Source organism: Vibrio sp. HM8-C, from assembly GCF_058630515.1.
The window spans coordinates 57672-115342 of sequence record NZ_JBMMKS010000010.1 but is presented as its reverse complement, the minus strand read 5'-3'; the positions used below and the strand labels follow the sequence as shown (position 1 = coordinate 115342).

At 44.1% G+C, this 57671-nt stretch carries 46 protein-coding genes (1 of these 46 only partly in view); 14 read left to right on the top strand and 32 right to left on the bottom strand.

Going from position 1 to position 57671, the window contains the following annotated elements:
* Positions 1 to 202 precede the first annotated feature (202 nt).
* The 5 genes from ACOSVQ_RS12915 to ACOSVQ_RS12895 all read left to right on the top strand — a co-directional run bounded on the left by ACOSVQ_RS12915 (position 203) and on the right by ACOSVQ_RS12895 (position 6203).
* Entirely contained in the window at positions 203 to 1789 is a 1587-nt protein-coding gene (locus ACOSVQ_RS12915) for an EAL domain-containing protein (RefSeq protein WP_491982955.1), read from the top strand.
* A 308-nt stretch (positions 1790 to 2097) separates the two neighbouring features.
* Positions 2098 to 3243, top strand: a complete 1146-nt coding sequence (locus tag ACOSVQ_RS12910) for an ABC transporter substrate-binding protein (protein ID WP_491982954.1) — start codon at positions 2098 to 2100, stop codon at positions 3241 to 3243.
* 9 nt (positions 3244 to 3252) lie between these two features.
* Entirely contained in the window at positions 3253 to 4962 is a 1710-nt protein-coding gene (locus ACOSVQ_RS12905; protein WP_491982953.1) for an ABC transporter permease, read from the top strand.
* On the top strand, positions 4928 to 5578 hold the full coding sequence (locus tag ACOSVQ_RS12900; RefSeq protein ID WP_491982952.1) for an ATP-binding cassette domain-containing protein: 651 nt from the start codon (positions 4928 to 4930) through the stop codon (positions 5576 to 5578). Before ACOSVQ_RS12905 ends, ACOSVQ_RS12900 begins: the two co-directional genes overlap by 35 nt.
* Positions 5568 to 6203 (top strand): CDP-alcohol phosphatidyltransferase family protein, encoded by a 636-nt coding sequence (locus ACOSVQ_RS12895; protein WP_491982951.1) that lies wholly within the window; start codon positions 5568 to 5570, stop codon positions 6201 to 6203. The genes ACOSVQ_RS12900 and ACOSVQ_RS12895 overlap by 11 nt, the downstream gene beginning before the upstream one ends.
* Before the next feature lie 110 nt (positions 6204 to 6313).
* Here ACOSVQ_RS12895 and ACOSVQ_RS12890 read toward each other — a convergent pair whose 3' ends face one another.
* From ACOSVQ_RS12890 to exaC, 9 genes are all read right to left on the bottom strand, one after another.
* Positions 6314 to 7321 (bottom strand): family 8 glycosyl hydrolase, encoded by a 1008-nt coding sequence (locus ACOSVQ_RS12890; RefSeq protein ID WP_491982950.1) that lies wholly within the window; start codon positions 7319 to 7321, stop codon positions 6314 to 6316.
* Between the two features lie 72 nt (positions 7322 to 7393).
* Positions 7394 to 11209 carry a cellulose biosynthesis protein BcsC gene (locus tag ACOSVQ_RS12885; protein WP_491982949.1) on the bottom strand — a complete coding sequence of 1272 codons (3816 nt, stop codon included), beginning with the start codon at positions 11207 to 11209 and terminating at the stop codon, positions 7394 to 7396.
* Between the two features lie 19 nt (positions 11210 to 11228).
* Positions 11229 to 13451 carry a cellulose biosynthesis cyclic di-GMP-binding regulatory protein BcsB gene (gene bcsB, locus ACOSVQ_RS12880; RefSeq protein WP_491982948.1) on the bottom strand — a complete coding sequence of 741 codons (2223 nt, stop codon included), beginning with the start codon at positions 13449 to 13451 and terminating at the stop codon, positions 11229 to 11231.
* Positions 13451 to 15556 carry a UDP-forming cellulose synthase catalytic subunit gene (gene bcsA, locus ACOSVQ_RS12875; RefSeq protein WP_491982947.1) on the bottom strand — a complete coding sequence of 702 codons (2106 nt, stop codon included), beginning with the start codon at positions 15554 to 15556 and terminating at the stop codon, positions 13451 to 13453. The genes bcsB and bcsA overlap by 1 nt, the downstream gene beginning before the upstream one ends.
* A gap of 23 nt (positions 15557 to 15579) precedes the next feature.
* Complete coding sequence (bcsQ, locus tag ACOSVQ_RS12870; RefSeq protein ID WP_491982946.1) at positions 15580 to 16383, bottom strand: cellulose biosynthesis protein BcsQ; 804 nt, start codon at positions 16381 to 16383, stop codon at positions 15580 to 15582.
* Complete coding sequence (locus ACOSVQ_RS12865) at positions 16383 to 16757, bottom strand: hypothetical protein (RefSeq protein ID WP_491982945.1); 375 nt, start codon at positions 16755 to 16757, stop codon at positions 16383 to 16385. Before ACOSVQ_RS12865 ends, bcsQ begins: the two co-directional genes overlap by 1 nt.
* Positions 16758 to 17142: 385 nt before the next feature.
* Complete coding sequence (gene tdh / locus ACOSVQ_RS12860) at positions 17143 to 18174, bottom strand: L-threonine 3-dehydrogenase (protein ID WP_491982944.1); 1032 nt, start codon at positions 18172 to 18174, stop codon at positions 17143 to 17145.
* Between the two features lie 46 nt (positions 18175 to 18220).
* Positions 18221 to 19414 (bottom strand): glycine C-acetyltransferase, encoded by a 1194-nt coding sequence (locus ACOSVQ_RS12855; protein ID WP_102939750.1) that lies wholly within the window; start codon positions 19412 to 19414, stop codon positions 18221 to 18223.
* Between the two features lie 274 nt (positions 19415 to 19688).
* A complete protein-coding gene (exaC, locus tag ACOSVQ_RS12850; RefSeq protein ID WP_491982943.1) occupies positions 19689 to 21209 on the bottom strand; it encodes an acetaldehyde dehydrogenase ExaC in 1521 nt (506 codons plus the stop codon).
* A 249-nt stretch (positions 21210 to 21458) separates the two neighbouring features.
* On the opposite strand from exaC, the gene ACOSVQ_RS12845 reads away from it, so the two are divergent.
* Positions 21459 to 23207, top strand: coding sequence for a sigma-54-dependent Fis family transcriptional regulator (locus tag ACOSVQ_RS12845; RefSeq protein WP_491982942.1), 1749 nt, complete (start codon positions 21459 to 21461; stop codon positions 23205 to 23207).
* 32 nt (positions 23208 to 23239) lie between these two features.
* Here ACOSVQ_RS12845 and ACOSVQ_RS12840 read toward each other — a convergent pair whose 3' ends face one another.
* Positions 23240 to 26119, bottom strand: coding sequence for an HD domain-containing phosphohydrolase (locus tag ACOSVQ_RS12840; RefSeq protein ID WP_491982941.1), 2880 nt, complete (start codon positions 26117 to 26119; stop codon positions 23240 to 23242).
* A 144-nt stretch (positions 26120 to 26263) separates the two neighbouring features.
* On the opposite strand from ACOSVQ_RS12840, the gene ACOSVQ_RS12835 reads away from it, so the two are divergent.
* A complete protein-coding gene (locus ACOSVQ_RS12835; protein WP_491982940.1) occupies positions 26264 to 27187 on the top strand; it encodes a LysR family transcriptional regulator in 924 nt (307 codons plus the stop codon).
* A 17-nt stretch (positions 27188 to 27204) separates the two neighbouring features.
* On the top strand, positions 27205 to 27591 hold the full coding sequence (gene gloA2 / locus ACOSVQ_RS12830; RefSeq protein ID WP_491982939.1) for an SMU1112c/YaeR family gloxylase I-like metalloprotein: 387 nt from the start codon (positions 27205 to 27207) through the stop codon (positions 27589 to 27591).
* A 73-nt stretch (positions 27592 to 27664) separates the two neighbouring features.
* Here gloA2 and ACOSVQ_RS12825 read toward each other — a convergent pair whose 3' ends face one another.
* From ACOSVQ_RS12825 to ectA, 4 genes are all read right to left on the bottom strand, one after another.
* The gene (locus ACOSVQ_RS12825) at positions 27665 to 29089 is read right to left on the bottom strand and encodes an aspartate kinase (RefSeq protein ID WP_491982938.1); all 1425 of its coding nucleotides are present in this window, start codon (positions 29087 to 29089) and stop codon (positions 27665 to 27667) included.
* Positions 29090 to 29181: 92 nt separating this feature from the next.
* On the bottom strand, positions 29182 to 29568 hold the full coding sequence (locus ACOSVQ_RS12820) for an ectoine synthase (protein WP_491982937.1): 387 nt from the start codon (positions 29566 to 29568) through the stop codon (positions 29182 to 29184).
* 9 nt (positions 29569 to 29577) lie between these two features.
* The gene (gene ectB, locus ACOSVQ_RS12815; protein ID WP_491982936.1) at positions 29578 to 30843 is read right to left on the bottom strand and encodes a diaminobutyrate--2-oxoglutarate transaminase; all 1266 of its coding nucleotides are present in this window, start codon (positions 30841 to 30843) and stop codon (positions 29578 to 29580) included.
* 58 nt (positions 30844 to 30901) lie between these two features.
* A complete protein-coding gene (gene ectA / locus ACOSVQ_RS12810; protein WP_491983007.1) occupies positions 30902 to 31450 on the bottom strand; it encodes a diaminobutyrate acetyltransferase in 549 nt (182 codons plus the stop codon).
* A gap of 699 nt (positions 31451 to 32149) precedes the next feature.
* On the opposite strand from ectA, the gene ACOSVQ_RS12805 reads away from it, so the two are divergent.
* Positions 32150 to 33817, top strand: a complete 1668-nt coding sequence (locus tag ACOSVQ_RS12805; RefSeq protein ID WP_491982935.1) for an AMP-binding protein — start codon at positions 32150 to 32152, stop codon at positions 33815 to 33817.
* Positions 33818 to 33921: 104 nt separating this feature from the next.
* On the opposite strand, the gene ACOSVQ_RS12800 is transcribed toward ACOSVQ_RS12805, so the two are convergent.
* The 8 genes from ACOSVQ_RS12800 to ACOSVQ_RS12765 form a co-directional block, all read right to left on the bottom strand.
* The gene (locus tag ACOSVQ_RS12800; protein WP_491982934.1) at positions 33922 to 35337 is read right to left on the bottom strand and encodes an ATP-binding protein; all 1416 of its coding nucleotides are present in this window, start codon (positions 35335 to 35337) and stop codon (positions 33922 to 33924) included.
* Positions 35327 to 35983: a response regulator gene (locus tag ACOSVQ_RS12795; protein ID WP_491982933.1), complete on the bottom strand. Its 657-nt coding sequence runs from the start codon at positions 35981 to 35983 to the stop codon at positions 35327 to 35329. The genes ACOSVQ_RS12800 and ACOSVQ_RS12795 overlap by 11 nt, the downstream gene beginning before the upstream one ends.
* Before the next feature lie 2 nt (positions 35984 to 35985).
* Positions 35986 to 36621 (bottom strand): tetratricopeptide repeat protein, encoded by a 636-nt coding sequence (locus tag ACOSVQ_RS12790; RefSeq protein WP_491982932.1) that lies wholly within the window; start codon positions 36619 to 36621, stop codon positions 35986 to 35988.
* A 14-nt stretch (positions 36622 to 36635) separates the two neighbouring features.
* On the bottom strand, positions 36636 to 37445 hold the full coding sequence (locus tag ACOSVQ_RS12785) for an SDR family oxidoreductase (RefSeq protein WP_491982931.1): 810 nt from the start codon (positions 37443 to 37445) through the stop codon (positions 36636 to 36638).
* A gap of 9 nt (positions 37446 to 37454) precedes the next feature.
* Entirely contained in the window at positions 37455 to 38138 is a 684-nt protein-coding gene (locus ACOSVQ_RS12780) for an iron-containing redox enzyme family protein (RefSeq protein ID WP_491982930.1), read from the bottom strand.
* 51 nt (positions 38139 to 38189) lie between these two features.
* On the bottom strand, positions 38190 to 39668 hold the full coding sequence (locus tag ACOSVQ_RS12775; RefSeq protein WP_491982929.1) for an AMP-binding protein: 1479 nt from the start codon (positions 39666 to 39668) through the stop codon (positions 38190 to 38192).
* Positions 39665 to 40285: a thermostable hemolysin gene (locus ACOSVQ_RS12770; RefSeq protein WP_491982928.1), complete on the bottom strand. Its 621-nt coding sequence runs from the start codon at positions 40283 to 40285 to the stop codon at positions 39665 to 39667. Before ACOSVQ_RS12770 ends, ACOSVQ_RS12775 begins: the two co-directional genes overlap by 4 nt.
* Positions 40286 to 40463: 178 nt before the next feature.
* Positions 40464 to 41804 carry a DEAD/DEAH box helicase gene (locus tag ACOSVQ_RS12765; protein WP_491983006.1) on the bottom strand — a complete coding sequence of 447 codons (1341 nt, stop codon included), beginning with the start codon at positions 41802 to 41804 and terminating at the stop codon, positions 40464 to 40466.
* A 329-nt stretch (positions 41805 to 42133) separates the two neighbouring features.
* Here ACOSVQ_RS12765 and ACOSVQ_RS12760 point away from each other — a divergent pair, with 329 nt between their 5' ends.
* A complete protein-coding gene (locus tag ACOSVQ_RS12760) occupies positions 42134 to 42403 on the top strand; it encodes an Lpp/OprI family alanine-zipper lipoprotein (protein WP_491982927.1) in 270 nt (89 codons plus the stop codon).
* A 151-nt stretch (positions 42404 to 42554) separates the two neighbouring features.
* On the opposite strand, the gene ACOSVQ_RS12755 is transcribed toward ACOSVQ_RS12760, so the two are convergent.
* The 6 genes from ACOSVQ_RS12755 to ACOSVQ_RS12730 all read right to left on the bottom strand — a co-directional run bounded on the left by ACOSVQ_RS12755 (position 42555) and on the right by ACOSVQ_RS12730 (position 49635).
* On the bottom strand, positions 42555 to 43637 hold the full coding sequence (locus ACOSVQ_RS12755; protein ID WP_491982926.1) for an AarF/UbiB family protein: 1083 nt from the start codon (positions 43635 to 43637) through the stop codon (positions 42555 to 42557).
* Between the two features lie 221 nt (positions 43638 to 43858).
* The gene (fecE, locus tag ACOSVQ_RS12750; RefSeq protein ID WP_491982925.1) at positions 43859 to 44626 is read right to left on the bottom strand and encodes a Fe(3+) dicitrate ABC transporter ATP-binding protein FecE; all 768 of its coding nucleotides are present in this window, start codon (positions 44624 to 44626) and stop codon (positions 43859 to 43861) included.
* Between the two features lie 3 nt (positions 44627 to 44629).
* Positions 44630 to 45592 carry a Fe(3+) dicitrate ABC transporter permease subunit FecD gene (gene fecD / locus ACOSVQ_RS12745; protein ID WP_491982924.1) on the bottom strand — a complete coding sequence of 321 codons (963 nt, stop codon included), beginning with the start codon at positions 45590 to 45592 and terminating at the stop codon, positions 44630 to 44632.
* Positions 45589 to 46560: an iron chelate uptake ABC transporter family permease subunit gene (locus ACOSVQ_RS12740; RefSeq protein WP_491982923.1), complete on the bottom strand. Its 972-nt coding sequence runs from the start codon at positions 46558 to 46560 to the stop codon at positions 45589 to 45591. Before ACOSVQ_RS12740 ends, fecD begins: the two co-directional genes overlap by 4 nt.
* Before the next feature lie 20 nt (positions 46561 to 46580).
* Positions 46581 to 47480 (bottom strand): Fe(3+) dicitrate ABC transporter substrate-binding protein, encoded by a 900-nt coding sequence (locus tag ACOSVQ_RS12735; protein ID WP_491982922.1) that lies wholly within the window; start codon positions 47478 to 47480, stop codon positions 46581 to 46583.
* 55 nt (positions 47481 to 47535) lie between these two features.
* Entirely contained in the window at positions 47536 to 49635 is a 2100-nt protein-coding gene (locus ACOSVQ_RS12730) for a TonB-dependent siderophore receptor (RefSeq protein WP_491982921.1), read from the bottom strand.
* Between the two features lie 229 nt (positions 49636 to 49864).
* Here ACOSVQ_RS12730 and ACOSVQ_RS12725 point away from each other — a divergent pair, with 229 nt between their 5' ends.
* Positions 49865 to 50506 (top strand): lipase family alpha/beta hydrolase, encoded by a 642-nt coding sequence (locus ACOSVQ_RS12725; RefSeq protein ID WP_102939772.1) that lies wholly within the window; start codon positions 49865 to 49867, stop codon positions 50504 to 50506.
* 54 nt (positions 50507 to 50560) lie between these two features.
* Here the strand turns inward: ACOSVQ_RS12725 and ACOSVQ_RS12720 are convergent, their stop codons facing one another.
* Together ACOSVQ_RS12720 and ACOSVQ_RS12715 are read right to left on the bottom strand one after the other, a co-directional pair.
* Complete coding sequence (locus ACOSVQ_RS12720) at positions 50561 to 52186, bottom strand: methyl-accepting chemotaxis protein (protein ID WP_491982920.1); 1626 nt, start codon at positions 52184 to 52186, stop codon at positions 50561 to 50563.
* Between the two features lie 148 nt (positions 52187 to 52334).
* A complete protein-coding gene (locus ACOSVQ_RS12715; protein WP_491982919.1) occupies positions 52335 to 53138 on the bottom strand; it encodes a DODA-type extradiol aromatic ring-opening family dioxygenase in 804 nt (267 codons plus the stop codon).
* 237 nt (positions 53139 to 53375) lie between these two features.
* On the opposite strand from ACOSVQ_RS12715, the gene ACOSVQ_RS12710 reads away from it, so the two are divergent.
* Positions 53376 to 54275 (top strand): LysR family transcriptional regulator, encoded by a 900-nt coding sequence (locus ACOSVQ_RS12710; RefSeq protein WP_491982918.1) that lies wholly within the window; start codon positions 53376 to 53378, stop codon positions 54273 to 54275.
* Between the two features lie 36 nt (positions 54276 to 54311).
* Here ACOSVQ_RS12710 and ACOSVQ_RS12705 read toward each other — a convergent pair whose 3' ends face one another.
* Together ACOSVQ_RS12705 and ACOSVQ_RS12700 are read right to left on the bottom strand one after the other, a co-directional pair.
* Positions 54312 to 54593: a DUF134 domain-containing protein gene (locus ACOSVQ_RS12705; RefSeq protein ID WP_165313211.1), complete on the bottom strand. Its 282-nt coding sequence runs from the start codon at positions 54591 to 54593 to the stop codon at positions 54312 to 54314.
* Between the two features lie 123 nt (positions 54594 to 54716).
* Complete coding sequence (locus ACOSVQ_RS12700) at positions 54717 to 55658, bottom strand: LysR substrate-binding domain-containing protein (protein WP_491982917.1); 942 nt, start codon at positions 55656 to 55658, stop codon at positions 54717 to 54719.
* A 153-nt stretch (positions 55659 to 55811) separates the two neighbouring features.
* On the opposite strand from ACOSVQ_RS12700, the gene hisC reads away from it, so the two are divergent.
* Both hisC and ACOSVQ_RS12690 read left to right on the top strand, forming a co-directional pair.
* A complete protein-coding gene (gene hisC / locus ACOSVQ_RS12695) occupies positions 55812 to 56885 on the top strand; it encodes a histidinol-phosphate transaminase (protein ID WP_491982916.1) in 1074 nt (357 codons plus the stop codon).
* Positions 56886 to 56910: 25 nt separating this feature from the next.
* Positions 56911 to 57671: the 5' portion of an ABC transporter substrate-binding protein gene (locus tag ACOSVQ_RS12690; RefSeq protein ID WP_165313217.1), read on the top strand. Its footprint extends 13 nt past the window's final position; only the first 761 of its 774 coding nucleotides appear in the window; its start codon is at positions 56911 to 56913; its stop codon lies off the right edge, out of view.

Sequence of the window (57671 nt, the reverse complement as noted above, 5' to 3'; positions counted from 1 at the left end):
GGCATGGGTTAATACCCATGCCTTTTTTATTTCGCACTTTCCTACAACAAAATATTTAGCTTTTTTCCGTTCAAATAACTGCTTTGCATTTGTCTCAGTTTTAATACACATTTATGTCTAATCAGGCGTTAACTCACAGGCTTGGATCACATATAGTGATAACTCAATCAGTACCCAATTCCAGTAGTAACCAATTTTCGCCATGGACAATACCGCTCTTAGTGAAGCTTCGATAAACCCTTCTCGGCAACATCTATTTGACCGGATTAGTGTCCTCACACCTGTACTTATCATCTTCGCGATTGTTTTTGCGCTTGCAGCTGTCAAAAACATCTACGACACCAGCGTACATGCAAAAATTTTCGGCCAAACCGCCATTACAACCCTCGAAAACTACATCGACACAACGACCAGCGAACTTGCAAAACTCAATAATGAAGTGGGCAAAACTTGCAGTGCCAGCGACGTTCAACGTTTGCGCCAATATGTGTTTCAGTCACCGATGGCTAAAGAGGTAGGCTTGTTTGATGCGAATGGACGAATGTACTGTTCCAGCAATGAAGGCAGGACTAATTTTAGTGTTGGAAAAAGCATTATCAGACAGCTAAATCAAGCACCAACACTCACTACCATCGCTTTTGCGCCGACTCGGAATCACGACCAAGCCATATTCATCTATTCGGCTAAAGAAGATCTCAGCGGTATTGATGCACTGCTGCCTCCAAGCCTCTTTCTTGATTTGATTACATCGAAATTTGAGCAACAATTTTACGATTACCAAGTTAATGTATTGCAACATTCTCTGGAGCACAAAACCGCCCCAGAGAACACCAGCAACAGTGCCTATCGCACCTATGATTTTAAATCTGAGCGTTACCCAATTTCCCTGCGTATTCATTTAACTCCGCACTCGTATATCACGCATTTTGGGCAGCACATATGGCGTGTCATTTTGCTGGCAAGCATTATCTCTGTTCTCTATCAAGCGATCAGAAATTACAAACTCACTCGTAATAGCCTTGCGTTTTCGCTTAAAGAAGCCATTAACAACCACGAATTAGAACTTCACTTTCAACCTATCGTCGATATCGACGAACCTAAAATCGTGGGCAGCGAAGCATTAATTCGTTGGAATAATCCAGACCATGGTGCTATATCGCCTACTATTTTTATTCCGCTCGCGGAACGTATTCAGGTCATAGAGCAAATTACTCATCAAGTATTCAAACTGGTGACTGAGTTTGTTAACTTGAACCCACATCTGATCCAAAACCAGTACATCAGTATCAACGTCAGCAGAACACTGATTATCAAACCGAGGTTTGTTGATTATTTAGAGAGATATGCACAGAAAAACCCGCATGTACTTCCCTTGTTACTGCTTGAAATTACAGAAGATAACGACTTCTCTCCTGAAGAATTGGAAATAGTAAGAACCAACCTTGGTCATCTTAAACATCTCGGATACAAGATTGCGATGGACGATTTCGGCACGGGTTACTCCGGCTTAAACTTTATCCATCAGCATGCCTTCGACACCATTAAGATTGATCAAGTGTTCATAAAAGGTCTCTCGCAAAACTCTGCCATTGATTCAGTGATTACATCAATGATCAAACTGGCAAAACAACTTCAAATGCGCGTGATCGCCGAAGGCGTTGAAACCCATGAACAGGTGGAACAACTTCGCGGTTTGGGAGTCCGCTATATCCAAGGTTTCTATTACTCAGAACCCCTGCCTGCTGAAGACTATCTGTTAAAACTTACCGCTCAAATGGATAGTTACTAGCCCCCTTCTAGACACTAGCCTCTAGCCTCTAGCCTACCTACCCATTCAACACTTTTATTAATTCTACTTGGAAGAAAAAGGTCACTTGTTCGGTCTATATCAACTCAGCTAATTTTAAGGAGCGACAAATTTCTGTTGCCACCTATAATTGGTTTAGACGTGAGACATTTAATGCTATGAATTCGTTAAAAATTTCAAGTCAAACGAATAGGCATCATTACAATCCGTTCCTTATTAAGTAGTACAACAAAAGGATAAAAGTCGTCGTGAAATAATAGCCGGCTTATCTTTATAAACATGGAAAATTTATGAAAAAGTTAGTCAGTACTTTAGGAATCATCGCCTCATTGTTTACTGCCTCTGCAACTGCAGAAGACTGGAAATCAGTGGAACAAAAAGCCAACGGCGAGACGGTCTATTTTCATGCTTGGGGTGGTAGCCAAGAGATAAACCGTTACATTCAATGGGCAGCGAACGAGTTAAAAACTCGATATAACGTGACGCTAAAACACGTCAAAGTTTCCGATATTTCCGAAACGACTACTCGCTTGCTAGCAGAAAAGGCGGCGAACAAAAACAGTGGTGGCAGTGTCGATATGGTTTGGATTAACGGTGAAAACTTCAAATCCATGAAAGACAACGGCTTACTGTACGGACCTTTCGTTCAACAATTGCCGAGCTGGCAATATGTTGATAAAACTCTTCCTGTTGATAAAGATTTTTCTGTACCTACCGAAGGACTCGAAGCGCCTTGGGGTGTTGGGCAGCTCGTGTTCATTTACGACAGAGCCAAACTCAACAATCCGCCAAAATCCTTCCAAGAGATGCTGAGCTACGCGAAAGCATTTCCAAATCGCTTAACATACCCAAAGCCGCCTGAGTTTCATGGCACAAGCTTTTTAAAATCACTGCTTATTGAATTGACGAACAACGATCCGTCACTAATGAAACCCGTCGACGAATCCAGTTTTGCATTGGTCACTCAACCATTATGGAATTACTTAGACGAGTTTCATCCGGTTTCATGGCGTGGTGGAAAACAGTTCCCTTCAGGTACGAGTGAAACGATCCAGTTGCTTGATGATGGTCAGATTGATTTGGCGATAACCTTCAACCCAAACGCTGTATATTCTGCACAGGCCAGCGGAAATTTAGCCGATACCACCAACGCGTATGCGTTTGATTCTGGTGCTCTATCTAACATTCATTTCCTTGCGATTCCTTGGAATGCGAATGCCAGTGCCGGCGCTCAAGTTGCGATTAACTTCCTATTAAGCCCAGAAGCGCAATCTCGCAAAGGAGAGCTAACGGTATGGGGTGACCCTTCTGTGCTGAGTAATCAATATTTAACTGGCAGTGCTAAAAACACAAAGCAGTTCAAATCGGTTGCAGAACCTCACCCTAGTTGGCAAGTTGCGCTCGAAAAAGAGTGGCTTAAACGTTACGGAAACTAAAACTAACCCATGTTACGCGTTTTATATTTAGTCATTATCGCTGTCTGCGTTTTACCTACCATTCCGGGGTTACTTGGAGTGGTTGTATCGGCGTTTGGCTATGTACCCGCGATTGGGTTATCCGCATTTTCTCTATCAGGATTCGCAGAAGTTTTTAACTGGCATGGTGTAGGAATATCTCTCTGCCTGACGTTGTGTTCTGCTGTCATAAGCAGCTATCTTGCGTGCCTAATTACCTTTGCGATTCTTCAATCCTGCTGGAATACTCGCGTATGGCGAAAAATTGAAGTATCACTTTCGCCTTTACTCGCTATGCCTCACGTCGCATTCGCTATTGGTTTCGCCTTTCTATTCTCCCCAACCGGCATGGGAGCTCGCGTTTTGTTCGAATGGTTCGGATACGATGTGAATAGTAACGGGGTCGATGACTTAGCGTTACTGGTCAAAGATCCCTACGCTCTGGGCTTAACCCTAATGCTGACGCTAAAAGAAGTGCCCTTTTTGTTACTTATGAGCATCCCTATTTTGCAACAGCTCAGAGTGAATCAAATTGAAAAAGTCAGCCATTCACTGGGTTACAGCTCTACACAATGTTGGTGGAAAGCCATCTTCCCGCAATGGATGGTAAAGCTTCGCTTTCCCATGTTCGCTGTTATCGCCTACAGCGTTTCCGTAGTTGATGTTGCACTCATCATAGGGCCAACGAACCCACCCACTTTCTCCGTTTTAGTGTGGCAATGGTTCAATGACCCAGACTTATCCTTACTTCCTAGAGCAGCGGCCGGTGCTGTGGTTCTGTTTATCCTTGCAAGCTTATTACTTGGATTTACCCGTCTAGTGGAATGGTTTGTAACGAAAAGGTTTAGAGATTGGCAGTTTTCAGGACGTGAGGGGTTATCTTTACCCGGAAAATCATTGTTTTATGTCACTACTTTACTTGCGATATTGATGGTTCCATTAATGATTCTCTGGAGTTTTGCACAGCGCTGGCGCTTTCCCGACCTATTGCCAAGCCGTTACAGTACGCAATTTTGGCAATATGAGTGGCAAGCAATCACTGACACTCTTGTGCACAGTGTTACCATTGGCGTCATCAGTGCTTCTATTGCGTTGATGTTTGCACTCATTGCTCACGAATATCGCTTACGTTATCGTCTCCAAATACCAAGCTATGTCATCGCCATTCCGATGCTGATACCGCAATTGTCGATCCTGTTTGGCATTCAGATTGCGACGCTTTATATCAACAGCGAGCTATATCTATTTTGGGTCTGCTGGGCGCATGTATTCTTTGCCTTTCCTTATGTTTATTTGTCACTCGATGGGCCGTGGCGCAGTTTTGATAATGGCTTAACGCGAGTAGCATTAAGCCTTGGCAAGTCACCGATTAAAGTCTGGTTTGGCATTAAGCTTCCTTTGTTGATGCCTGCTGTCTTTTTCGCTTGGGCTGTGGGAATAAGTGTAAGTCTGGCTCAATATTTACCAACGCTTATCCTTGGTGCGGGACGAATCAGCACCATTACAACAGAAGCCGTTGCGCTTTCTAGTGGGCTCGACCGCCGAGTCTCGGCCATTTATGCCATCTGCCAAGCACTATTGCCTTTGTTGTTCTTCTCACTTTCCATATTGCTTAGCCGCACACACGGCAAGTACTGTAGGTTCTCTATTAAAGGTTTATTGACCCATGAGTCTTTGTCTCGAAAACCTCGCCATCCGTAAAAAGGGTGGTAAAGCGTTGTTTACTGCATTTAGCCTTAATGTTGAGAAAGGCGAGATTGTTACATTGATGGGACCGAGTGGCTGTGGTAAATCAACGCTGCTAGATGCCATTGCGGGTCACCTGTCTCAAGAGTTTGAATATTCGGGGAACATCAAACTTGATGACTCTATTTTGAACCAACAACCCGCGCATAAACGTCAGGTCGGGATACTGTTTCAAGACGACCTACTGTTTCCCCATTTAACGATTTGGGAGAATCTCGCCTTTGCGCTGCCTGATGCCATCAAAGGTGTTGAACGCAAAGAACAAGCCATGAGCGCTTTAAAACAGATAGCACTGACTTCGATTGCCGAGTCATTTCCGGATCAGATATCCGGCGGTCAGCGGGCTCGTATTGCGCTTACTCGTATGTTGCTAGCGAAACCCAAGGTAGCACTGCTGGATGAGCCCTACAGTAAATTGGATAAAGATCTACGTCAGCAATTTAGAAATCAGGTAGAAGAACAACTTAGAGAAGCCAACATACCTGCGTTGATGGTGACTCATGATGAAGAAGATATACCTTTAGGTAGCCGATGCATCACTTGGCCATGGGAGGGAAACAATGCTCGATAGATTCAGTATTAAAGCCATTCGTTGGCCTCTTGATCAAAGCGCAAAGATTTTGGACGCCATAGGCATCACAGCTAACCAAACGACTCTGTTTGGATTCGCACTTGGATTTCTCGCGCTACCGGCATTGGCTTTAGAGCAATACTACTTAGCTCTGGTACTGATCTGTCTAAACCGAATTTGTGATGGATTAGATGGTGCATTAGCACGAATTCAGGGAATGACTGATGCCGGAGGTTTCCTCGATATCTGCCTCGATTTTCTCTTTTATTCGTTGATTCCATTTGGCTTTGTGCTTGCCAACCCAGAACAAAATGCCATTGCCGGCGCTTTTTTAATTTTCTCTTTTGTCGGAACTGGCTCTAGCTTTTTAGCTTTCGCCGTTATGGCTAGTAAACAAGGCATTGATAACCCTGTTTATAAAAACAAGTCGCTGTACTACATGAGCGGGCTAACTGAAGGAACAGAAACCATTTTCTGCTTTATCGCACTTTGTCTATTACCTGAACACTTCGCCATCATCGCTTACGCATTTGGCATCGCCTGTTGGTTCACTACCTTCACACGAGTCTACTCAGGGTTTCATACCTTGTTGGAGAGTAATGACAAAATGATGAGCCCGGACTGATAACGTATTGCGTTACAGTCAATGAAAGATTGCCGATTAAATAGAGTTTAGGAGCCGCTTAATGTAAGGGCTCCTAATTAGATATGAATAGATTGGCGTTGAATGCTTGCTTAGAAGCCATCGTTAGCTAGTGCCGCCAGTAACTTCAAGCTAGCCGAATAGTAATCATCACTCGCTCGAACCTTGGTTGCGTCGCTGCTGAGTTGATCCATAGTGTAATCTCTCACAGCTAGCAGTCCGCCTCGCATTGGATAATTTGCCACTTCGTGGTTAGTCATATTTTCCCATGCTGGCGTTTTCAAACGTGTGTAACCAGAAAACCATGATTGCCAACGACCTAACAGCGGATTATCCGCACGATCCCACTTCATATAAAGAGGAACACGAATCGCATCATAACTCACTCGTGCTGGCCACTTAGTCGCTGGAGCTGTTTTTCCGTCTGCATAAAGCGTTATCCAGTCTGTCGGTATGCGATGTTGTCCCCAATCAATGTCTGTCATCAACTGCTGAGAATCTTCAATCAATGTCCACAAGTTAGCCAAGTAGCTACGTTCAGCGAAGTCGCGCCAAGCAGGAAAGATGAAATAGGAAGGGTTTAAGGTTATCGAATCTTGCGCGGTAAAACCGCTGCGTCCAGGAAGCATAACTTTACGACCTGCAAAGTCTATAACCGTGTGATTGAGCACCGCGCGAACGATGCGATCCGACTCAGTTAAATAAGGCTTATAGTTCCACCGTTGTCCGGCTTTGAGTAATGCCCATGCGATCATGACATCCCCATCCGAAGCGTTGTTTTTATCTTCGATAGGATCGGCAATCACTGGATTATAACGCCAATAGAATAGGCCAGTTTTTGGGTCTTTCAGATGTGACTGAGTCCATCCCCAAATCTTGTCAAACGATGCTTTGTCATTTGCCCCGACAGCAAACAACATAGAAAATCCCTGACCTTCAGTATGACTGACGTTGTGATTTCCACTGTCCATAATACGACCGTCAGGCGCCATAAAGCGTTGTTTAAATGTAGTCCAGTCGAGTGAAGATGCACTGGCAGAACTAATACCACAAAGCATCAGCAGCCAAACTTTGAGCGTCTGTTTGTAAAACTTGGACATCAATTCATTCATCCCTTTGATACAAAATAAGCAGAGTACTGTGAAAGGTACTCTGCTTATCATCATGCTAGATTAGTAGTCTTGGAAAGACTGGCGTAATGAAAGTTGCGCTTTTGACTCATTGTAATCACCGAATGTGTCATAAGCTACTCTTGCTTCTAACGTTAAATCACGCTTAATCTTGTAGCCCAGTCTCGCTTGGAAACTATACCCAATACCATCGGTACTCTCGCCGCTGTATTGCGCCTCTTTTGCCCATCCTGAACTTACGTAAGATTCCAAAGTTGATTGCATTGCAGTTTGTCCCGGGAAGTAATTGGCTTCATCCTGACTATAGGATTGGTAACCCAAAGCTCCGCCTATACCCAAACTCAACTTCGAAAACTCCTGCGTATATTCCACAGGGAAAGATACACTGACATAGTTCTGCGGGCTAAAGTAGCCGCCATGACCAAAGCTGTAATAACTTAGGTTTTCTTCGAAGTTCTGATAACTGATGTGTGAACCAATCTGCAACTGTCTGTCATCGGCTTTAAGAGGACGCAAGTACATGCCTGCTTCAACTTTTACTGCATCGTTATCTTCGACATTGCGGCCTGCATAACGCCAAACACCACCACCAGCATAGTATCCAACATCACCATCATCGTAATTCAGTTGAATATTGATGCCGTTTTGCGTCACCTGTCCCCAGTATTGGCCAGAGAAGCTGTCTTTCATGCCTACATAAGAAAGCATGCTGTCTTTTACCGCTCTGCGTTCTAGAGAGAAGGACAGGTCTGTGTAATCACCTAATGGCGCAATGGCTTTTGCACCACCGACTAATGTGCTCAACTCTGCACCAAGCGGTGTTGTACCGATATCTAACTGGTAATACTGATCTCGCAATGACATTGCCAACTCAACACCGCTTTGACGTTGTCCACCTTGAGAATCAACATCAGGTAATGTGTCGCCACTCAACGAAGAAACACCTTCAGCTTCCGCCACTTCTCCTTGAATTAAAGCACCTGTACCGAATCGACGATTTGCATCACCAGAAGAGGTACCGGCATCCAGAGTTACTGGTGCAACGTTAATAGCAAATCGAGCATCTCCAAAAGGTACTGTCGACCATTCCATCGGAGCGCGTGCTTCAGTCAGACGACTCAGACCGTTTTCACCGTCACGCCCGCGAATTTCAATGCCACCTTGAATCCAGCTCGATGTGCGATCAGATATTTGCATCATTAAACGGTTTACATCCGCCAGTGTCTGCTGCTCTGCGGTTGGCTGAGGAAGATCCGCACGTTGGTTTATATATGCCCCGTTAGCAGATGTTTGCGCGCTCACCTGCCATGGCATAGTCGTTCCATATACGGATGGATCGACATTAGGATTTGCAGCACTTTGAGAGGTAGCAAATGGGTTATCCGCCATCACCAAGCCGCCAACCATAGGCGAAGTACTCGCGTGAGTTGATTGCAAACCAAGCAACTGTGCACGAGCTTGTCGTAAATTAGCCATTGCCTGAGCATGTTGGCCTTGAGCTTCATCAATACGAGCAATTAATAGCAAACGCGAAGGTGAGTTCACCTGTTGCAGCTGACCTGACAACTCACGCGCTTTACTCGCTTCACCTTTAACGAGAGCAATATTGATTGCGCCAACCAATGCATCCTGCTCCGGTGTATCTTTCTGATTGTCCAACAGATATTGATATACCACTTCTGCTTGATCATTCAGCTTACCGCTTTGATACAAACGTCCCATAGCTAACATCAGCTCTTTGCTTGTTGGATCGGTTTGCAGAGCGGCAGTCAGCATGTCATACGCTGGCGCGTACTGGCCTTGCTCACGTAATGTATCCGCTTGGTTAATCACATACACATTGCGAGCTCGTGCAAGTTGCAACGGCGTACTGTTGGCAATAATTTGTGGATGATTCAGCAGATCTTGTGCTTGCTGTTTCAGCCCCGCTTGATATAGCACAGACACTTGGTCGGCATAGTCACCAGCATTGCCCTCAACACCTCGCGCTTGACTCGCATCAATCACATCAATAGCTAGATCAACATCACCTGTTTTCATCAACAATTGAGCAAGTTTACCGGCCCAAATTGGTTTCTCGATGGCTTGCGGCTGCATTGCTTTTAGCGTTTGTCGCGCCTGAGGAATTTGTCCATGAGTAATATGAGAGCTCGCTAACTCCAAGTCGAGATAGAACTTTGACTCTTTGTACAAAGCGTTGGTTTGAGCATTACGCTCGGATTCTGGAATACGAGATAGCAAAAGATTGGTTTGCTTCCACTGCTCCTGACCTGAGTGATAAAGCCCCGCCACATACAAATCTTCGGCACTCGCTTGCTCACTTTCCAGAGAAGCAATAACTCCTTGTGCTGCAACAGCATCGCCTTGTTGTAGATAAAGACGAGCTAACTCCAATCGAAGCCAAGGGTTATTCGGCAAACGCTGGAGGCCGTTATCCAAAATCACAATAGCGGTTTCGATGTTGCCCGCATCGACCGCCATTTTGGCCAGATCACGGATATTGCTATAGCTATCGGCTTTACGGATTCGACTCTGGACTTGCTGCGGCAGAGAGCTCAGCAAGTTCTTAGCTTTCTCTGTCTGGTTCTGTTCGGCATAAACATAGTACAGAGCTTCTTTAGCAGCCTGATTATTAGGTTCTTCATCCAAAACGTTAAGCAGCAATACTTCAGCTTGTGCGTAGTCACCGTTGTGACGTAGTACATCCGCTCGGAACAGTTTTGCTCCTCGTCCAGCTTCACCTTTGCGTTTTGCTAATGGTGCGCTTAATTCTAAAGCCTGTGCAGTGTTGCCAGCTTGATAGGCAGATTTTGCCTGTTCTAACTGAGCAAGAAACTGTGCTTCGTCTGCTTGTTCACGTCTCTTGCTGGCCTGATTTCCACCCTGAGCCGCTGAACGTTTAAGGTAATCTGCGGCTTTTGAGTAGTCGCCCTTATTCAGTGCCACATAACCGATACCGGCCAAAGCGTCTGCGTCATTCGGCGATTTTGCCAACGCACGTTGAAATTCAACTTCCGCTTGATCCAAATTGCCTTGATTCAACTCGTTATAACCGCTGCGTTTGATATCCCCACCCACAGCTGCTTTGTAATGATCTAAAACCGCTTTATCCTGTGGATGTGCTAACGCCCAACGTTGATAATAACGTTCATCAGATTCCTTTGGTTCTAACCACAGTAGCGCCTGACGTAAAGAGTCAGATGCTGATTTGCTCTGTTGCGAATAAGGTTCGAGCTGGCTAATTCCCTGACGGCGTGTTGGACTGCGGTAGGTTAACACCTGACCATAAGCAACACCCACTGCACTATTGTTCGGGTTTTGCTTTGCGAGTTTGCCCAACTCTGACACCGCTTTATTGTAGAGATCTTTATCGCCAGACATGGTTAGATAATATTCAGGTGCCAACTCAATCGGTGGCTCGCTGCCTTTAAACAGTTCATCCCAAGTCGCTATCGAACCTTTGATATCACCAGATTGAGCCTGACGACGTGCTTGTTCAATTCCGCTTTGTGACAATTGCCCTAGAGCTTTCGAACGAGTCAACTGCTGAAGCTGTGGCGCATTTGGGTGCGCTTTCTCTAGTCGGCTTTTCCACTGAGCACTCTCAGCAATATCACCACGCTCTTGTGCCCAAAGTGACATCAGATACAGTGCATCTGGCTGATTTGGGTCTACCATCAGTACTTTTTGAATCGACTCTTGTGCCAGCGATGGATTAGATTTTTCGTGCCAATACTTAGCCTGCTCAAGCAGTGAATCTAGCGCTGGATCATTAGCCCAAGCAGGAGCAGCCATCGCCAGTTGCAGCGCTTCAACCAAAAATAATGTGGAGAAAAGTTTTAACGTATTCTTTTTCATAATGATGAATCCAGAGCCCCTACTCTTCGTTCAAGCGCAGTTCAGCTTTACGCTGTAAGCGGCTATAAATAGCAAATCCCAAAATCGACGAAACAATCAATGTTAACAAAGCGAAAATTGCGCTGTGCTGGTTGGCATACCAGATGGCCATTTTGTACCAAGGTAACTGACCAGATGGAAACTGAGGTGAAACCTGAAAACTGGTTGCTCCATTGTCATCGGTAATTACTGTGGCATCGCCGCGAATAGCCGCGTTGATGGAAGAGATCTTCAGGTCTTTATCCAACTTAACTAATTGCTCATCTGATGAAGCCGTGGCAACAACTACAGTGTAGTTTTCACTCCAAGGAGACTCAAAACTGATAAAACCACGCCATGATTCGTTTGATGAAAAGTATCTCTCAGCTTCTTGTTCAGTGAGATTCCAGTTCCCCTGCAACCAACTGATCAACTTATCGCCCATCGATTGTGGCTTAACGTGCAACATATTGTCCTGCTCATCAAAAGGCGAGTTAGTTAACAACATGCGATTAAAGCGCGCTTCTTTCATCGAACTTACAGCCAGAATATCTTTGTGCTCAAGTTCCAAACTACTTGATGGTGAGCCAAGCACGACATGGTTTTGGAAGATCACTGTTCCTGTTGCTGCACCTGAGCGAGCAGTCAAACTAAATAGTGTTTGTAATTGCTCGTTGCTTGGATTGGTTGGTAACCAAAGCACTGTCCCCGAATAGTCCGCTAAGCGCGAAAACGGAAATGAAGCGCCGACAAAAAACGATAGGTTAGGTAACAGCGAAAAATGCTGCGTATGGCTTAAATCTATGCTCGAAGAGTTTTTTATTCGGCTTTGAATATTGCTGTCCATCGATGCGCCACAAGGCAAATCAGCCTGTGGTTTTACATCAAAATAGAGCGATAGCTGGTTATCGCCATAAATCATGTAAGGCTGGATTGGTAGCAAAGCGGTTTCCTGACGCGTATCTCCACCCAATCGACGCCATAGTTGTTCAAGTACGCCGCGTTGGTTTACAGGTAAATCATTTAAGAACTTGCCGTTGAATACCACGTTCAAAAACGAATGCTCAGAATCAATCAAAGCATCAGGTGGGAAGCTGTAATCAATATTCAAAGGAATGGTTTCTCCATCCCACAGGAACAAGTCTGGTGCTGCACGGAATGAATAATCCAGCGAATTGTGCCAGATACCTTTTGCTACCATGTTTTGTCCATGAGAACTCAATTCACTCAGTAGCACAGGTTCTGAAGTCGAAATCCATCGCGGAGCATCGTAAGGCTTGCTTTTGGCAATAGCCTCAGATTCCACCACGTATTGCGAGGTTTGCTTTTCAAAATCTAGGCGAGCTAAACGATGCACTGCAGACTGCAATCCACGCTTATCTTTTGCTACGACTAGAAGCAACTTATAAAGTGAATTGCGAGGGTTAGCGACCACTTGTAACAAAGGCTCATCTGACTTAGGCAGCGTCAAATCACCAATTTTGTCACCTGGCGCACCAAATACAATTGCATTACTCAGCGGTAATTGACCTTTTGTAACCTCAAATGAGACACCACGGTAGGTAGCTTGTACGCCAAACCATGATGAAAGAGCCGCTGCGGCGCTCACTTGGTCTGCAGTTAGTGCTTGAGGAAAAACAAACTGAATGTGGTTATCCAACATATCCTGAGCATCCCAAAACGGGTTTGGGAAAAAGTTTAAATCTGCTGCGATACCTAGCTGCTGCGCACTTAGCTCTAGTTTTGAACTTGGAAGGATTTCAATCTGCTCAGAACGGTTATCCTCATTCTGAACACATAAGTTGTCCTGTTCACTGATAAGGCTGAAGCTCAATGTGTTGCGAGAACTGATTAGCAGTGCAGGCACATTCAGCTGATAGCTGTTTTTCTTCTGTTGTACGGAAGCAAGTGGGATCGAACCAACCGTTTCGCCGTTTACACGGACTTGCAACGTGACATCACTGTCCGTCAGCATAGCAGACGAGCGAAGGTCTAACGTCATTTGAGCCTGATTAACCAGTTGGTCAATAGGTAGACTGAACATGACACCAGCGTCTTTTTGACCGCCACGAAACACAATACCATTAACGTAGCCCATATCAGCCAACGTCATTTTGTTTTGATACTGTTGAACGCTGCTATCTTCTTCTGCCGATGCCCACGCTTTCACTGGCAGCAGTATAGACAACCAAGCCACCAGTATTGTTAGCAACATATTTCTCATTACGCTTGCTCTCCACTGAGGCGTTTAGATTGGACTGCATTTCTTTTTCGAGACATTCGATAAGATTTAAGCGCATTGCACGCTACATCCCAAATACACGAAGCAATCGTCACTAGAGAGCGCAACGGTCTATCTTGTTTACGTGGTGAACGAACCCAAGCATCAGAACGAGCTAATACAATTCGAACAAGTTCACGACGATGATTTAAAGAAACGTCACTGAACTTCAAGCGATAGCCTTTTTCGTTAACGCCTATCTGTTCTACAGGGATCGCGATGCTGCCTGAGCGAAGCTGTAGTTCAATAGCTTCAACCGTTTCACCTCGTTGATCTGCAGGTAACGCAACCAAGCAGCCACCCATAGAAAGATCCACAGTATGTGAACGAGAGAGCACACCGCTAACATAATGAATTACAGCAGGAATTTTTACATCTAAACGAATAGTTTCACGAATCTGTTTCGTTTCACGACCCGCTGCAATCGCTGCAAGCAAAAAGAATAGTCCATAAACAGACCATCCCACATTGAGCGCAACTACCATAGGGTCAGCCACAAAGAATGAATACCCCAATGCACGATAGATACCCCAACCGATACCAATAACCAGTATCGCTGCAGTAATCATATGCGGCTTAACAATGTGAGCATCAAAATAGGTCTTGTCGAGCAAAGCACCTTTGTCGGTTACGTTAAACTTGCCACGCTTCGGGAAAATCATGGTCACAATTGTTGGTAGCGCTAAATGGAATGCCAGCGCCATATCGTAAATATCACCCCAGAAACTGTATCGTGAACGTCCATTCAAACGTGAAGAGACGAACATCGACATAATAAAATGCGGCAATGCGTAAGAAAAAATGAGACTCGCTGAGGAGTGAATGATGTTCAGGTTGAACAGCAAAAACGCGAGTGGTGCAGTCAAAAATACAATTCTTGGCAACGGGAATAAGAAGTACAACATTGCACTCAAATAGCAGAGACGTTGTTGCAGCTTTAAACCACGACCTAACAATGGGTTGTCAACACGGAAGATCTGTACCATACCGCGCGCCCAACGGTTACGCTGAATAACATGCAAACCAAGACGTTCAGTCGCTAAACCACCTGCCATCGGAATTGGAAGATAAGCCGTATTCCAACCTAAGCGTTGCATTTTTAGTGCGGTATGAGCATCTTCCGTTACTGTTTCAACAGCAACACCACCAATCTGTTCTAAAGCGGTACGGCGTAAAACAGCACATGAACCACAGAAGAACGTTGCATTCCACATGTCATTCCCTTGCTGAATCGGGCCGTAGAAAAGCTCGCCTTCATTCGGAATATCATGTTTACCGTATAGATTACGCTCAAACGGATCGGGAGAATAAAAATGGTGCGGTGTCTGCATTAACGCTAAGTTTGGATCTTTCAGGAATGCACCAACGGTTGCCTGCAGGAACACTCGTACAGCGACGTGGTCACAGTCAAAAATACAAATAAGCTCACCCTTGGTTTGCTTCAATGCATTGTTTAAGTTACCAGCCTTTGCGTGCGAGTTGTCAGAACGAGTGATATATCCAACCCCAGCCTGCTGAGCAAATCTCGCAAATTCTTTACGTTTACCGTCATCAAGAATATAGACTTTGATTTTATCTTTTGGGTATTCAAGACATTGCGCTGCTAGCACCGTATCACGAACAACATCCAGTGATTCGTTATAAGTAGGAATATAAACGTCCACCGTCGGCCATTTGCTGCTGTCTTTTGGCAGTGGAACAATCTGACGATTCAAAGGGAACGTCGTTTGCAAGTAGCCGAGCAGCAACATTACCCAAGAATAAAGTTCAGCGATGAACAGCCCTGTTCCTAGAATCGCTTCAATCATAGAATTGAAATGCAACGTCTGGTCAGCACGGAAATATAGGTAACGAGTCGAGGTTAAGATGGAAAACAGTACCATCACCACAGATATGTCGCGACGTTTACTGAAATTGAGTAAATAAAGTATTACTAGGCTGACAATCGCAAACACGAATTGCTTGTCACTGTCCATCGGAGTGACAACAACCATTGCTGCCAATGGAGACATGACAATGATCAGCAAATATAAAGCTAGCTTGTTCATTCTAAATGTTTACCGATCGCTAATTAAACGTGATGTGGAGCAGGAGCGGAGAACATAGAACCATCGTTGGTCACCAACCCCAATTTTTCAGCCAGTTTTTTGCTGATTACTTCAATATCAAAAGCCGCTACAGAAGCGTGGTTTACTGATGAAATCGATTGTTGAGCAGCATTCGCCTCAACCACACTTTCATCACGATGAACAACCCCGATAACAGAATCGTTTAATCGTTGAACCATATAACCTTCAACGTCTTTGCTTACTTTACGACGGTAATCAGCCTGATTGATAACCACGAAGGAATCTGGTGCGTTTTCTTGCATTGCGATGTCGGCAAAAAGGTTTTCAACTACAGGTAATAACGACAAAGATGCGGTGTCAGCCAGAAGTGGAGTAAGAACCACATCAGCTTTTGGAAGCAGTGACTGTAAAGCGTAGATATTTGCTGTAGGTAAGTCCGCTACAACAATAAGATCAGGTTGAGCCAGTAACTCTTGTAATCCACGAGCGACAAACGAAGGCTCACGAATTAAGCTCATTTCAAACGCAGAACGTTGTTGAATTGTTGTCTTTCCATAAGGCAATACAAATACATGGTGCTGAGTAGAAAGCAAATGCTTACTCCACATTGCAGACTCACTCGCGGAAGCAACATAACCGGAAGTATCTGCTAGAGGAATACCAAACTGTAAACGCAACGCATTTTGTGGATCAAAATCTACAGCAGCACATTTAAGACCCATGGTAGACAAAGAATGACAAAGGTTTGCAGCAAGAGTCGTTTTACCAGTACCGCCCTTTGGAGAATAAATAGCAATCAAAGGCATTACTCATTCCCCGCTAGGACAAATGTGCTTTCACGCTCTTGAGACAGACCTGCGGAATGCAACAGACGTTCTAATGACTGTTTAGACGAAATTTTTGATACTGAGTCAAAAATCGAAGCTTCTGACGTTTTCTCAGTTACTCGATTAGTAATAAGGTTCGCGTCAAACGATGTTGCGCGCTCTGCATCTAGACCATTCATGTGATCCAGATGAGCATGATCCACTGCTTGAGCAGAAAAGTGATCGTCTAATTGATTAAAAATAGCGTAATGAGTAATAGCCATCTCGTGACCACGAGACGGTTCAAACTGCTGGAAATGAGTATTTTGCTGAATTTGTTGCTTAAAACGCTCTAAGTCATCATAGATGTCCATGTAGCTTCCGTCACACTTAAATGATTAAAGTGGATATTATGCCAACAAATTGATGGAAGCAATGTCTCAAATTTGACTCATACTCGCAAATTATGGATAACAATCTCAATAAAAGCTCAAATTTTGACCAAGGTAGTATGTCAATTTATCGTTAAATGAACAACATAAATGATAATTATATTCATTATTATGAAATCGTTTGCACCATAACGTTTATTGGTTAAATTGTGACCTAGATCGATTTTAATTTAAGCAGCAATCGGCACTCGGGGAAAATTTGCAAATAAACGTCCGCTATATGATTGGTTTTTTATATCTATTTGTATAAAACTTATATAGAAAACAAAAAGCGCCCCAATCGGAGCGCTTTTCTTATTTGAATCGGTTATTCCCAATCAAGGATAACTTTACCGGAAGCACCGCTACGCATAGCGTCGAAGCCTTTTTGGAAATCATCAACCTTGTAGTGGTGAGTGATGATTGGTGATAAATCTAGGCCAGATTGGATCAAGCTTGCCATCTTATACCAAGTTTCGAACATTTCACGGCCGTAGATACCTTTAATAACCAGACCTTTGAAAATAACTTTGGTCCAGTCAATCGCCATGTCTGATGGTGGAATACCTAACAGAGCAATACGACCACCGTGGTTCATCGTATCTAGCATTGAGCTGAACGCACTTGGTACGCCAGACATTTCAAGACCAACATCGAAACCTTCGGTCATACCTAGTTCAGTCATCACGTCCGATAGCTTCTGCTGAGCAACGTTAACTGCGCGAGTCACACCCATCTTACGAGCAAGCTCAAGACGGTATTCATTGACGTCAGTAATTACTACGTGGCGTGCGCCTACGTGTTTTGCTACTGCCGCAGCCATGATACCGATTGGGCCAGCACCAGTGATAAGAACATCTTCACCGACAAGATCAAAAGAGAGTGCTGTGTGTACTGCGTTACCGAACGGGTCGAAGATTGACGCTAAATCATCAGAAATACCATCTGGGATCTTGAATGCGTTAAACGCTGGGATCACAAGATATTCTGAGAAAGAACCAGTACGGTTTACACCAACACCAATCGTGTTACGACAAAGGTGAGTACGGCCGCCACGACAGTTACGACAGTGACCACAAGTAATGTGACCTTCGCCAGACACGCGATCGCCCAGCTCAAAGCCACGAACGCCTTCGCCGATGCCTACTACTTCACCCACGTATTCGTGTCCAACAACCATAGGTACTGGAATAGTTTTTTGTGACCATTCGTCCCAGTTGTAAATATGAACGTCCGTGCCACAAATGGCTGTTTTCTTAATTCTGATCAGAATGTCGTTGTAACCTAGTTCAGGCTTTTCGACTTCTGTCATCCAAATGCCTTCTTCAGGCTTAAGCTTAGCTAGTGCTTTAATTTTCATAATGCTCACCAAATGAATCCTCCGAGATTGGAGGAAACAATAATCCTTAGATGATGTTCATCTCTTTACCAACTTCGATAAACGCGTCGATAGCTTTGTCTAATTGTTCACGAGTATGTGCCGCAGACATCTGAGTACGAATACGCGCTTGGCCTTTTGGTACAACAGGGAATGAGAAACCAACAACGTAAATGCCTTTTGCAAGAGAACGCTCTGCAAACTCAGCAGCAACTTTTGCATCACCCAACATAATTGGGATGATTGCATGGTCAGCGCCAGCCATAGTAAAGCCAGCTTCTGTCATACGTGAACGGAAGTGCGCTGCGTTGTCCCATAGGCGATCGCGAAGTTCACCACTTTCTGCAAGCAGATCCAGAACGCGTAGTGATGCAGAAACAATTGCAGGAGCTACAGAGTTAGAGAATAGGTATGGACGAGAACGCTGACGTAACCAGTCGATCACTTCTTTCTTACCAGAGGTGTAACCACCTGAAGCGCCACCCATTGCTTTGCCTAGCGTACCAGTGATGATGTCGATACGGTCGATAACGTTGTGGTATTCATGAGTACCACGGCCGTTTTCACCCATAAAACCAACAGCGTGAGAATCATCAACCATCACTAGTGCGTTGTATTTATCTGCAAGGTCACAGATCGCTGGAAGGTTAGCGACGACACCATCCATAGAGAACACACCGTCAGTAACGATAAGCTTGTGACGCGCACCTGCTTTATCTGCTTCGATTAATTGCTCTTCCAACTCTTGCATATTGTTGTTTGAGTAGCGGAAACGCATTGCTTTACAAAGGCGCACACCGTCAATGATTGAAGCGTGGTTCAGTGCGTCAGAAATGATCGCATCTTCTTTATCAAGCAACGTTTCAAACAGACCCGCGTTGGCATCGAAACATGAGGTGTAAAGAATCGTGTCTTCTTTACCTAGAAATGCAGATAGCTTCTCTTCAAGGGCTTTATGAGAATCTTGTGTACCACAGATAAAACGAACTGAAGCCATACCAAAACCGTGAGAGTCCATCCCCTCTTTTGCAGCTTCGATCAGTGCAGGGTGATTCGCTAAACCAAGGTAGTTGTTGGCACAGAAGTTCAAAACATCTTGGCCAGTCGAAATGTGCACAGAAGCTTGCTGCTGAGAGGTAATAATACGTTCTGATTTATAGAGACCTTCAGCTTTTACATCTTCAAGCTGGTCACGAATTTGCTGGTAAAAAGCAGTCGACATTGCATTTTCCTTCTTCGTTTTTCGGAGTGTAAATACGAGTGTTATTTACACTGTAAAAGAACTGCCAGTAGCGACAAATATGTGTACGTTTTCCCAAACGTAACTCGCTACAAATTATCTCCTAAGTGTAATCCACTCGTTGAAAAGCGATTATCCTACTTTGCGGAAAAGCATTCGTGAAATTGAGGCACAAATAGAAATTATTTATCCCACATTGATTGATACCCAATAAAAAAGCGCCCCGAAGGGCGCTTCAACTGACGTTGTTTTATTTTTAGAAGAAACCTAGCGGGTTAACATCGTAACTCACTAACAAGTTCTTGGTATTTTGATAGTGGTTAAGCATCATTTTGTGCGTTTCACGACCGATGCCTGATTTCTTATAACCACCGAATGCTGCGTGCGCAGGATAAGCGTGGTAACAGTTAATCCAGACACGACCCGCTTCAATGTTGCGTCCCATGCGGTATGCAAGGTTGCTATCGCGAGTCCAAACACCTGCACCTAAACCGTATTCAGTGTCATTGGCAATGGCGAGTGCTTCTGCTTCATCTTTAAAGCTTGTAATAGCAATAACAGGGCCGAAGATCTCCTCTTGGAATACGCGCATCTTGTTGTTACCTGCCAGCATAGTTGGCTGAATGTAATATCCCTTACTGATGTCACCATTTTGCAGTGCAACTTCGCCACCAAACACGACTTTTGCGCCTTCCTGACGACCAATCTCCAAGTAGCTTAAGATCTTATCGAACTGCTCTTGTGAGGCCTGAGCGCCGACTTGAGTATCAGTATCTAATGGGTTGCCTTGTTTGATGGTTTTCGCACGCTCAGAAAGTTTCGCCACAAAGCGGTCATAAATAGATTCGTGAACCAACACACGAGAAGGACAAGTACACACTTCACCTTGGTTAAAGAAGCCAAGCAGGGTTCCTTCAACACACTTTTCTAGATACGAATCTTCATGATCGAAGATATCAGCAAAGTAAATGTTTGGAGACTTGCCACCAAGTTCCACAGTAGAAGGAATTAAGTTATCAGCCGCGCATTTAAGAATATGGTTACCCACTTCTGTTGAGCCAGTAAATGCGAGTTTCGCGATACGGTTACTGGTTGCCAGTGCCTGACCCGCTTCATTACCAAAACCGTTCACCACGTTAACCACACCTGCTGGGATCAAATCACCAATGGTTTCCATTAATACAAGAATCGACGTTGGCGTCTGCTCTGCAGGTTTTAGCACAACACAACAACCCGCAGCCATCGCAGGAGCAATCTTCCAAGCAGCCATCAGCATTGGGAAGTTCCAAGGAATGATTTGCCCAACAACACCTATCGGTTCTGGAAAGTGGTATGCCGCTGTATTGGCGTCAATTTCAGCAGCGCTACCTTCTTGAGCACGGATACAACCGGCGAAATAACGGAAATGGTCAACCATCAGAGGAATGTCGGCCGCCAATGTTTCGCGAATCGGTTTTCCGTTTTCCCAAGACTCAACGTAAGCGAGCTTTTCGATGTTATCTTCAATACGGTCTGCAATTTTCAATAATATGTTTGAACGCTCAGTTACGCTGGTTTTACCCCATGTCGCGCGAACGCTATGAGCAGCGTCGAGAGCGAGATTAATATCTTCTTCACTTGAACGTGGCACTTTACAGAACACTTCACCGTTGATCGGCGAGGAATTGTCGAAATACACTTCACGAACGGGCTTCACCCACTCGCCACCAATGTAGTTATCATATTGATCTTTAAAATTAAAAATCGAATTTTCTGTTCCTGGTTGCGCATAAATCATAGTTCAGTCCTTGTTACTTTACATTCACGTTATTGTTAGGGTTTGCAGTGTTCATTTTCACACTTGCTGATTCTGTTAACGCAAATCACAAGCCAAACTCATCCGCCTTGTTGTTAATAAATTGTAAAGCTATGATTAACAAAATGATAAATGGCATTAAGTGGCGATGGAAAAGCTGTTTGGGTACTGCCACCCATTGTTCCAGTGTCCCAAAATGACACACTGCTACTGTCACAACATGGAACAGTTATGCAAATTCAAACAGTTAAAGATTGGCTTTCGACCTCTTGGCATCGAAGTGAAGAAGCAGGATTGACACAAAGAAGTCGCCCAGAACATATTCGCTTGCCCAATTACGAACTCAAAGAGCGCAAGTGGTTAGCCACATCGTTGCTTTCTGCTGTAGAAAAACATGCTCTACCACTCTTTAACCAAATGTGTGGTCACAGCGACAGTCACTTAGTGTTAACCGATAAAGAGGGCGTGATTCTATCCACCTGGGGACAACCTCGTTTTAAAGAGCGTCTAACGGAAATTGCCTTGGAATCAGGTGCCTGCTGGCAAGAAAAGCTCAAAGGCACCAACGCGATTGGTACCGCGATTGTTGATGCTCGACCAGTGACGGTAGTTGGCGATCAACATTACATCCGTCAGCATCATTTCATCAGTTGTTCATCCTGCCCAATTTTCACTCACCAAGGCGAACTGCTCGGCATTCTCGATATTACCAGCGAGCAGCAAAAACACGACCTATCCACTCAAGTTCTAGTTCAGAGCATGGTTCAACTGATTGAAAACCATCTGCTGTGTGAAATTCCTCAGGGTTCAACCCGAATTGACTTAGCTTGTGAGCGTTCGCTGCTCAACAGTGGCTGGCAGGGCATTGTTATCGCCGATGAAGGCGGTAAAATCCTCGCCCACAACCACATTGCGGCTCAACTTTTGGCTCAAAACTCTGTGGTTGGTCACTCAGTGGATGAAGTATTTAATCAAAGACCAAAACCGTTTGTATTTGAAAAACACTCCCTAACCAGCAAGCCCCGCCACTCTCACTCTTACACCGCTTCGTGCGAGCTGCATTTTGGTGATAGCAATGTTGAACAAGCATGGCAGCAAGCAAATAAGCTGATTGATAAAGATATTACGCTGATGATTCTTGGCGAAACCGGCGTTGGTAAAGGCGAGTTTGTTAAAGCACTTCATCAGCGAAATTCTCGAAAAACCAAAGCGCTGGTCAGTGTTAACTGTGGTGCATTACCAAAAGATTTGATTGAATCTGAACTCTTTGGCTACGTGGCGGGTGCATTTACCGGAGCAAACAGCAAAGGTTATCAAGGAAAAATTCGCCAAGCAGATAAAGGCATTTTGTTTCTCGATGAGATTGCCGATATGCCATTGGAAGCGCAATCTCGTTTACTACATGTGATTCAAGATAAGGTAGTGATTCCCGTTGGCTCGAACCAGAGCTATCCTGTAGACATTCAGATAATTGCTGCGACACACAAAGATTTAGAAAAAGCGGTTGAAGAAGGAAGTTTCCGCCAAGATCTCTACTATCGACTAAACGGCTTGATTCTCAATTTACCCGCTCTACGCGAGCGACAAGATAAAGCCGCTTTGATTGAAAACATCCATAAAACCTATCGTATCGGTGCTCAGTCCTTATCATCCAATCTGATGGAACTTCTAACCAGCTACCATTGGCCGGGTAACATTCGTGAGTTAGACAACATGATGAAAGTGGCTTGTCTACTCGCCAGCGATGAACCGGAATTGGGGCTGGAACATGTTCCCGGACACATCAGCAAGTCTTTGCTTAATCACGTGACAGAGACTGAAACTCAAAGCGATGGCGTCGATTTAAAAACCACCGTCGAAGATAAGCTGCTCAAAGCCTATCAGGCTAATCAAGGGAACATCAGCCAAACATCAAAGATGCTTGGCATCAGTCGTAACACCCTTTATCGCAAACTTAAATCCATCGGGATTTTGAAATAAATTTGAAAGGACTTTATCGATGGCTGATTAGACTATGCCAAATAATCAGCCACATTCACTTGGTCTATCTGCTCAGGTTCTAAAAACTCTTTGGCGTAATTCATGTAAATACCTGAGTTGAGGAACAAGGCGAACAGATCTGAGTCGATGTGGTTGTCTTTGACCATAAAGCTCATGATTTTTAGTGATTCTGACAACGTCTTCGCTTTCTTATATGGGCGATCTGAGCTGGTTAATGCTTCAAATATATCGGCAATCGCCATCGCTTTACCCGCAAGCGGTATTTCATTTTGGTCAATTCCCTGTGGATAGCCTTTGCCATCCAATTTTTCGTGGTGGCTACCTGCAATAAGCGGAATATTTTTCAAGTGGCTTGGGAATGGCAGCGACTCCAACATCATCATGGTTTCTATAATGTGGTCGTTAATAATGAATCGCTCTTCATCATTAAGCGTGCCGCGTTCAATGCTGAGGTTGTAAACCTCACCCTGATCATTCTTGTACTGCTTAGGTTGCAATTGGAAGCGCGCATCACGCGTTTTATTACTTTCCCAAGGGATATGATGTGACGGTTTATCTGACAACAAAGATTCAGTAACCGGCAATTCATTCGGGTCATCTTTATATCGCTTGAGCTCTTCATGCCCAAGACCTAATCGTGAATCCAGAGTGCGTTGCCATGTTTTAGCTGCAATATCTTGAATGCGTTGTTTATATTCATCGCTTAGGAACTCGTTCCCTTCGTTCATTTGAGCGATAAAGGCGAAGTCCTCATCCAGCTGTCGCCATTTTTCTTCCACCGTCGCTTTTTGATCTGCGGTAAGTTCACCAAAAGCCTGTTTGTAAACTTCAATTTGAGCATCTCTTTTCAGCACTTCGAAACGAGTTCTCACTTCATGGATACGGTTATAAATAGTCTCCAGTTTAGTCGCTTTATCCACCACATATTCGGGTGTCGTTACCTTACCGCAATCATGAAGCCATGAGGCAATATGCAAAGCCTCTTGGTCGTCAGGAGCCAAAGAATACTCCTCGAACGGAGGTAGATCCGATTCAGCCGCAGCACTTACCAAACGCTCGGTTAAAACAGGCACGCGTTGGCAGTGGTTTCCTGTGTATGGCGACTTGGTATCGATAGCGCCTGCGATAACACGAATGAAAGCTTCCAATAGCTCTTTTTGCTCTCTTAAATGCTTTTTGGTTTCAATCGCCAATGAGGTATAACCCGTTAAGACCAGAGTTAACGGTAGAGTTTCATCCAATATTGATTGCTTTTGCTCATTGAGATAAGCAAGGTTCACGCAACCAATGCATTTTTCATCTCGGTTATAAAGCGGCACCAATATCCACCAGACTTCTTCTGGCAAACGTAGCTTCTTCGCAAATTCCGGTGAGTTCTCATAGATCAAATACTCTTCGTTAGTCACCTGTGAATACATTTGATTGACCATGGTGTTGCTATCAAGATAAGCAAGAGACACGTCATTTTTATCTTTAGTTTTCCCATCCCAATAGATATGTGCTTCGAGACATCCTTCTTTGGGCTCCCAAATAGACAAAAATGCACTCTGTGCTTGAGTGACTTTCACTAGACCTTCGCTGATTACCGATTGAATTTTCAGCGAATCTTTTTGTTTCGAGATGGTTCGTGTCAATTCAAAGAAATTGCGAATGGTAACGTTCATTCCTTTTAGCGCTTTGCTGAGATCAACAATCTCTTTAATACGGCTGGGTTTATAGTTCGGCGCATCAAATTTGAAATGGCTAATATCTTGAGCATTTTGAGTTGCTAAACGAATAGGACGGCTTATGAATTGCGCCATGATGTAGACCAGTGGCAATACGAGCAGCGCCAAAATGAACGCCGTCGCTATTGCGTGATTTCGAATAGCAGCGGCTTTATCTAACAGCTCAGTCTCTCTAATAGCGAACAGCAAGTAGAAATCTTTATCGCCTATTTTTGCTACTGGAAATACTTCACCAAACCATTTTTCACCATTGACTATCTCAGTTTTTAAACCATTGCCCACCATACTTTCATCCAGTATGACTTCTCGGATATTTGGAAACGGTAATTGATCGATCGTTTCCAACTTATCAACTGCAATTCGGTGATTACTGCCTTCGCTAAAGGCATAGATATAACGTTGGTTCTTTTCAAACAACAATCGGGTAGAAGGATGACTTTCCGCACTGCCTGCTAATACATTGGATACGCTAGACAGTAGAATCTCAGCCGCAATGACGGTTCCTGTTTCGGCTTTCTTTTGTACAGTAACGCCAATTTGCTGCTGAATATCGAAATATCTCGGTCTTGCTAAGCTCATTTCATCGCTCTTTGCCGCCTGATACCAAGTCTCTTTACGAGAATCTAAGTGATTGTTGGGAACAAGCTGAGAGCCAATCACAGTACCTTCTTCTGTAAAAAAGAACAGTGTAGCGGTACCTTCTTCGAATGAAGACACGACACCAAACAGCTCAGCGTTTTTCGGGATAGGAATATCTTTCATCCACGGCGACTGGGTATTTTTTAAAGCGGCAATCACATCCCCATTTTCATACCCAACGAAGTAGGCGTTTACACCAGGCTGGGTATGCAATAGCTTTTGCAAAATTGCGATATAAGAAAGTCTGTCTTCGGTAAATCGTTGGTCTGCAATTGGCGTGAGTTCTAGTGTGCTAATTGCGTCCATTGCTGGTTGAAATACTTTTTCAAAGTCACCTGTTGTAGTGGTGGCTATTTGTTCGAAAAGGGTTTGGTTGGCTTCGAAGATAATGTTGTCGATACTTTTGGAAGAGGCCCAAATCTGTAACAAACACGAACCAGCAACGACACTTACAAACATCACAGATAAATGGATGTGAAGTGGCATAACAAATCTCGAATACCACCGCTTTTCAGTTTTTTTCATCCCAGCTTTCCCTAGCACAACATTCTGTAAAGATAGACTATTTCTACTTCTCATAAGTAGGAATTATGTCATCAGATTAATGAATTCTTATGGTACAGTTCGCATCACGACTGCACTTGTACAAACACTCAACGCGTAAACACCATGCTAAACCCTAAGCTGATTACCTTACTCCCTGATTTAGCGACATTTATCTTAATTGTAAATGAAGGCAGTTTTACCGCGGCCGCTCACAAGTTAGGCGTTACACCCTCTGCATTAAGTAAATTGATTACCCGATTAGAGCAAGCCTTGTCGGTAAAGCTGTTTGAACGTACCACACGTAAGCTCATCATCACTCAGGCTGGACAAAAGATTTATGACCAGTGTTTAGTGATGATCAACGCGGCTCAACAAGCCGTTGAGCTATCAAGCTCAGACCATACCGAAGCGGCTGGAACATTAACTGTCGCAGCGCCTGAGGCATTTCTGAACTCTGTGTTACAACCTCTCGTAGTGCCGTTTCTCAAGCAATATCCAGAGATAAAGCTCAGGCTTCGGGCTGCTGACGGTGAAATCGATCTGTTCAAACACAACGTAGATGTGGCGTTTAAACTGACTGATAAACCCGATGAAAACTTGGTACTCAAAGAATTGGCGAAAACCAATCTGGTGCTGTGCGCCAGCCCTGAATACTTGAAACAAAGAGGTGTGCCAAAACATCCAACGGATCTGTCAAACCACGACTGTCTTTATCTTGCTGAAACCGAGCATGACCATATTTGGAGCTTTCTAAAAGATGACGAATTCCACACAGTGGCAGTAACAGGGCGCTTTGCGGTCAACCAATCTCAGATTCGCTTAAACGGTGCGAAAAATGGTCTGGGTATTGGAATATTCCATGACTTTGTCGTCCAAGATGCGATAGCCAATGGCGAAGTAGTGCAACTGTTACAAGAGTGGACGATTAAGAGTAACTACCACGGCGCGATTGCGATGCAGTATGCTCAAACCAAATATATGCCTGCTCGCTTGAGAGTTTTCATAGATTACGCGCTCGAACATTTGCGTCCGAAACTCAACCGTTAATATTTTAAGAGGACACCATGTTAAAACGAATTCATCACGCTGCGATTATTTGCTCTGACTATCCTCGTTCAAAAGCCTTTTATGTGGATGTTCTCGGGCTAGAAGTGATTGCTGAGAACTACCGAGAAGCACGCGATTCCTACAAACTTGATTTGGCGTTACCAGACGGCTCACAAATTGAGTTGTTTTCGTTTCCTGACGCCCCTGTAAGGCCAAGTTATCCTGAAGCTCAAGGCCTACGCCATCTGGCATTTTGTGTTGACGATGTAACTGCTGCGAAACAAAAACTTGAACAGCAAGGAATCGTAGTGGAACCAATAAGAGTGGATGAGTTTACAGGCAAGCAATACACCTTTTTTGCCGACCCAGACGGATTGCCGCTAGAGTTATACCAAAGCGAGTAAACACTTGTATTACTGTGTTTAAAAAGGCGTTAAGTGTTATCACTTAACGCCTATTCCCTAACAACGAAGCAAACTAGGCCGCTTTTGCCGAAGGGTTTTCAACTTTTTTGGGAACAATCAATTGCTGATGCAAGGCGCAAATTGCACTGTTGTAATCACTATCTTCCACCACAAACTGCACATTGACGTTTCGCATTGATGAGTATGCTGCCATAGGTGTTACGTCAGCTTTATCCAAAGCTTGCATACCTAAACTTAACGCTGAATTGGTATTAATCGATGCGCCAATAGCAGAAATCAACGCGACCATTTTTCCGGAAATCGTCGCATTTGGATAACGTTTCTCTGCCTTGTAGAGCACTTCGTTTAGATTATCTGAGCTGCCGCTAAGGAAATAAGTCATAGAGTTGGCATTCATCTCTTTACCGACCAAATGCACTTTAGCCTCTGCGATGATTTCCATCAGTTCATAGCTGACGTTATCGACACTTCCTACCATGCTTTGATCAAACATATGTAGGGCGAAGACCTTATTGCGACCAGCGATGATTTCAACCTTGTTGTTTTCAGGTTGGTGCTGATTCGAGATCAGAGTACCTTCGTGTTCTGGTTCAAAGGTGTTCTTCACTCGCAGCTCTATGCCTTGTTTGCGTAAACCGGCAGCTGCATTCGGGTGAATCGCTTCCATTCCCAAGTTGGCTAATTGGTCTGCAACATCGAAATTGGTTAACCCCATAGGACGCACTTTTTCTGGTCCTACAACACGAGGGTCTGCTGAACTTAAGTGATACTCTTTGTGGATGATAGCTTGGTCAGCATGTGTTAATGCAGCAATACGGCTGAAAGTCATCTCGCTGTATCCACGATCGTAGGTTTTCATCAACCCTTCTTCACAATAGGCATAGCCAGTCACAATCGGCAGTTCAGCAGTGACATCAATATCTTGAAACGCTTTTAGAATCACATCATCAAGTGAACCTTGAGTGCCGTTACTCCAGCCAGAAAGATCAACAAAGCGGGCGTTAACGTCTAATGTTTTTAGCTTCAACGCCGTGTTATATGCACTGTGCGCTTCGCCAATAGAAGAGAGAAATTCTCTCACTTGAGGCAAATAATGACGCAAAGAAAACTGACCATATTGGCAGGTTTCCAAAATATTATTGATGCAATTAACGGCTTCAGAAATTCGTGAACGTATAAACTTATCCGCTCGCAGACGGCTCATTGGGTCAGCGAACAAGTTTTCGTTAATCATCAGCATACGTTGCTCAAGCTCATATATTGCATCACGCCAAGCGTCATCGCGTTTGGCGATCATCTGATAGATCCCTGGCTTGCCTGTACGTTTACACTCTAACAGTGCGTCGGTCATTCCAGAGTATGCCGATACAACGAATACTCGACCGTATGGATTGATTGGTTTTAGCAGAATATTGTCAAGGACTGCGTCAAACGCAGACATAGAAGTACCACCGATTTTTTCTACGGTGTAATACATGACGTCTCCTCTTCTTGTTGGGGTTAAAATTTACTTCTTATTTGGCGAGCTGTCTCCTTCCCCCATTGAGGAAGAAGACGATGTAATTTGAGTTATTCAACAATCGGATACACACCATCTTTATCGTGTGTTTCTGCGCCTGTCAGTGGTGGATTAAAAACGCAGGCCATTACCATATCTGCGCCTTCGTAGGCACGTAGAAAGTGCTCATCGTGCTGATCGAGAATGTATAGCGTACCCGGTTTTATCGGATACGTTTTCCCACCAACAACTTGGATTTCGCCTTCACCCGACATGCAGTAAACCGATTCAAGGTGGTTCTTATAGTGGATATGAGTTTCTGAACCCTTGTAGATGGTAGTAATGTGGAAAGAGAAACCCATTTGGTCATCTTTAAGTAGCATGCGAACGCTTTCCCAAGTATCCGCAACGACTCGTCGTTCACTCTGACGACATTCATCTAGTGTTCTAACAATCATGACTATTCCTTAAGAAGCTTTTTTAATGAAATGAGAAGCGATGTTCTCTACCGCTTGGGCAAAAATAGTTAAGCCTTGTTCAAGCTCAGACTCACTGATTGTCAGAGGACAAAAGAATTTTACTACCTCATCATTCGGTCCTGCCGTTTCAATCACCATTCCTAAACGGAAACATTCGCGGGCAATTTTGTCGGATATCTCGCCATTTCGACACTCAATGCCCTGCATCAATCCTCGACCTTTTAAACGTGTAAACAAGCTAGGGAAGGTGCGCAGTGCTTTATTAATTGTTTGAGTGACTTGGTTAGCTCGCTGTTGAATGTGCTCGGAAAACTCATCGTTTGACCAATACGTTTCAATCGCTTTCGTTGCCGTGACAAAAGCGTGGTTGTTACCACGGAATGTGCCGTTGTGCTCACCCGGTTTCCACAAGTCCAATTCTGGTTTAAACAGAACAATCGCCATAGGTAGTCCGTAACCTCCAATCGACTTAGATAAGGTTACTATGTCTGGCTGAATACCCGCTGGCTCAAAACTAAAGAATGTGCCTGTACGTCCACAGCCAGCCTGAATATCATCAATGATCAGTAAGACATCGTTTGATTTACAAATCTTCGCTAAACGCTGCAACCATTCATTCGATGCCGCATTTAAACCACCTTCACCTTGTACCGTTTCAACCAGCACAGCCGCAGGTTTATCTAAGCCAGATGAATTGTCACACAGCATGGTTTCAAACAGTGCCAATCCATCAACATCGGCATACCCTTCGTAGGGCAAACGAGTCACACCCGACAGTCCCATACCAGCGCCGCCACGATGATGCTGATTACCTGTTGCAGCAAGCGCACCATAAGAACATCCATGGAAACCATTAGTAAATGCAACGATATTGCTGCGACCGGTTACTTTTCTAGCCAGTTTCATCGCCGCTTCTACAGCGTTAGTGCCCGTTGGACCAGTAAACTGAACTTTGAAATTCATTGCGCGCGGATCGAAGATGTAAGTCTGTAACGCACTTAAAAACTCAGCTTTGGCTTCTGAATGCATGTCTAAACCGTGCGTAAGACCATCTCGGTCAATGTAGTCGAGCAAAGCCATCTTAAATATGGCGTTGTTGTGGCCATAGTTCAGCGAGCCTGCACCCGCTAAGAAATCAAGATAGGCATCGCCTTCTTTGGTATAGAGCCAACAGCCTTTGGCTGTAGAGAAAACAACGGGAAAATTATTTGCGTAAGATTGAACGTTTGATTCTTTTTTCTTAAAGATATCCATAACGTAGAGTTTTAACCTTCTTTGATTTTTGAATGGAAACAGTCATCGCATCTAGCGACTACTGTTGCAAAGGAATTCGATACAAGTACTCCGTATCGTGTTGACCTTCAAAATGACGGGTTTCATCGAGAAATGTCGAGACTTCACCACGTTCTCCATGTTTCTTATCTAACTTCTTAAACAAGCTCCATGAACCTTGGTTGTCTTGCGTAATCGTGGTTTCTAACACTTGGATATCTTGCAGATCATCTCTGGTTAGTAGCTCTTGCAACATATGGAAAGCCAGACCTTTGCCACGGGCACTCTCATGCACCGCGACTTGCCAAATGAACAACTCACTTGAGTTATCCGGCTTGCGATAGGCTGAAACGAACCCAACAATGTCTCCGTTCCGTTCTGCAACAACACAGGTACTTTGGAAATGTGTTGATTGAAGAAAATTGCAATAGGCAGAGTTTTCATCCAACGGTGAACACTGAGCAATAAGCTCATGTATTCTCACTCCATCGCTTGCCGTTGGCACTCGAAAAGCCCAATCATCCTGATGCTTTTGCATAATTTCTGGGTATGCGACCCATGGTGCTGCTGTAATCATTGTTCGCCACATAATCATTTAGAACTCTAAACAAATTCCTTTTATAAACTAACAACACCAACGAATAATTCAACCATAAATATGTCATGGATATAAAGAAAACCCTATATATAACTGTTTTATAAAACCTTTTAATTTAAATCTTTCACTTTACATCCAAGAACATTTATTTCGTTGTCTAAGTAATAAAATTGCTAACATAAGTTAATGAAAAGCTGTTTTAAATATTAAGTTTGTCACTAGCAAATTGACTAAACTTTTGCATTACGCATTTGCATTTTGCAAAAAATTGTCACAAAAACTTAATAAAACCCCAATAACGGTCACTTTTTAGACGAAATTCGAGCAAAAAGCATAATGAACAAGTTGGCATGCAATGTGCTTTATATTAGATGACCCTTATTAAGCCGAGGGTCACCTAGCCAACTGACGTTGTTAGTGAATACATTTTGTTCACATGTTATATCAGCCAATCGTATCCATACGGTTGGCTCTTTTTTTTCTCCGCAATTCACATCATCCCTCTGACGTACCGTTGTCGATATCCCTCGTTAATATTCACATAAACGCTTTATCTTTCTTTTTGGGTTCTTAACTTTAGATTTATGATTCAACTCATCTTTTTTCTTAAATATCAGTGAGCTGTTGTTTGACTTTGCTTACATCTGCGTCAAAACTTTATTCAGAGTAAATTGGATTGCTGAGAACGTTATGTCGAACGAAAGCCCCCTGTGGATACCTAGTGAAGAGAGGATAAAAACCTCGAATCTTCAGCAGTTTATCCAACATATCAATATGCAAGGTGAAGCGGTTGAAACCTACCAGCAGCTCCATCAATGGTCTGTGGCTGATAAGAAAAAGTTCTGGCTCGAAATCTGGCAGTTCTGCGATGTCATTGGTTTTTGCGGCAGTTGCATCTATGGTGAAGGAATTGCACGCTGGCAGCAGTTCCTACCCGCGAGAGACACGATTTGGTTCCCTCAGGCACAGCTCAATTACGCTGAGAATCTGCTTTCATACGCATTCCAAAAACCGGAAGGCATTGCTATCTGGTTTAAAAATGAAAGTGGGCAAACGAAAAAACTTTCGTGGCAACAACTTAGTGATCAGGTTTCCATCGTTCAACAATGGCTTACGCAAAACGGTGTAATGAAAGGCGACGTGGTGGCTGCATGTCTACCACATATGCCTGAAACCGTGGTGGCGATGCTGGCTGCTACGAGTTTAGGCGCGATATGGGCATCCACGTCACCGTCCGATGATGTTGAAAAGACCATTGCTAAATTCGAACAGATTCAACCTAAGATCTTATTCTGCTGCAACGGCTACAGCTTTAATGGCTCAAACCATCTTATGGAAGAGAACAATTCAAGAATTGTTCAGGCCATTGAGAGCATAGAAAACACCTGTCAGATAGAGTACTTGCAGCAACGCGATTACAGCATTAATTTCAACGACTCCTTTTCGGACTGGCAGTCACTACTATCCAGCTATCTTCCACGTGGACTGACATATGAGCGTATTGGGTTTAACGATCCGTTGTTTGTGCTCTTCTCTGATGAAAACGTCTCTTCGAGCACAAATGCCGTTAAGGGTGATGCCGAAGCAGAGAATCCGGAAACCACGGCAGCAGAATCAAGACCACCAAGATGCATCGCTCATAGCGTCGGAGGTACCGTACTCAACCACTTAAAAGAGCATCAATTGCAATGTGATATCCAACCTGATGATCGCGTGCTGGTGAATACAGAATGTGACTCAATGATGTGGAACTGGCACATTTCATCGCTGGCGAGCGGAGCAACGTTAGTTATTTACGATGGATGCCCACTCTATCCGCAGCCGAGTGTCTTATGGGAGTTCATTCAAGAAGCGGGGGTAACGCTGCTAGCGACACCTGCCAGCTACTTACAGATCCTTGAGAAAAGAGCCTTCTCTCCCGGTAATTTCTACTTTTTAGCATCCCTTAAAACCTTATGCTCAACAGGTGAAATGCTCGACGCAGAACAGTTTGATTACATCTACGATCAGGTTAAGCCTGATTTGCATTTGTCTGCAATGTCGGCTGATTCCGACATCCTTGGTAGCTTCGTCATTGGTAATCCGATTTCCCCTGTTTACAGCGGAGAGTGTCAAGGTTCAGCGCTTGGATTAGACATAGACGTGATTGATGCCGATGGCAAACCTGTCTCAATTAATGTCGGTGAGCTTATTTGCAAAAACAGCTTCCCGAATCAGCCTATCGGATTCTGGCATGATGATGGCGAGCAATATCATCTCGCGTTTTGGAACAATGAAGATGGTGCTTGGCACCAAAACAGCCGAGTTGAAATTACCCGTAATGGCGGAATGCGATGTTACGGCGTAGACAAAGCCTAGCCGTGACATACTTGCTCATCTGGCTTAAGATGGCGTCTCATTGAAACGCCTCTAAAGCTTCAAATTTGTTATGGAAGAACCACGATTGTTTTGCAGAACAACGGCTATTTCTGCAGAACAACCAATAGCGTATTGCGGTTATCAGAACGAGGAAGCAGTTCAACGCTTCCTCCATGCAATTTGGCAATGTCTCTGGTGATCGACATACCCAGCCCTGCACCGTCACCTTTCTCTGTGTTCGCTCGATAGAAGTTATCAAACATTTTCTCTCGCGTTTCCGCTGAAATGTCTTTCCCCGTATCACTGACAAAGACTTTAACGGTCTCTTCTTGCTCTTCCAATCTAATGTTGATTTGAGATCCATCGCCAGAATAACGCATAGCGTTATCAAGAAGATTGGTGAGTAGCATTCTAAGCAAAGCTTCATCGCCTAGAACTTCGATATCATCACCTTCAAAAGAAACATCTTGTTGGCGTTTAAGTGCAAGCGGAACACGCTCTGCAATCACAGACTGACACAGTTTAGTAAGATCTATCGCTGAGAACTGCATCTCATGAATGCTCTCGACTTTTGCTAACGTCAACAGCTGATGAATCATTCGGTCAGTTCTGTCGATACCTTGCAGAATATTGTTTAAATCTGATTTCAGCTGTTGCTCGTTTTGGCTCATCATGGCGTTTTCTGCGTTGAGGCGCAGTATGGTTAACGGCGTTTTAAGCTCATGGGCTGCCATTCGGGTAAAACGTTTCTCTCTTTGCCATGCGTGGTCAAGTTCACTGAGCAGAGCATTGAGCGCAGAAACCAGTGGCGATAATTCCTGAGTGGGATTTGCGACATAAATACTGTCTAACTTATTGGCACTGCGCTGAGCAATCGCCAATTTAAGCTCTGATAGTGGTTTAAAGTGTTTATCAATCAGCAGCACCATCACCAGTGCCAAACACGGGATAAGAATCAACTGCGGTAAAGCGGCAGACAATGCCAACTCATGAATCATTTCATCGCGAATCGACTCTTTTTCAGCAACAAAAATATACTCGTGCTTAGTGTTCATCGCATTCGGAAGAGGGAGCTGGAAATATCTCCAAGACTCATTTTGTATGTCCATATAGCCGAAACCAGCGTATTTAGGATCATGCTTAAGGTTATCGATTTCTGGTATCGAACTCCAAATCAGTTCACCCGCGATATAGAATTGTACGAGAATATTTTGCTCATAAGGGTGCCCAAAAGGAGTTGGGTTATCATCATTTTTGGCTTGTAAAGCGATACGCTTCATCCAGTTATCAAACAGTTCTCGAGCATGCCCCGACTGTAATGGCTGTTCAGATATGGGCATGCTTAAAAGCAACATTTTTGCCGACTGACCAAGACGCGCATCGTACACTTCTTCAATTTCATGTCGTGACGAAGAGAAGCTGAATATGAGAGAAATCAGTATCAACACTGTGCTGAGCAGCACCGCTGATATGGTTAATCGCTTCTTGATAGAGAAAGTCGATTTCATGTTATTTTTCAATGATATACCCCACACCTCGGATATTTTTAATCAGGTTATTAGGAACCTTTTTCCGCAAATTGTGAATATGCACTTCAATCGCATTATCACTGGCTCCTTCATCCCAACCATGTAACGACTGTTGTAGTTGGTCTTTACTGAGCACTCTTCCCGCTTGAGTCATCAGCGCGGTAAGTAGTTTGAACTCATTATTGGTTAACTTTAGTCTATTTCCATCAAATTCAACTGCTTGCTCAGCCAAAGAGAGCGAAAGCTGTCCAACAACGATGCGTTCATCACAATATCCTGATTGACGGCGTATCAACACACGCAATCGAGCCATCAATTCTTCGAGTGCAAATGGCTTAACTAAATAATCGTCAGCGCCACCATCTAAACCTTTTACTCTGTCTTCAATATCGTCCCTTGCGGTCAATATCAATACCGGCAAGGTGTAACCAGCACGACGGAGATTTCGTAGAACCACCAGCCCATCGATGTCTGGCAAAGTCAGATCCAAAATAACAGCGGAGAATTGCTCTGTTCTCATCGCAACTTCCACACCACCGCCTCTGTCTACCCAATCAACGGTATAACCATGGCGACTTAGCGAAGTCACCATGGATTGTCCTAGTAATGCATCATCTTCAACTAACAGCAACCGCATGGTTATTGGAGTTCTCCTAATAATTTCGCTATTTCCTGCTGACGCCCCTGATCGGCAAGAGGACGGTCAGGACGCGGCGGAGCTTTCTGTGCTTTGGTTAGATATTGGATGGCTTCTTTTTTTCGCCCATCCTGCGCTAAAAAATCGGCATAAAAATAATTGGGGTCGATGCCGTCTGGATTAATTTCTAACGCTTTACGAAGCATCTTTTCTGCCATTTCATCGTCACCGAATCCTATTGGCCACCCCGGTACTTTGTAGTATAGCGAACCCAAGCTGGTATACGCTGAACCACTTAACGTTTCTGGAGCTTTGTCAATAACTTGCTCCAATAGCACCTTGGCTTCTTTGACTAAAGATAACGCTCCTAACCCACCATCAGCACCAGCGAGTGATGATTTATTTATCGCCAACCATACCTTTAATTCTTGGCGATTCGGTTCATTTTTCAGTGCTTGTTCATTGCGCTGAATTAAGTTTTCCAAGCAGTAAACTTGGTTATCGGTATCTTTAGATTGATACTGACACACTGCCCATTTTTTCTGAATCGTCATTAATGGGTCAGCCCCGTCGGCCAATGCTGACGTTGCATATCCCAAACAAATAGTAGCAGCTAAAGTTGATAGTAGAAATTTCATAACTCGTCCCTCAGTTACTTACCATGTACTTGATTAATAAAGTGATGGATGGTGTCTTGTTGTTTACGAATAGAGCTAGAAACCACGCTCGGTAGGATTTGGTTGATGCGAGCAAATAGCTTTTCAGGCCAACCAATCCAACGTGCCGCCTGCTCTTTTTCCAATATGTCTATCAGATGCGCGGCCACCACCGTAGGTGAATCGCTTTTATTGCCGAGTTGCTGATTCATCTGATTAACGAAGCGATCATTGAGAGCGGTATCTGTCGCTCTAGGAGCAAGATAAAGAGTGCGAATGCCTGAACCATCAAGCTCTCTGTCCAATGCTTCACTGAAACGTTGTAAACCCGATTTAGACGCACAATAAGTGGTGTAACCGGGGAAACCAATCGAGCCAAATGTAGACCCCACATTAAGAATGATTCCCGGACGGCTAATCCATGAGAGGGCAGATTGACTGAGTAACATTGGAACTAACAAGTTCAAACGCATTTCGAGCTCAATAGAGGCTGCATTTCTCTGAGCGAGAAAACTGAACTGATTGCTGCCCGCATTGTTGATCAAAATATCGATGCGCTGTCCTTTGAGAGAAAGGTTTACACAAGTTTGCTTAACCTTTTCAAGACCAGCATCGGTCGACAGATCGGCGACTAATATTTCATGCTGATGCGGAAACTCTAAGCTCTCTTTCAAGGCTTGCAACTTGTTGCTATTACGCGCGACTAGAAGCAGTTTGGCACCTTTAGCTTCGAGTGCTTTCGCAACTTCTTTTCCGATGCCACCAGAAGCGCCAGTCAACAGTACACGTTTATCTTGCAGTTCCATAGTCGTTCCTTAAGCCGCATTCTTCATCGCTGATGGAGTCAGATCCTTCAACATCTGGCCATAGAGTTGAAACACCATATTCGCAGAGTCTATGATCACAGCTTGGTCTTGTGCGTCTGTAATTTGGTTCATCAAATTCTCGAACAGTTGGATATGGTCTTGGTCCAATACGCTGTGAGAGGTTAAATAGCTCATTGCGTTATCTGGTAGATTCAGGGTTTGTTTAACTAAAGCCGCCACTTGACCGCCAACACCGACACTGGTGCCTTCCAGCACCCAAACCATGCCAAAAAACGCGATAGGATTGCCACGGTCAATTTGGTTGTATAAATACGCCACCATCAGTTCGATAGCAGAACCGACGCGACCATTGCCTCTGTTTGCTCTTACTGCATCAGCATTCGCGCCACACGCTTTTATGTCATTTAAGATCCATTCATGATGGCCTTTCTCTTCCTCGATATATTCACCGATAGCCTGACGCAACCATTCGTATTTTTCAGGTAGGCGACCACCACAGGCCATCAACAGCGGGACCGTATGTTTAACATGATGGAATGCCTGAGTGAGAAAACTGACATAGGTATCGAGGTCAATTTCACCGCGGGCACAAGCTGCAAAAATAGGAGCTTGTAACATCTGCTGTTGAGCGGCTTGAGTTTCTTTTTTAAGGGTTTCAAAAAATGCAGTCATGGCTTTCACCTCATCATTCTAATAATCAAATTCATTAATAAAGCTGTTGTTTTATTCTTGGATTGGCGTGACGGTTCGCGAAATCTCGCCGTCAGCGTTGCTCAACATCCACTGTTCAAATCGGGCACGAATTGGACGTCCGTTACTGGTGTAAAACCCTGGAAGTGTGCGAAATCCTTGTCCTGTGATTAACGTTTTGATTTGCGCATAGTCAGGCAGGCGTTGATTCAGTGTTTTTATGGCTGCCACCACCTGATCAACGCTCTGATTTTCAATAATGGCTGTGAGAGAATCTTCACCATCACCAACGAGCACCATGCCATACAAAGCCATGAATGCTTGTGCTTCCGACTCCACCCATTCTGGGGAGATGTTGCGTCCAAATGCGGTAATAATTTGATTCTTCTTACGGCCATCAATTACGAGGAAGCCCTCTTCATCCAAATGCCCCAAATCGCCGGTGGCATACCAATCTTGTTCAAATGGCTGATTGACATAACCTAATGCAACACAGCCAGAAACATAGATTTCACCATCATTGGAAACTTTCACATCAATGTGTGGCAGTGGCTTACCGCTTGTCCCTGCTTTATAGGCAGAAGGCTTATTTAAGCTCACCACAGATGCGTTTTCAGAAAGTCCGTATCCTTCATAGGTTGGAATGCCCAAGCTGTGTGCCATTTCCAACAGTTGAGGTGAAACACGCGCGCCACCAACAGCAACGAATTCTAGATTTCGAGCTAAAGTTGGCATTGCTCTAACGACTTCAATCAATGCCATTAGCAAAGCAGGAGTGAGCACCAAGCTGTTCGGTAGGTACTTCGCCAATGCCAACGCAAATTGAGATGCGTTAAACGAACTTGAGCCAGTAAGCCCAACTTGTGTGCCTTTCAACACCACTGACGTTGCGCCCAAAATAAGAGGAACGTAGATACCTGTAATATTTTCTAAAAGTGTAGAAAGCGGCAAAAGCACGAGATGCCTTTCGCAACTTACTTCGGTAGCAATGGTGTCTGCCAAAGATCGACTGACCTTTGATAGCTGATTTTGACTCAAACAAACGCCTTTCGGATGTCCTGTTGAACCCGAGGTAAAGGTAATTTTCGCTGTATGTGGCAGCAAAGACTTAGTTCCTTCAACAGTGCGTTTCCAGATACTCAAATCTTCAACTTCACCGACCATTTTCATGTCAGACGAAGCGTTTTTCGCCCATATGTTCCAGTTTCCCACTAACAGGTCTGCACCTGACTCTTGCAAAATATGCGTCACTTGTTCAGTGGTAAAAAACAGAGGAACAGGGACGTTAGGGATATCCGCATACAAAGCAGCAAGGTCGGCAATGACCCAATCAAGGCTGTTGTCTGCACGAAGAGCAATACAATTAGGTGAATATTGAATAAGTTGCTCCGCAGCTTCTCGAACTCTCACCAATAGGTTCTGGTAGGAAACCTCTTCAAACTCGCCAACAAATGCGATTTTGTTCGGCGTATCAATAGAATGGCGAATCAGAGATTCAATGATCATGTTCATAGAGCGCCTCCACGAGCACGTAACACTTTTTCAGCAAACAGTACTTCTAAGTGAGCCAATCCATGCTTCAAGTTACCCGCTACAATACGCGGCTGGTGCTGGTAATAATTGCCCCATGTGTAGGTTGCATCTGGAATTCGTGAAGGGTCTGCTTCGGCTAAAATCGTTGTTTCTAAACCAAGGCGAGACATCATGGCATAAAGCGGATCTGTCGCTGTGAATATGCACCATTCGTAGCCACTTTCTACCAACTTCTGAGTCATCAAAAGGAAATGGAGTGTAGAGAATCCTTTTGAAAATGACGCCAGTTGACCGAACTCAATCAATTCACCGCGGTCAATTTCACGTTCAAATACTTGGCTTAAAATCGTATCCGCAGGTTCATCAAGATATTGTTCAAGGAATAGTGATTCGTCACTAGCTACACGGAAACCGCACAGTGAACGAACTTCATCGCCTTCCATCAATGCCATAAACGTTGGCATAAAAGAATTCAAATGAGCATCAAAAGCCAATGAATAACGCTGAGAAATGTAGTTTTCGATGTCGCTACGTTGTGGATGTAAACGGTCAATAATCTCAAGCTTAAATGGGTGAGATGGAAAGAAATCTGCCATACAAGAAGCCCTCTCTGCTAGCTATAGAGGGAGCTTAAATAAGTAAACTTAAGGAAAGCTTAAGAATAGGATTTTTTTATCCTGTCTGTTTCTTAAGATGAGAGAGTGATGAATATGAGCGGAAACAAAAATGCCGCTAATATAGCGGCATTGATTCATTATTTAATAATCCGATTGATTATTCTTCGTCTACTTTCGGCGCAACTTTTTTCTTAGGAATGAACACGTTGTCACCGACAGCCACGTTTTGGTAGAAGCTCTTATCGCGTTTAACTGGTTTCTTAGCCACGTTCTTCGCTTGTGTCTTAACGTTCTTAGCTTGGCCTTGATCTTTACGAACAGGTTGTCTTGGTTTAAGACCTTTAAATTTGCCAACTAAACCTTCTAGCTCATCGAATTGAATGTCTTGTTGCAAGAAGGCTTCGACACGCTTGAAGCTATCCCAGTCTTTAGGACCAACGAGAGAAATTGCATCACCTTTGTTACCCGCACGACCGGTACGACCAACACGGTGCACATATTCTTCCGTGTGTTTTGGCATGTCAAAGTTGATAACGTGAGTTACGTTAGCAATATCCAAACCACGTGATGCTACATCCGTCGTCACCAGAATCTTGAACACGGTGCGCTCAAACTGACTCATGATGGTATTGCGTTGTGCTTGGTTTAGACTTCCGCTCAGAGCGACTGCTTTCAGTTTTTTCTCGTTCAGTTTCTCGGTCAGACGCTCAGTGTCAGCACGAGTTGCTGTAAAGATAATAACTTGACGGTAGTCAGCATCGTTTAACACACGATCGAGTAGCGCTTCTTTGTGGTCTAGGTGATCACATAGGTAGAAACGTTGACGAATATCTTTGTGTTGTTCGTTAGAAACACCTACCGAAATACGACGTGGATCGTTCAGCATTTCAGCGGCAATATCGTTAACTTCAGCGTGGTCTAGCGTTGCAGAGAACATCAAAGTCTGACGACGACGATGTTTTGCAGCTTTATGAATATGACGAAGCTGAGGCGCAAAACCTAAATCCAACATGCGGTCAGCTTCATCAAGGATCAGAGTATCGACACCATCTAAAAACAATGAACGGTGCTCAAGGTGATCCGCTAGTCGACCTGGCGTTGCCACGATAAAACGAGGGTAACGACTTAATGCTTTCACTTGGTCGTTAAAGTTTTCACCACCAGTAATCAACGTACCTGTGTAACTTAAACCACCCAACATCACGCGTAGTTCACCATATACCTGTTTTGCCAGCTCACGAGTTGGCAGAAGGATAATGGCACGCGGATCTTTCGCTGAGAAAGCCTTTGTTTTTAAAGCTTTGTGCAGTGTAGGAAGCAAAAAGGCTAGTGTTTTACCGGAACCAGTTTTAGAAGACGCCAATACATCTTTTCCTGCAATAGCAACAGGAATAGCGATCTTCTGGATTTCGGTCGCTTGTTTGAAATCATAGTGAGCTAGGTTTTTCAATAAGCGATTGTCTAAGCCTAAATCTTTAAACTGCAAAGGATTCTCCAAATCAGTGGGGTAGCCGAACACATGTGGCTAAATGGTCAAAATCAAAGCGCAGTATAATACCGCGAATAGTGCGCTAATAGATAGAGATCACAGAAAATAATCTCTTCGTAACAGTTAAATAGTATATGCACTACAGTCAAATTTGGTGCTAAAGTATTTCTTAGCAGTAAGAATTCACACAATCATTTGATTCATTGACATTATTTTGGGTTATTTTGACTTTTACTAATTAGGCGAAGCGTAAAATAGTGTCTACACTATAACTCGTCACTATATGGAAAAGAATGTATAGGACGTTTTTGATATTTACATAAAATCAAGGAGTTCATATGAACAAGATGTTAATCGCGGCAGCAGCGTCTTCTGTACTATTACTAGCAGGTTGTGCATCAGGTCCTGACGAAGCAACGACAGCAAAACTGGACGAGCTAAATACTCAAGTTAGCCAATTAAACGACGAAGTTGCAGCACTTAAGAGCGAACACGCAGCTCTAGAATCTAAAGCTACTGCAGCATCTGATTCTGCAATGGCAGCACAAGAAGAAGCTGCACGTGCAAATGAGCGTATCGACAACATCGCTCAGTCTTACACTAAATAAGACCCCAACCCAACTGCAAGCAGATGAGTTTTCTTAAGCCTCCAACTTCCTCTATGGGAGTTGGAGGCTTAATTTTTTCGCAATTACTGGTTTGAATCGCTCACCTTTGACCAGCAACTCTTGGCAAAAATTTTTCCCTTCATCTTTCCTATCACAATTGATACTTCTGCGCTAAAAGACGTTTTTCTTCATATCGCTTAATCAATTCACTCTGTGATTTACCTTTGTTGCCATAAAACAAACCTTCATTAGCAGATAAGTAATCATAGTTATTTTCCAGTACATCCAACACTGCGTTGATTCGTTTAAGGGTGGTTGAAGTGCAAGAATGACCATCAATATCATCATCGATGTCGAGAACATGAGAGCGGAATGACTCAAGTTGGAAAAGATGCCAAAGCGCTTCGTCGTTTACTAAAGCAGTTTGCCAAGCAGATAGAATGCTTTCAAAGTGATTAATAACCATGACTTTTGCTTGATGAGCCTTCAGCCATTTGACTTTTTGCTGATAGCAATTCACCGCTCGTTGTTTCAGCGTACGATAAAGTGCCAACTGTTCTACTAAAGGCTGCTCTCTCTTGAGTAGCCAACCAAAAAAGAAACGGGTTTCAAAACGTTCGACCATGTGGAACAATGGGTCTGTGATGCCGTTACTGTTAAACTCACTTTTAGGATCAAACGAATACATATAACCGAAATCGAACAACCAAAGCTGTTGTTCTTCATCTACAAGCAAATTACCACTACAAAGATCCCACTCCATTAAACCATACTCTTCACAGGCTAAAAGAGTGCTGAACAGCTGCTCCATCAAATCTGATGTAATTTCGCTAATGTGCTCACCCTCAATCCACGGCGACAGGATAATCCCCAAGCGATAATTAGCATAAATCGTTGGCACTATATGTGCGAATCGTTGGGCTGTCTCGGGATGCTGTTTGAGTTTTTGCAGATCATTACGGCGCTGAACTTCGTTTAAAAATGAATACTGACCATCCAAATTAGCCACTTTTGCCACTTGGCGACGCTTCTTCAAGTTGTACTCTTTACCATCGATTCTTAAATGGTATATTTCTGCCGTCAGCCCTGAGCGAATCACTTTTAGAACCAATGGCGAGTCTTCCGTTATTGCTGCAAGTAGAGAAGGTTGCAGAGGACAAAGCTGCTCGTTACCTATGATTATGTTCTCGCAACTCTCATCAAACTCTTTCTGCTGTTGTTGTCTTAGATTCATGATGCTATCTCGTCGTTATTGGTATTTATTATCGTTTGAAGTGTTAATAAAACCGTAACTGATGAAAAAAACATCATACTTTGCATCGAAATTACAGGAGGACATTGAAAGAAGGAAGTGCTGAAGAGAAGGCTGAGAAGCCTCACTTTCCCAAGAGGGAAAGTGAGGGAAAACCATCAGGCTATTTGAATAAAAGGCTATATGACTAAAAGACTGTATACCTAGCAGACAATACACATAGGTGTTTGCGTAATTGGGCATTGATGAATTTGTGCGTCTAGCTCAAACACCTTTGCAAGCAACTCAGACGTAAGAACAACATCCGGTGCTCCTTCGCTCATCACCTGCCCTTCCTGCATAACGATTAAATGATCGCAATAGCGGCAAGCCTGATTGATATCATGCAAAACCGTCACTATTGTTTTACCTTGCTGATTCAACCTACGCAGCAGTTTCATCAACTCCACTTGATGATTCATATCGAGATAAGTGGTTGGCTCATCAAGCAATACGTATTCTGTGTCTTGAGCTAAAGTCATAGCTAGCCAAACTCGTTGTCTTTGGCCTCCGGAAAGATCGGTAACCGCTCGTTCTGCGAAACCATCAACTCCAGTGGCTTTCATTGATTGATCAACAATTGCTTTATCGTGTGCAGACAATTGCCCCCAGAACCCCGTGTATGGGCTGCGACCATACGAGACTGCGTCACGAACAGTGACACCTTCGGGTGGCTCTTGAGATTGAGGTAATAGCGCCAATTGTTGTGCTAATTGACGTGAAGATATCTGTTCAATCTTCTCATCGTTCCACAATACAGCTCCACTTTGCGCTGACAAAATTCTCGAAAGCGCCTTCAACAAAGTTGATTTTCCACAGCCATTTGGCCCTAACAGAGCGGTAATTTTACCTTCAGGAACGGTTATGTTTACTCCCTTTACGATTGGGACTTTGCCATACCCGACAACAAGATTTTCAGTCGTTAACGCCATGAGTTATCTCATTTTGATTAATAGATATAAGAAGTAAGGAGCTCCGAGAATCGCCGTCATAATGCCCGCAGGTAGCTCAATCGGCGGGTCAATGGTTCGCGCCACCAAATCCGCAACAAGAAGCAAACTCGCGCCGACTAACATGGATGTTGGCAACAATGCCTGATGTCGCCCTCCCACCAATTGTCGAGCCAAGTGCGGAGCAACTAAACCAAGAAAGCTAATCGGTCCGCAAACCGCCACCGACACTGAAGTCCAGAGTACAGCGACAAACAGCGCACCCGCCCTCACCCAAGGTACAGAGATACCTAAGTTGCTGGCTCTTTCATCACCGAGAGAGAGTAAGTTCAGCGCATGACTTAACCACAAAACGACAGGAGCCAGAACGAGCCATGGCAATATCATCGAAAGTTGTGCCCAGCTTCTTCCCCACAAACTTCCCGTCAACCAAAGCAATGCATTGTTGATTTCTAGCGGCTGAGTCAGGATCAGAAAATCGATACCACTGCTGTATAACGCTGCCAGCGCAACACCGGTAATTGCTAGGCGGACAGGCGCGGTATTTACACCGCACACTAACGCAAGTAAGAACGCAGAACTTATTCCGCCAACCAGCGCCGCCAAAGGTAACCAGTAGACAGAAACCGACGGAAACAACGTCATCATAGCCACCGCAGCCAACCCTGCTCCGTGGCTTACGCCCAAAATATCTGGCGACGCTAACGGGTTTCGAATTACGCCCTGAATCAACACACCAGAACTTGCAAGCATTGCCCCCACCAGTATGGCAATCAGAGTTCGTGGTAAACGGTATTCGTGAATAGTGAAGTAATGCTCGCTGCCAGAAAATAGCCCTTGCCATACCTGTTGAGAGGCTAAGTTAACCGCACCAAAACTCAGGTTAGCAACAATTGCGATAGCAACAAAAACGGTCAGAAAGACTTGCGTACGTAGAACTGCATTCATCGCTTCTGCCTTACTAAATAGAGAAAACAAGGCGCACCGATAATAGCGAGTACTGCTCCAGCAGGTGTTTCGGTTGGAAAGATAACCGCACGGCTGAGAACATCAGCGCCGATAGTTAACACCGCCCCAAGCAACATAGTCACAGGCAATAGTATTCGATGATCGTAGCCAACCAACAAGCGGGCGATATGCGGCACAATAAGACCTACAAAAGCAATCGCCCCAACACTGCTGACACTAACGCCCACCAACACCAAAACGGATAGAGCAATCGCCGCACGTAACACATTAAGATTCACGCCAAGGCTCTTTACTCGCTCATCCCCCATAGCTAACAAATTCACTTTGGGCGCAAGTAATAAGCTGAGTATTAAGGCGCTAGCCAATACCGGTGAGCTCCATGCCCATGTATCCCAGCTTGCGTGGGCGAAAGACCCAGCCAACCACACCATTACGCTGGCAGCCTGATCCTCTACCAAAATCACACTCGCTTTGGTTAATGCGCCACATAATGCGGATATCGCAATGCCCGCTAAAACCAATTGACCTCTTTCAGCACCCATTTTCCAAGCACCGCCGAGAACCATAACCAGCACCCAAGCAGCAAGGCCACCGACCATCGCGGCAATTGGGCTTGAAATAATGTCCGTTGAGAAAACCGTGGTCGCCAATGCGATCCCTAAAGCTGCACCCGCGTTAACGCCAAACAAACTCGGAGACGCCAACGGATTACGGGTTAAACCTTGCATCAATGTGCCAGCACAGGAAAGGCTTGCACCTACAATGGCAGCCTCAAGCACTCGTGGCAGGCGAATTTCTTGAACGATGACATGAGCAATAACATCAGGTTGAGGCGACCAAACGCCAACAATCGCATCTATTGCAGAGACGGGGACGGCTGAGTAGCTAAATAAACCAAGCCAAACCATCAAAACAAGTCCAACAATGAGCGTGGTAACCACACCCATTATTCTCATTTTGACATGCATTAAGACTTAACCAACTTCAACAAGTCTGCTGCCATATATTCCGCAGCAAGAATGCCTCGGCATCGAGCCCACATGTTGCCATCAACATGAAAAACTTGTTTGGCTTTTACAGCATTAAGCACATTCCATAATGGCTGTTTCTGCCACTGTTTTACGATGCTGTTTTGAGTGTAATCACCAACAATCAGATAATTCGGGTTAATTGCCAAAAGCTGTTCAAGGCTGATTTGGCGTGAAGCGTTTTCATTTTTTAACCCTTCTGGAGAACTTAACCCTAGCGCTTGAATCACACCACCCGCGTAAGACTCCGACGAGTGCGCAAAGAAATCATTTTCGCGTGCAACACCAAATTGCACCGTTTCATGCTCAAGCCCGTGTAACTGTGTTGCATAGTCCTGCATCAATTGCGCGTGCTGTTGCAAACGTTGCTGCATTTCAACATCTTTACCAATCACTTTACCGATAATCGCCGCGGATTTTAGGTTGTCTTGATAGGTCTCTCGACGAGAAGGAAGTAAAAGTGTTGGCGCAATTTTGCTTAAATCGTTATACACCGCTGAGTGTCGATCTACGTCGGCGATAATCAAATCAGGCTTTAACGACGCAATAACCTCTAGACTTGGTTGAGAACGAGTACCGACAGATTTCCATTCTCCCAGTTTTTCGCTCACCGCCGGAAGCAACCGACTAGCATCGTTATCATCCGCAATACCTACAGGGCTCACCTCGACGGCGGCCAGAGCGTCAACAAAAGAGAACTCTAACGCTACGATTCTTTTGGGCGTTGAGTTAATAGTAAATTCCCCGTGACTGTCAGTAACAGTTACAGCTGAAGCAAAGAAACTTGCGCACCAAGTCGCGATCATCGCGCTGCGTATAAACCAAGAAAACCATTTCATCATCAATACCTTTTGGAAAAATAAAGAGCCTCGAACAAATGAGGCTCATAAAAAATTAGAACTCGTAATTAGCCGTCAAATAAATACGGCGCTGTTCACCTGGGAAATGCCCTGTACGGTCGATAAATCCACTCACTGCGTACTCTTTATCAAACAGGTTTTTTACATTCAGTTGGAACTGCCACTGCTGCCAGCGTGTTTGCCATGATGCATCAAATACTGTGTAGGCTTTTACAATCTGACCGCTTTGGTTGTACTGCTCACTAACATGATCCGCACCGAAACCAACGGATGAATTCAACATGGTAATGTCATAGCGCGTCCATAACCCCAACTGGTGATGGGGAGCATTCGCAAAGCGAGTTCCAACGCTACCCGAAATACCGTCATAGGCTTGCTTCACACGAGTGTCGTTGTAGGCGTAGCTTAGGTTTGCCGTCCAGTTCTCGGTTATATCCGCCAACATATCAACTTCAACACCCTGACTGCGGACTTTGCCGTAAGAGACCAAACGAGTGTCATCATCGGGATCAGTTTGAAGAATGTTCTCTTTAACCATGTGATAGAGAGCCAAATTGACATTAAGTGCATTGTCAAACCAGTAACTGCGTACACCCGTTTCGTACATCAGGCTCTCTTCAGGATCAAACGGGCCACCATTTGAATCAGCTTGATCAGAAGCATCCTGTGGTACAAATCCGGTTGCGACTACTGCATAAGGGTGTAGATTCGGATTAATTTGATAGGTAGACCCTAAACGATAGGAAAGCCCTGAACCTTGATACTCACTGATAGAGTTTTCTACTAGGTCGTTAACTTTGTCTTCGAATCCGTCAACACGAACACCAGAAAGTACATTCCAACGTTCAGTAAGCTGCCATTGATCCTGCACGTAGGCTCCGTAACGTTCGGAACTCGATTCCGTCTGCTTTGACAGCGTGAGGGTATAACCCGAAGTATCCGCACCGTATTCTGGATCTGTCAGGCTGATTCCCGTTACGCTCTTATCAACGTAATAAACATAATCTTCATTAAGTCGATAGTAATCGCCACCAAACAGCACAGTGTGGCTACCCAACTCTGCAACTAAGTTAGCAGACAGTGAACCCGCTTGGTTCTCGCGCACTTGGTCACGGTACTGACGCTTACTCCAGTCATAGACACCATCGCCGTCAGTATCCACCAATCCCATAGGCTCATGGTATTTCTGCGTCTCTTTATTCTCGTAATAGCGAGCCGTAATATCGCCACTTAACCAAGCGTTAAAGTCATGCTCAACTTTAATTTGGTAAACCTGTGCTTCGAGGTCTTGATAGTCAGAAGCCTCGTTAGCGTTCCAGTTAATATCTGCAAGGAAGTTGCCTTCATCATCAGTTGGAATGCCCCGTAAACGAGCACCACCGTAATGTTGAATGATGTCTGTAAATTGAGTTGTCACTGTTGTGGTATCACCTAAGTCCCACGCATAACCGAGGTCGATAATTCGATTACGAACATCGGTGTTGTTGCGTGAAGGATTCTCGTGATCTTGATAAATCGCGACACGGTAGCGTTGAGTTTCATCCTCATTTGCAGGACCAGAAAGCTCTACACTGCCACTGGCGAAATCTTGATTTCCTGCTGTAACAGAAACACGACGATGAGCCTCGTAAGTGGGCTTCTTGGTCACATAGTTAATCACGCCACCAGGCTCACCACTTCCCATCACCGCTGACGAAGGTCCTTTCAATACTTCCACTTGCTCAATATTGAACAGCTGTGGAATGGAGAAACCATTAAACGGGTCTCCTCTCACGCCATCATAAAGAATTTGATCCTGACGAAAGCCACGAAAAGTGACACCGGAATAAGAGTATTGGCTTACACCGCTGATTGAACGGTATAAATCCGTAATTTGACGAGCGCCTTGATCTTCGATCAATTGCTGTGGAAGAACCTGAATCGACTGAGGTGTATCGTCAATCGCCGTCGGTGTTTTGGTTGCAAGACTGGTTTCTTGTGAACGATACAAAGAAAGCGCGCGACCATAAACTGTCACCGTTTCAGCCTCATCAGTAATGGTACTTTGAGTGCTGTCATCTGCGGAAAATGCGGGGGAAGAAACCGCCGCCATCATCGCTAAAAAAAGAGAAGAGTAGTTGAATTGAGCCTTCATGGGGTTGTGTTTATAGCTGATTTATATTTAGAAGGCTTGCGAATCTAACTGAGTTTTATTCTCATTACAAATGATAAATTAAGTACTAATACTTATTTATTATGAATAACTGCAATATACGCATCGTATTTGACGATACGATAAATCAAGGCTTTGACATGAGTATCGGCATCATTATATTAACTTCATTGCATTATGTTCGGCTAATTCAGGAACTCAGAGATAGCGTATGAAAGTGATTATTCTTCACGGGCTGTACATGCACGGTATTGCGATGTTGCCACTTAGCCAACGTCTTGAAAAACTGGGTTATGAAAGCCAAGTCGTAAGCTATAACACCGTGGCGATTGATGAAAACAAAGTGTTTTCAGCCATTGATAAAGCGCTCGATCACAAGCAAATCAATATTCTTGTAGGACACAGTTTGGGTGGTGTGGTGATCAAACGATATCTCGCTTCACGCAAACCAGATGCAAACTTAATTTCCCATGTCGTCGCATTGGGGTCGCCGATCAATGGCGCTTCTATCGTTGGCAAAATTCAACAGATGGGTCTAGGTATGTTATTGGGAAATTCAGCGAAGTTTGGGCTGCAAAAGCACGAAGATAAATGGGATTTCCCGCAAAAACTGGGAAGCTTAGCTGGCACTATTCCCATTGGCGTACGTTCATTATTAATGGGGAGAGATGCGGCTCATTCAGATGGAACAGTAACCGTCGAAGAAACTAAAATTTCGGGAATGACGGCGCACCATTTGGTACGAAACACTCACACCAGTTTGATTTACAGCTCAGGCGTCGCAGAACAAATCGATCACTTCATACGTCATGATAAATTCGAGCAAGAAAAAGCCCGAATAAAAGCGGAATGAATAGGCAAGTTTACTTTTATCCGGGAAAAAGTGCAGGTTTGGAACGAAATCTGTTTAAACGGTAAAAGCTCCTATGTACTGTTTTAAGTGTTCTGTTTGAGCTTGTACCGCGTGGTAAGTCTCAGTAGTGTCACTAGCGATGTTCTCAATATCTAAAGAAGACTGACTGATTGCTTGGACGCTGTTATTTACGTTCACCGATAGCAACTGCTGGTCTTGAGCAAGCTTTGCTATTTGGCTGTCCATGTTGGCAATTTCTTCAGCAGCAGCAACGATGGCATGGTAAGACTCACCCGCTTCCGTGACTTGCTGTAAGCTCACGCCAATTTGTTGTTGGCATTGGCTCATTAATTCTTGTGCGTTGGTGGCTTGTGACTGCAAGTTGTCAATAATGCCGCCAATCTCATCAATTGAGTTTTGTGTTTGCTGGGCAAGTTCTCGCACTTGATCAGCGACTACAGCAAAACCGCGACCACTTTCACCAGCTCGAGCCGCTTCAATTGCAGCGTTAAGCGCAAGTAAATTGGTTTGTTTAGTAATATTGCTAATCACATCTGAAATGACGCCGATATCAAAACTCCCACGGTATAAACCTTCGATGACTTCGCCAGTTTGACCAATCAGCTTAGACATATTCTCTGTGCGCGAGATAGAATTCACGATGCTCTGCTCACCAATTTGCGCTTGTTGCTTCGCCATTCCACTCTTTTCTGATGCCTGTTGAGTGACTTGGTCGATGTATTGCGTATTCTCTGTAAGCTCTTGAGATGCTCCAACAATCTGACCAATCTCTATTTTTTGTGCATCAACACTCTGCTGGGTGTGAGCCACTTTTGCTGCCAACTCTTCAGAGACTAAATCCAGTGAATGAACACTCTCTTTCACGGCAATGATCAAATTAAGCAGGTTCTGTTGCATGCTATTAAATGCGGTAGCAGCCTGCCCAAATTCGTCGTTGTAAAAATCTTTGCTTGCCAGCGATGCTTGTAATTGCCCCTGTCCAACCACCGACATGTGTGCTTTTAGTTTATTGAGTGGGTTCAAAACTCGCTTCGCTGTGTAATAGCTAAATGCCACCAGCAAAATAACCACCACGCTCGCAGCAATCACTGACCACTGAATAGCCTGCTCGATGTCGGCTTGTTTACTCTCTTTTATCGCGTTTGCTTCTTGCTCTAAATCGTTTTGTAACTGAGTCAGGCGATCAACAATGGCATTAAAAGGCGCAAGCATTGGACCTAGCATCTCTTTGCGTGCTTCATCCATTTTGCCTTCATCAATTAGGCTGATGTAATGCTGTTGCATCGCTCTGTAACCATCAATGCGACGCTCAAAATCGTACACCGCAGCTTGGATATCACTGGTATCCGCTAGAGCCTTCATACGTTTCAACGAATCATTTACTTTCTTGTCATTCACTCCGATGGTATGAACAATCTGCTTATGCTGTTGTTCATCCGAAGTCAAACCGTAGTCCAACGCAAAACGACGGTAAGTTACTGTGTAGTAACGAAGATCGGAAACCGTCGTCATCAAACTGACATTTCGGTCTACAACGTTACCAAACTGAGACTGCACGCGAGTCAAAGTAAACAAGAGATATATGGACAACGCGACAATAGCGGCAACGGCTATGAACGCATTTCCCCGAACCAAATTTGTAATTGAAAAAGAACGCATAAAAATGCCCTAACGACCTAACAACGGGCAAAATTTAGCAGAAACGGGATGAGAAATATGTCCGATTAATCCTATTACTTTGATAGAAAAAACCTATAGAAAAGGCCCAAGAGGTCCCTCTCTTGAGCTTTGCATTGAAATGATTTGATTAAGCAGCGATACCAAAACCGTACGCATCAAGAGCTAAGATTTCGAGATCAATAGCGCGATGCAATACTTCACCTATTTCATCATCGTAGCTTGTACCTAAGATACAAGGCAGAGGAAGATAATGATCCGGCGTAGGATGGTTGAACCTTGCATGAGGTCCTTGGTTTAAGTAGTCCAACAACGCACTGATATTACCTGATGCAAGCTGGTCACTCACCCATCCTGTAAACTGATTCACCTTCTCTACACGGTGTGGGTCTTGAACTGGTGCAAAGATTTCACGCAAGTTATGGCTAATACCACCAGAGCCTACAAACAGCACGCCTTCTTCACGAAGTGGACGTAACCAACGACCAATTTCGTAGTGAGAAACCGCATCCATATAGCTATTAATAGACACCTGAATGATCGGCACATTTTTTTGTGGATACATGTAAAGCATTGGTATCCAAGCCCCGTGATCCAAACCTTGGTTCGAATCAAGTTGAGCACTTATGCCAGCATTTTTTAGCAATTTAGCGGCTTTTTGAGCCAATTCAGGCGCACCTTTCGCTGAGTAGTCGATGTCATAAAGTGGTTTAGGGAATCCATAGAAGTCATGGATTGTTCCTAAGCTATGTCCACTGGTGATAGTGACTGGACCACGGCGATCGTAATGAGCAGAAAAAATTACAATTGCTTTAGGCTCTGGAAATTTTTCACTGAGCTGTTTAAAGAATTCTGTGGTTTGCGAATGTTCAAGCGCCATCATTGGAGAACCATGTGATAAGAACAATGCTGGCATACGTTGAGTTGATTTCATTTTACTTCTCCTGATTCGGCGGCTTTCGTTTTTAGTGTTAATACTATGTCTGGCTTAACACTATGTCTGTCCTAACACTATGCTGGTTTAAATCTAAGCTCGCCTTGACTATGTCGCTTAATATACCTATCAACTCACGCATGATAAAATAGCGCCATGTTGCTTAATTATAAATGTGGCATTGCTAATACAGGCAGAAGTTAATATAGACGAAAGTTAAAATAGGCAGAAATTAGTATGGACAAAATAGTTGCGATGAGAGCTTTCACAACCGTTGTATCGGAAGGAAGCTTCGTTAAAGCCGCTGACAAGCTGGAACTGTCACCACAATTGATCAGTAAATATGTTGCTCAACTTGAAGATGATTTAAAGATACGGCTGCTCAACCGAACGACGCGACGAGTAAATCTAACTGAGGCAGGACAAGCTTATTTCGACCGCTGTCATCAAGTATTAATGGATATTGATGATATGGAAAATGCCATTTCGAATTTGCATACTCAAGTTTCTGGCACACTGCGAATCAGCGCGCCAATGTCGTTTGGGGTTTATCATTTGTCCGACCCTATCGAAAAATTCCAAACTCAGTTTCCTGAAATTAAAGTCGAACTGTTTTTGACCGACCGCAAAGTCGATATTCTCGAAGAAGGAGTTGATATTGCGCTGCGTATCGGGCATCTCAAAGACTCAGCGCTTGTGGCTAAAAAAATCACGCCAATCAATCTGTCGGTCTGTGCGGCGCCAAGCTATTGGGATAAACACGGCAGACCAACCAGTTTTGATGAATTGTGTCAGCTTAATTACCTGCGTTTCTCTTACTCTGACCCAAGAAGCCTTTTTATACGTTGGCCAAAGCACCTATCTGCGCATGATTTTCGCAGTGATTTCGCCAGTAACAACGGCGATGTCATTGTCAAAACGGCAGTATTAGGTCGAGGTTACGCCATTCAGCCTACCTTCTTGACGGGATCTGCTATCGCGAATGGAGAGCTGGAAATTCTGGAAAATTTTCCTATCGAGCCGCTTGGACTTTATGCGCTCTATAGTCACCGCGAGTTTCTCGCCTCCAAAGTCAGACACTTCATCGACTTTTTGTCTGGCTTCTACGGCGATGAACCATATTGGGATAACTATTAAGAAAGAATTGGTGTTACGAATACCTGTGAGCCCAAATCACTCGGTTGGGCTCATCATCAATGCTTTTCCATTTAATAAACTGTCCGCCACTTTTTTACGTGCAGCCTTAACCAGATTGGCCAAAGTTTGTCTGGATACTCCCATCTCAACGGCTGCCTGCTGCTGCTGCATACCCTGATAATCCACTAGACGAATTGCCTCAAACTCATCAGCTTCAAGAAATACTTTTTCTAAACTTCCCATGGGTACGCCATTAGGTTTAAAACAGCTTTGAGCTGGAGAACCACAAATTTGACGAGGGATTTTCGGACGCGCCATAACGGCTCCTTCTTTGTATCTAATCTGAATAATTCTTATCTAATCTGAAATTGTCGACGTTTGTTACCGAACAAGTTTGCTTAAACAACAAGCTAGGTTAAACAACAAATTAGGTTAAACAAGTTAGTTCACAGCCATGGCCTGTTTTTCGATTGCTACTGATTGCTGGAAACCTGAAACGAGCCAATCTTGCAGCGTATCTAGCATAGGGTTATCACTCTGCTTTGGATACAAAAAGTAATAGCTTTGCCCTGAAAGTACCGTTTGATCAAATGGCTTTATGAGGCGATGCATTGCAAGATCTTGCTCAGCGAGAGTGATGTCACCCACTGCAATACCAAACCCTTGCTGAGCAGCGTTCATGGTTTGATCCAGTGTAGAAAAATGCTGATTACTTTTACTAAACAGCTCTTTTTTATCCATATGGTTTAACCACAGTTTCCAGTCACTTTGCTCCGTATTCGCGTGCAACCAAGTTAATCTAGGCAGATCTTCTAACACTAGCTGCTGTCCTAAATCGTTAAGTAACTCCGGACGGCAAATCGGCGTTAAGCGTTCTTCAAATAATTGATGACTCACTACCGAAGGTAGCTTGGGGGCTTTGCTGTACATAATCACTGCATCGAACAAATTAAAGTTCGGCTCTAAGTGATGCTTAATGGTTGAGGTCAGCTCCACATCAATATCTGGATGAGCATCCTGAAACGCCATAAGCCTTGGTAGCAACCAAGAGGTCACACAGCTAGGCGCATTAAGTTTAATGGTCGAAGGCGTTGACGATACTTCTTCAATAGCAACACGCAGGCGATGCAGAACATCTTCCGCGTGTGGAATGAATTTCAAGCCTTGCTGAGTTAGTGACAAACCTCTCGCATGACGAAAAAACAGTTTCACCCCTAACAGATCTTCCAATGAAAGAATTTGTCGGCTGATCGCTCCCTGAGTAAGGTTCAGAGCATTCGCTGCTTTAGTAAAGTTCAAGTGTTCTGCGGTCGCCAGAAAGGCTTGCAACGTTTTCGTCGATGGAAGATGCACACCATACCTCAAGCTATGAATTTTAATCATGGCTAGTATGTGTTTATTTCGATTCTTTTTACAAATTCTTTTTGATTGAATAATCAAAACAAAGAACGAATTGCAAATAAAAACAAATTAAATGCAATTAAACGAATAAAAAATCATGTTGTGCGACTAACTAGCACTAACGAGAGGTCAGTCATGTCTTCACTAGCAGCGTCATTGGTTCCAGAGGTCATAAAAAAATTAATACCTTATCAATCCGCAAGACGTATCGGTGGTTCAGGTAGAGTGTGGCTAAACGCCAACGAACTTGAGTTCCCAATTCATTTCGACAATCAGGCGAAGAGCTATAACCGCTATCCTGATTTTCTTCCTCATGACGTTGCTTCTGCCTATCAAAAATACGCAGGCGTAGAAACACCTGTGCTCGCCGTTCGTGGTGCAGATGAAGCAATCGACCTATTGATTCGTACCTTCTGTCAGCCAGGCAAAGACAAGATTGTTGTTTGCCCTCCGACTTATGCCATGTATGAGTTCTGTGCGGATGCACTTGCAATGGAAACCATTAAAGTGCCACTCGTTGGTGATGCTTTCGATTTGGATAGCCAAGGTGTCATTCAAGCGGCAAAAGAGGCGAATTTGGTCTTTTTATGCTCGCCAAACAATCCAACAGGCAACCTCATCTCGCAAGCTGAGATCATCAAAGTACTAGAAGGCACACAGGATGATGCCATCGTCGTAGTCGACGAAGCCTATATCGAATTTGAATTGACACAGAATGCGGCGAGTTTAATTGCTCAATATCCAAACTTAGTGGTTATCCGCACCCTATCGAAAGCTTTTGGCTTGGCTGCGGTTCGCTGTGGTTTCATCCTAGCGGATAAAAGTGTGATGGATTTCGTCGCAAAACTTATCCCACCTTACCCAATGCCAGATTCAAGCGCGACGGTCGTATTAGCGGCGCTGTCTGAAACAGGTTTAAAGCAGGTAGAAGAGAATACCCAAACTCTTATCAGTACTCGTGACTGGTTCATCGGTGAGCTTAAAAACTTACATTGCATTGCTCACGTTTACCCGTCATCCACCAATTTCGTGTTAGTACGTACACATTCAGGTGAAGACCTGTTTGCGTATCTTCTAAAGCACGGTATTGTGACTCGCAATCAAAGTCACGATCCTGCACTTAGAAACTGCGTACGAATCACTATCGGTAGCCAATCGAGCATGGAAGAAGTGATCAGTGTGCTCCGCAGTTACCCAACGCAATCGTAGATAATTTATTAAAAGGAATTAACCAATGAAAAAATTAGCTTTAGGTTTAGCTTGTTGTGCAGCACTGTTCGGTTCAGCAGCATTTGCAAAAGAAGTACGTCTTGCTTCTGACTTTACCTACCCTCCATTCAACTACAAGAATGCGGAAGGTACGCCTGTAGGTTTCGACATTGAAATCGCAGATGCGCTATGTGCTCAAGCAAAACTAGAGTGTACTTGGGTTGCACAAAGTTGGGATGCGCTTATCCCTAGCCTGTTAGCGCGTAAATCAGACGTGATCATGGCTTCAATGCGTATCACCGAAGACCGTAAGAAAAAAGTTCTATTCACTAACAAATACTACCAAACGCCAGCTCGCTTCGTGGCAGCTAAACAAGCAGGTTTTGCGATTGATGAAGCAGGCATGAAAGGTAAAGTGATTGGTGTTCAACAAGGCACGATTCACGATCGTTACGTGACTGACAAATTCGGTGCAGTGGCTGAAATCAAACGTTACACAGGTCAGGATGAAGTGTACATCGACATGCAAAATGGTCGTTTAGACGCAACGTTCGGTAACGCAGATCAGCTATCTCTGGCTTTCCTAGACAAAGCTGAAGGCAAAGGTTTTGAGTTCAAAGGTCAAGCGGTAACTGATAAAGCGTATATCGGCGAAGGCACTGCACTAGCACTACGCATGCAAGACAAAGATTTGGCTGAGAAATTTAACCAAGCGATCGTAGAAATTCGCCAAAACGGTACTTACGACAAGATTGCTGCGAAATACTTCACTTTCGACATCTACGG

Bases quoted from the DNA above. Each gene is read 5' to 3' on its own strand.
- bcsB (WP_491982948.1), bottom strand. From the start codon at position 13,451: ATGAGAAATATGTTGCTAACAATACTGGTGGCTTGGTTGTCTATACTG.
- ACOSVQ_RS12775 (WP_491982929.1), bottom strand. From the start codon at position 39,668: ATGAACATGATCATTGAATCTCTGATTCGCCATTCTATTGATACGCCG.
- ACOSVQ_RS12760 (WP_491982927.1), top strand. From the start codon at position 42,134: ATGAACAAGATGTTAATCGCGGCAGCAGCGTCTTCTGTACTATTACTA.
- ACOSVQ_RS12715 (WP_491982919.1), bottom strand. From the start codon at position 53,138: ATGAAATCAACTCAACGTATGCCAGCATTGTTCTTATCACATGGTTCT.
- ACOSVQ_RS12755 (WP_491982926.1), bottom strand. From the start codon at position 43,637: ATGAATCTAAGACAACAACAGCAGAAAGAGTTTGATGAGAGTTGCGAG.
- ACOSVQ_RS12855 (WP_102939750.1), bottom strand. From the start codon at position 19,414: ATGTCGACTGCTTTTTACCAGCAAATTCGTGACCAGCTTGAAGATGTA.
- ACOSVQ_RS12845 (WP_491982942.1), top strand. From the start codon at position 21,459: ATGCAAATTCAAACAGTTAAAGATTGGCTTTCGACCTCTTGGCATCGA.
- ACOSVQ_RS12910 (WP_491982954.1), top strand. From the start codon at position 2,098: ATGAAAAAGTTAGTCAGTACTTTAGGAATCATCGCCTCATTGTTTACT.
- ACOSVQ_RS12840 (WP_491982941.1), bottom strand. From the start codon at position 26,119: ATGAAAAAAACTGAAAAGCGGTGGTATTCGAGATTTGTTATGCCACTT.
- ACOSVQ_RS12805 (WP_491982935.1), top strand. From the start codon at position 32,150: ATGTCGAACGAAAGCCCCCTGTGGATACCTAGTGAAGAGAGGATAAAA.
- fecE (WP_491982925.1), bottom strand. From the start codon at position 44,626: ATGGCGTTAACGACTGAAAATCTTGTTGTCGGGTATGGCAAAGTCCCA.
- ACOSVQ_RS12730 (WP_491982921.1), bottom strand. From the start codon at position 49,635: ATGAAGGCTCAATTCAACTACTCTTCTCTTTTTTTAGCGATGATGGCG.
- bcsQ (WP_491982946.1), bottom strand. From the start codon at position 16,383: ATGCCTTTGATTGCTATTTATTCTCCAAAGGGCGGTACTGGTAAAACG.
- fecD (WP_491982924.1), bottom strand. From the start codon at position 45,592: ATGAATGCAGTTCTACGTACGCAAGTCTTTCTGACCGTTTTTGTTGCT.
- ACOSVQ_RS12790 (WP_491982932.1), bottom strand. From the start codon at position 36,621: ATGAAATTTCTACTATCAACTTTAGCTGCTACTATTTGTTTGGGATAT.
- ACOSVQ_RS12785 (WP_491982931.1), bottom strand. From the start codon at position 37,445: ATGGAACTGCAAGATAAACGTGTACTGTTGACTGGCGCTTCTGGTGGC.
- gloA2 (WP_491982939.1), top strand. From the start codon at position 27,205: ATGTTAAAACGAATTCATCACGCTGCGATTATTTGCTCTGACTATCCT.
- ACOSVQ_RS12890 (WP_491982950.1), bottom strand. From the start codon at position 7,321: ATGTCCAAGTTTTACAAACAGACGCTCAAAGTTTGGCTGCTGATGCTT.
- exaC (WP_491982943.1), bottom strand. From the start codon at position 21,209: ATGATTTATGCGCAACCAGGAACAGAAAATTCGATTTTTAATTTTAAA.
- ACOSVQ_RS12900 (WP_491982952.1), top strand. From the start codon at position 4,928: ATGAGTCTTTGTCTCGAAAACCTCGCCATCCGTAAAAAGGGTGGTAAA.
- ACOSVQ_RS12885 (WP_491982949.1), bottom strand. From the start codon at position 11,209: ATGAAAAAGAATACGTTAAAACTTTTCTCCACATTATTTTTGGTTGAA.
- ACOSVQ_RS12710 (WP_491982918.1), top strand. From the start codon at position 53,376: ATGGACAAAATAGTTGCGATGAGAGCTTTCACAACCGTTGTATCGGAA.
- ACOSVQ_RS12915 (WP_491982955.1), top strand. From the start codon at position 203: ATGGACAATACCGCTCTTAGTGAAGCTTCGATAAACCCTTCTCGGCAA.
- ACOSVQ_RS12895 (WP_491982951.1), top strand. From the start codon at position 5,568: ATGCTCGATAGATTCAGTATTAAAGCCATTCGTTGGCCTCTTGATCAA.
- ACOSVQ_RS12770 (WP_491982928.1), bottom strand. From the start codon at position 40,285: ATGGCAGATTTCTTTCCATCTCACCCATTTAAGCTTGAGATTATTGAC.
- ACOSVQ_RS12825 (WP_491982938.1), bottom strand. From the start codon at position 29,089: ATGTATTACACCGTAGAAAAAATCGGTGGTACTTCTATGTCTGCGTTT.
- ACOSVQ_RS12780 (WP_491982930.1), bottom strand. From the start codon at position 38,138: ATGACTGCATTTTTTGAAACCCTTAAAAAAGAAACTCAAGCCGCTCAA.
- ACOSVQ_RS12835 (WP_491982940.1), top strand. From the start codon at position 26,264: ATGCTAAACCCTAAGCTGATTACCTTACTCCCTGATTTAGCGACATTT.
- ACOSVQ_RS12700 (WP_491982917.1), bottom strand. From the start codon at position 55,658: ATGATTAAAATTCATAGCTTGAGGTATGGTGTGCATCTTCCATCGACG.
- ectB (WP_491982936.1), bottom strand. From the start codon at position 30,843: ATGGATATCTTTAAGAAAAAAGAATCAAACGTTCAATCTTACGCAAAT.
- ACOSVQ_RS12865 (WP_491982945.1), bottom strand. From the start codon at position 16,757: ATGGACATCTATGATGACTTAGAGCGTTTTAAGCAACAAATTCAGCAA.
- bcsA (WP_491982947.1), bottom strand. From the start codon at position 15,556: ATGAACAAGCTAGCTTTATATTTGCTGATCATTGTCATGTCTCCATTG.
- ectA (WP_491983007.1), bottom strand. From the start codon at position 31,450: ATGTGGCGAACAATGATTACAGCAGCACCATGGGTCGCATACCCAGAA.
- ACOSVQ_RS12795 (WP_491982933.1), bottom strand. From the start codon at position 35,983: ATGCGGTTGCTGTTAGTTGAAGATGATGCATTACTAGGACAATCCATG.
- tdh (WP_491982944.1), bottom strand. From the start codon at position 18,174: ATGAAAATTAAAGCACTAGCTAAGCTTAAGCCTGAAGAAGGCATTTGG.
- ACOSVQ_RS12905 (WP_491982953.1), top strand. From the start codon at position 3,253: ATGTTACGCGTTTTATATTTAGTCATTATCGCTGTCTGCGTTTTACCT.
- hisC (WP_491982916.1), top strand. From the start codon at position 55,812: ATGTCTTCACTAGCAGCGTCATTGGTTCCAGAGGTCATAAAAAAATTA.
- ACOSVQ_RS12725 (WP_102939772.1), top strand. From the start codon at position 49,865: ATGAAAGTGATTATTCTTCACGGGCTGTACATGCACGGTATTGCGATG.
- ACOSVQ_RS12820 (WP_491982937.1), bottom strand. From the start codon at position 29,568: ATGATTGTTAGAACACTAGATGAATGTCGTCAGAGTGAACGACGAGTC.
- ACOSVQ_RS12740 (WP_491982923.1), bottom strand. From the start codon at position 46,560: ATGGGTGTGGTTACCACGCTCATTGTTGGACTTGTTTTGATGGTTTGG.
- ACOSVQ_RS12705 (WP_165313211.1), bottom strand. From the start codon at position 54,593: ATGGCGCGTCCGAAAATCCCTCGTCAAATTTGTGGTTCTCCAGCTCAA.
- ACOSVQ_RS12720 (WP_491982920.1), bottom strand. From the start codon at position 52,186: ATGCGTTCTTTTTCAATTACAAATTTGGTTCGGGGAAATGCGTTCATA.
- ACOSVQ_RS12735 (WP_491982922.1), bottom strand. From the start codon at position 47,480: ATGAAATGGTTTTCTTGGTTTATACGCAGCGCGATGATCGCGACTTGG.